At 45.4% G+C, this 57671-nt stretch carries 49 protein-coding genes, 1 rRNA gene and 3 pseudogenes (2 of these 53 running past the window's edge); 12 read left to right on the forward strand and 41 right to left on the reverse strand.

The genetic code is table 11. The annotated features are described in order from the left end of the window. The 8 genes and pseudogenes from P4S59_RS13965 to dusA form a co-directional block, all read right to left on the reverse strand. A 16S ribosomal RNA gene (locus P4S59_RS13965) occupies positions 1 to 693 on the reverse strand (it extends 859 nt beyond the left edge of the window). Between the two features lie 577 nt (positions 694 to 1270). After that, positions 1271 to 2050 carry a phosphoadenylyl-sulfate reductase gene (locus P4S59_RS13970; protein WP_337168556.1) on the reverse strand — a complete coding sequence of 260 codons (780 nt, stop codon included), beginning with the start codon at positions 2048 to 2050 and terminating at the stop codon, positions 1271 to 1273. Further along, positions 2043 to 3779 (reverse strand): assimilatory sulfite reductase (NADPH) hemoprotein subunit, encoded by a 1737-nt coding sequence (cysI, locus tag P4S59_RS13975; protein WP_337168557.1) that lies wholly within the window; start codon positions 3777 to 3779, stop codon positions 2043 to 2045. Before cysI ends, P4S59_RS13970 begins: the two co-directional genes overlap by 8 nt. After that, a complete protein-coding gene (locus P4S59_RS13980; RefSeq protein WP_074191318.1) occupies positions 3779 to 5650 on the reverse strand; it encodes an assimilatory sulfite reductase (NADPH) flavoprotein subunit in 1872 nt (623 codons plus the stop codon). The genes cysI and P4S59_RS13980 overlap by 1 nt, the downstream gene beginning before the upstream one ends. A 117-nt stretch (positions 5651 to 5767) precedes the next feature. Continuing rightward, on the reverse strand, positions 5768 to 5998 hold the full coding sequence (locus tag P4S59_RS13985; protein ID WP_005455817.1) for a hypothetical protein: 231 nt from the start codon (positions 5996 to 5998) through the stop codon (positions 5768 to 5770). A gap of 156 nt (positions 5999 to 6154) precedes the next feature. Then, positions 6155 to 6814, reverse strand: coding sequence for a TIGR04219 family outer membrane beta-barrel protein (locus tag P4S59_RS13990; RefSeq protein WP_164667082.1), 660 nt, complete (start codon positions 6812 to 6814; stop codon positions 6155 to 6157). Positions 6815 to 6912: 98 nt separating this feature from the next. Then, the gene (gene pspG / locus P4S59_RS13995; RefSeq protein WP_005398086.1) at positions 6913 to 7128 is read right to left on the reverse strand and encodes an envelope stress response protein PspG; all 216 of its coding nucleotides are present in this window, start codon (positions 7126 to 7128) and stop codon (positions 6913 to 6915) included. 162 nt (positions 7129 to 7290) lie between these two features. After that, positions 7291 to 8270: pseudogene (dusA, locus tag P4S59_RS14000) on the reverse strand (tRNA dihydrouridine(20/20a) synthase DusA). A gap of 321 nt (positions 8271 to 8591) precedes the next feature. Here dusA and zur point away from each other — a divergent pair. Together zur and P4S59_RS14010 are read left to right on the forward strand one after the other, a co-directional pair. Continuing rightward, positions 8592 to 9056, forward strand: a complete 465-nt coding sequence (gene zur, locus P4S59_RS14005) for a zinc uptake transcriptional repressor Zur (protein WP_005381268.1) — start codon at positions 8592 to 8594, stop codon at positions 9054 to 9056. Positions 9057 to 9065: 9 nt separating this feature from the next. Then, a complete protein-coding gene (locus P4S59_RS14010) occupies positions 9066 to 9527 on the forward strand; it encodes a chemotaxis protein CheX (protein WP_005381269.1) in 462 nt (153 codons plus the stop codon). A 103-nt stretch (positions 9528 to 9630) separates the two neighbouring features. Here P4S59_RS14010 and pgi read toward each other — a convergent pair whose 3' ends face one another. Beyond that, a complete protein-coding gene (gene pgi, locus P4S59_RS14015) occupies positions 9631 to 11283 on the reverse strand; it encodes a glucose-6-phosphate isomerase (protein ID WP_257888051.1) in 1653 nt (550 codons plus the stop codon). Positions 11284 to 11589: 306 nt separating this feature from the next. Between pgi and P4S59_RS14020 the strand changes: the two genes are divergently transcribed. After that, positions 11590 to 12009 carry a secondary thiamine-phosphate synthase enzyme YjbQ gene (locus P4S59_RS14020; RefSeq protein ID WP_085344358.1) on the forward strand — a complete coding sequence of 140 codons (420 nt, stop codon included), beginning with the start codon at positions 11590 to 11592 and terminating at the stop codon, positions 12007 to 12009. A gap of 38 nt (positions 12010 to 12047) precedes the next feature. Here P4S59_RS14020 and alr read toward each other — a convergent pair whose 3' ends face one another. Beyond that, positions 12048 to 13124: an alanine racemase gene (gene alr / locus P4S59_RS14025; RefSeq protein WP_041853013.1), complete on the reverse strand. Its 1077-nt coding sequence runs from the start codon at positions 13122 to 13124 to the stop codon at positions 12048 to 12050. A 13-nt stretch (positions 13125 to 13137) separates the two neighbouring features. Next, positions 13138 to 14538 (reverse strand): replicative DNA helicase, encoded by a 1401-nt coding sequence (locus tag P4S59_RS14030; RefSeq protein ID WP_005395704.1) that lies wholly within the window; start codon positions 14536 to 14538, stop codon positions 13138 to 13140. 221 nt (positions 14539 to 14759) lie between these two features. Here P4S59_RS14030 and P4S59_RS14035 point away from each other — a divergent pair, with 221 nt between their 5' ends. Then, positions 14760 to 15524 carry a DUF481 domain-containing protein gene (locus P4S59_RS14035; protein ID WP_006743223.1) on the forward strand — a complete coding sequence of 255 codons (765 nt, stop codon included), beginning with the start codon at positions 14760 to 14762 and terminating at the stop codon, positions 15522 to 15524. Positions 15525 to 15603: 79 nt separating this feature from the next. Here P4S59_RS14035 and rplI read toward each other — a convergent pair whose 3' ends face one another. From rplI to pilM, 15 genes and pseudogenes are all read right to left on the reverse strand, one after another. Further along, positions 15604 to 16056, reverse strand: coding sequence for a 50S ribosomal protein L9 (rplI, locus tag P4S59_RS14040; protein ID WP_005381278.1), 453 nt, complete (start codon positions 16054 to 16056; stop codon positions 15604 to 15606). Positions 16057 to 16089: 33 nt separating this feature from the next. Beyond that, positions 16090 to 16317 carry a 30S ribosomal protein S18 gene (rpsR, locus tag P4S59_RS14045; protein WP_000090472.1) on the reverse strand — a complete coding sequence of 76 codons (228 nt, stop codon included), beginning with the start codon at positions 16315 to 16317 and terminating at the stop codon, positions 16090 to 16092. Between the two features lie 16 nt (positions 16318 to 16333). Then, on the reverse strand, positions 16334 to 16636 hold the full coding sequence (priB, locus tag P4S59_RS14050) for a primosomal replication protein N (RefSeq protein WP_005381298.1): 303 nt from the start codon (positions 16634 to 16636) through the stop codon (positions 16334 to 16336). 8 nt (positions 16637 to 16644) lie between these two features. Continuing rightward, positions 16645 to 17034, reverse strand: coding sequence for a 30S ribosomal protein S6 (gene rpsF / locus P4S59_RS14055; RefSeq protein WP_005381299.1), 390 nt, complete (start codon positions 17032 to 17034; stop codon positions 16645 to 16647). A gap of 205 nt (positions 17035 to 17239) precedes the next feature. After that, positions 17240 to 18001 carry an IS5 family transposase gene (locus P4S59_RS14060; RefSeq protein WP_110176700.1) on the reverse strand — a complete coding sequence of 254 codons (762 nt, stop codon included), beginning with the start codon at positions 17999 to 18001 and terminating at the stop codon, positions 17240 to 17242. Between the two features lie 160 nt (positions 18002 to 18161). Further along, positions 18162 to 18833, reverse strand: coding sequence for a ribulose-phosphate 3-epimerase (gene rpe, locus P4S59_RS14065; RefSeq protein WP_005395709.1), 672 nt, complete (start codon positions 18831 to 18833; stop codon positions 18162 to 18164). Positions 18834 to 18925: 92 nt separating this feature from the next. Then, positions 18926 to 19764 (reverse strand): annotated as a pseudogene (locus P4S59_RS14070) (Dam family site-specific DNA-(adenine-N6)-methyltransferase). Positions 19765 to 19833: 69 nt separating this feature from the next. Beyond that, on the reverse strand, positions 19834 to 21348 hold the full coding sequence (locus tag P4S59_RS14075) for an SPOR domain-containing protein (protein WP_337168558.1): 1515 nt from the start codon (positions 21346 to 21348) through the stop codon (positions 19834 to 19836). 52 nt (positions 21349 to 21400) lie between these two features. After that, complete coding sequence (aroB, locus tag P4S59_RS14080) at positions 21401 to 22501, reverse strand: 3-dehydroquinate synthase (RefSeq protein WP_012841354.1); 1101 nt, start codon at positions 22499 to 22501, stop codon at positions 21401 to 21403. Between the two features lie 32 nt (positions 22502 to 22533). Continuing rightward, on the reverse strand, positions 22534 to 23052 hold the full coding sequence (gene aroK, locus P4S59_RS14085) for a shikimate kinase AroK (protein ID WP_005381319.1): 519 nt from the start codon (positions 23050 to 23052) through the stop codon (positions 22534 to 22536). A 187-nt stretch (positions 23053 to 23239) separates the two neighbouring features. After that, a complete protein-coding gene (locus P4S59_RS14090; RefSeq protein WP_006742777.1) occupies positions 23240 to 24988 on the reverse strand; it encodes a type IV pilus secretin PilQ in 1749 nt (582 codons plus the stop codon). Positions 24989 to 25013: 25 nt separating this feature from the next. After that, positions 25014 to 25529, reverse strand: a complete 516-nt coding sequence (locus tag P4S59_RS14095) for a pilus assembly protein PilP (RefSeq protein ID WP_005395715.1) — start codon at positions 25527 to 25529, stop codon at positions 25014 to 25016. Next, positions 25519 to 26112, reverse strand: coding sequence for a type 4a pilus biogenesis protein PilO (locus tag P4S59_RS14100; protein ID WP_012841351.1), 594 nt, complete (start codon positions 26110 to 26112; stop codon positions 25519 to 25521). Before P4S59_RS14100 ends, P4S59_RS14095 begins: the two co-directional genes overlap by 11 nt. Then, positions 26105 to 26680, reverse strand: coding sequence for a PilN domain-containing protein (locus P4S59_RS14105; RefSeq protein ID WP_005395717.1), 576 nt, complete (start codon positions 26678 to 26680; stop codon positions 26105 to 26107). Before P4S59_RS14105 ends, P4S59_RS14100 begins: the two co-directional genes overlap by 8 nt. Further along, entirely contained in the window at positions 26664 to 27680 is a 1017-nt protein-coding gene (gene pilM / locus P4S59_RS14110; protein ID WP_203346870.1) for a type IV pilus biogenesis protein PilM, read from the reverse strand. Before pilM ends, P4S59_RS14105 begins: the two co-directional genes overlap by 17 nt. A gap of 143 nt (positions 27681 to 27823) precedes the next feature. Between pilM and P4S59_RS14115 the strand changes: the two genes are divergently transcribed. Then, positions 27824 to 30385, forward strand: a complete 2562-nt coding sequence (locus P4S59_RS14115) for a penicillin-binding protein 1A (RefSeq protein WP_048626702.1) — start codon at positions 27824 to 27826, stop codon at positions 30383 to 30385. Between the two features lie 51 nt (positions 30386 to 30436). Here the strand turns inward: P4S59_RS14115 and oxyR are convergent, their stop codons facing one another. Further along, a complete protein-coding gene (gene oxyR / locus P4S59_RS14120; RefSeq protein WP_005395720.1) occupies positions 30437 to 31348 on the reverse strand; it encodes a DNA-binding transcriptional regulator OxyR in 912 nt (303 codons plus the stop codon). A gap of 170 nt (positions 31349 to 31518) precedes the next feature. Here oxyR and P4S59_RS14125 point away from each other — a divergent pair, with 170 nt between their 5' ends. The 3 genes and pseudogenes from P4S59_RS14125 to P4S59_RS14135 all read left to right on the forward strand — a co-directional run bounded on the left by P4S59_RS14125 (position 31519) and on the right by P4S59_RS14135 (position 34573). After that, a complete protein-coding gene (locus P4S59_RS14125) occupies positions 31519 to 32247 on the forward strand; it encodes a redoxin family protein (protein ID WP_005395721.1) in 729 nt (242 codons plus the stop codon). Positions 32248 to 32439: 192 nt separating this feature from the next. Next, a pseudogene (locus tag P4S59_RS14130) lies at positions 32440 to 33913 on the forward strand (dihydrolipoyl dehydrogenase). Between the two features lie 390 nt (positions 33914 to 34303). After that, the gene (locus tag P4S59_RS14135) at positions 34304 to 34573 is read left to right on the forward strand and encodes a DUF3624 domain-containing protein (RefSeq protein WP_337168559.1); all 270 of its coding nucleotides are present in this window, start codon (positions 34304 to 34306) and stop codon (positions 34571 to 34573) included. 206 nt (positions 34574 to 34779) lie between these two features. On the opposite strand, the gene argH is transcribed toward P4S59_RS14135, so the two are convergent. From argH to argC, 4 genes are all read right to left on the reverse strand, one after another. Next, positions 34780 to 36654, reverse strand: coding sequence for an argininosuccinate lyase (argH, locus tag P4S59_RS14140; RefSeq protein ID WP_104971008.1), 1875 nt, complete (start codon positions 36652 to 36654; stop codon positions 34780 to 34782). 253 nt (positions 36655 to 36907) lie between these two features. Further along, entirely contained in the window at positions 36908 to 38122 is a 1215-nt protein-coding gene (locus P4S59_RS14145; RefSeq protein ID WP_065645889.1) for an argininosuccinate synthase, read from the reverse strand. A gap of 84 nt (positions 38123 to 38206) precedes the next feature. Beyond that, positions 38207 to 38998 (reverse strand): acetylglutamate kinase, encoded by a 792-nt coding sequence (gene argB / locus P4S59_RS14150; protein ID WP_337168560.1) that lies wholly within the window; start codon positions 38996 to 38998, stop codon positions 38207 to 38209. A 21-nt stretch (positions 38999 to 39019) separates the two neighbouring features. Beyond that, entirely contained in the window at positions 39020 to 40024 is a 1005-nt protein-coding gene (argC, locus tag P4S59_RS14155; protein WP_237312723.1) for an N-acetyl-gamma-glutamyl-phosphate reductase, read from the reverse strand. A gap of 144 nt (positions 40025 to 40168) precedes the next feature. On the opposite strand from argC, the gene argE reads away from it, so the two are divergent. The 3 genes from argE to P4S59_RS14170 all read left to right on the forward strand — a co-directional run bounded on the left by argE (position 40169) and on the right by P4S59_RS14170 (position 45175). Beyond that, positions 40169 to 41305, forward strand: coding sequence for an acetylornithine deacetylase (argE, locus tag P4S59_RS14160; RefSeq protein ID WP_053807711.1), 1137 nt, complete (start codon positions 40169 to 40171; stop codon positions 41303 to 41305). A gap of 272 nt (positions 41306 to 41577) precedes the next feature. Next, a complete protein-coding gene (ppc, locus tag P4S59_RS14165; RefSeq protein ID WP_053807712.1) occupies positions 41578 to 44211 on the forward strand; it encodes a phosphoenolpyruvate carboxylase in 2634 nt (877 codons plus the stop codon). A 424-nt stretch (positions 44212 to 44635) separates the two neighbouring features. Beyond that, on the forward strand, positions 44636 to 45175 hold the full coding sequence (locus tag P4S59_RS14170; protein WP_005395734.1) for a PadR family transcriptional regulator: 540 nt from the start codon (positions 44636 to 44638) through the stop codon (positions 45173 to 45175). A 70-nt stretch (positions 45176 to 45245) separates the two neighbouring features. On the opposite strand, the gene metF is transcribed toward P4S59_RS14170, so the two are convergent. The 3 genes from metF to P4S59_RS14185 form a co-directional block, all read right to left on the reverse strand. Beyond that, complete coding sequence (metF, locus tag P4S59_RS14175) at positions 45246 to 46148, reverse strand: methylenetetrahydrofolate reductase (protein ID WP_337168561.1); 903 nt, start codon at positions 46146 to 46148, stop codon at positions 45246 to 45248. A 261-nt stretch (positions 46149 to 46409) separates the two neighbouring features. Further along, on the reverse strand, positions 46410 to 48818 hold the full coding sequence (locus P4S59_RS14180; RefSeq protein WP_104969869.1) for a bifunctional aspartate kinase/homoserine dehydrogenase II: 2409 nt from the start codon (positions 48816 to 48818) through the stop codon (positions 46410 to 46412). A gap of 12 nt (positions 48819 to 48830) precedes the next feature. After that, the gene (locus P4S59_RS14185) at positions 48831 to 49994 is read right to left on the reverse strand and encodes an O-succinylhomoserine (thiol)-lyase (protein WP_337168562.1); all 1164 of its coding nucleotides are present in this window, start codon (positions 49992 to 49994) and stop codon (positions 48831 to 48833) included. A gap of 225 nt (positions 49995 to 50219) precedes the next feature. On the opposite strand from P4S59_RS14185, the gene metJ reads away from it, so the two are divergent. Next, positions 50220 to 50540 carry a met regulon transcriptional regulator MetJ gene (gene metJ, locus P4S59_RS14190; protein ID WP_005381353.1) on the forward strand — a complete coding sequence of 107 codons (321 nt, stop codon included), beginning with the start codon at positions 50220 to 50222 and terminating at the stop codon, positions 50538 to 50540. 112 nt (positions 50541 to 50652) lie between these two features. Here the strand turns inward: metJ and P4S59_RS14195 are convergent, their stop codons facing one another. The 7 genes from P4S59_RS14195 to rpsL form a co-directional block, all read right to left on the reverse strand. Beyond that, complete coding sequence (locus tag P4S59_RS14195) at positions 50653 to 51930, reverse strand: malic enzyme-like NAD(P)-binding protein (protein WP_006742766.1); 1278 nt, start codon at positions 51928 to 51930, stop codon at positions 50653 to 50655. A 203-nt stretch (positions 51931 to 52133) separates the two neighbouring features. Continuing rightward, positions 52134 to 52610 (reverse strand): bacterioferritin, encoded by a 477-nt coding sequence (bfr, locus tag P4S59_RS14200; protein ID WP_005395745.1) that lies wholly within the window; start codon positions 52608 to 52610, stop codon positions 52134 to 52136. Between the two features lie 101 nt (positions 52611 to 52711). Further along, positions 52712 to 52900 carry a (2Fe-2S)-binding protein gene (locus P4S59_RS14205; protein ID WP_031780493.1) on the reverse strand — a complete coding sequence of 63 codons (189 nt, stop codon included), beginning with the start codon at positions 52898 to 52900 and terminating at the stop codon, positions 52712 to 52714. Positions 52901 to 53231: 331 nt separating this feature from the next. Beyond that, the gene (tuf, locus tag P4S59_RS14210; protein WP_012841343.1) at positions 53232 to 54416 is read right to left on the reverse strand and encodes an elongation factor Tu; all 1185 of its coding nucleotides are present in this window, start codon (positions 54414 to 54416) and stop codon (positions 53232 to 53234) included. A gap of 153 nt (positions 54417 to 54569) precedes the next feature. Then, positions 54570 to 56669 (reverse strand): elongation factor G, encoded by a 2100-nt coding sequence (gene fusA / locus P4S59_RS14215; protein ID WP_005397643.1) that lies wholly within the window; start codon positions 56667 to 56669, stop codon positions 54570 to 54572. Positions 56670 to 56744: 75 nt separating this feature from the next. After that, complete coding sequence (rpsG, locus tag P4S59_RS14220) at positions 56745 to 57215, reverse strand: 30S ribosomal protein S7 (RefSeq protein ID WP_005382796.1); 471 nt, start codon at positions 57213 to 57215, stop codon at positions 56745 to 56747. Between the two features lie 101 nt (positions 57216 to 57316). Next, positions 57317 to 57671, reverse strand: partial view of a 30S ribosomal protein S12 gene (gene rpsL, locus P4S59_RS14225; protein WP_004399892.1) — the 3' portion only. Its footprint extends 20 nt past the window's final position; 355 of the gene's 375 nt are visible here — the last part of the coding sequence; the start codon falls outside the window, past its right edge; the stop codon is at positions 57317 to 57319.

Consider the following 57671-nt stretch of genomic DNA (forward strand, 5'->3'; position numbering starts at 1 on the left):
ACCTGAAATTCTACCCCCTCTACAGTACTCTAGTCTGCCAGTTTCAAATGCTATTCCGAGGTTGAGCCCCGGGCTTTCACATCTGACTTAACAAACCACCTGCATGCGCTTTACGCCCAGTAATTCCGATTAACGCTCGCACCCTCCGTATTACCGCGGCTGCTGGCACGGAGTTAGCCGGTGCTTCTTCTGTCGCTAACGTCAAATAATGCAGCTATTAACTACACTACCTTCCTCACGACTGAAAGTACTTTACAACCCGAAGGCCTTCTTCATACACGCGGCATGGCTGCATCAGGCTTGCGCCCATTGTGCAATATTCCCCACTGCTGCCTCCCGTAGGAGTCTGGACCGTGTCTCAGTTCCAGTGTGGCTGATCATCCTCTCAGACCAGCTAGGGATCGTCGCCTTGGTGAGCCCTTACCTCACCAACTAGCTAATCCCACCTAGGCATATCCTGACGCGAGAGGCCCGAAGGTCCCCCTCTTTGGCCCGTAGGCATCATGCGGTATTAGCCATCGTTTCCAATGGTTATCCCCCACATCAGGGCAATTTCCTAGGCATTACTCACCCGTCCGCCGCTCGACGCCGTTATCGTTCCCCGAAGGTTCAGATAACTCGTTTCCGCTCGACTTGCATGTGTTAGGCCTGCCGCCAGCGTTCAATCTGAGCCATGATCAAACTCTTCAATTTAAGATTTTGTTCGGCTCAATGAATACTGAACATTACATAAAGTAATGTTTGAATTGACTGTGCTGAATCCGAAGATTCAATGGTCACTTCGTTTCATTGAAACCTAATTTGATACCGAAGTATCTAATTGGATTATCATCAACGAGTGCCCACACAGATTGATAGGTCTATATTGTTAAAGAGCAACTCTTCTTTGTGATTGACATCACTTCGGAAGAGGCGGCCATTCTAGCGAGATAATTAATTGTGTCAAACACTTTCTTCAAATTATTTCGTTTTTCTTTTCAGCCTTATCAACTTCGCTTAAACCCTTGTGAGGCCTTGCCCTGTCGACGAGGAGGCATTATAGAGATCGCGCTCACATTGGCAAGCGTTATTTTTCAAAAATTGCAAAAATAATGGTTAAGCGATGAGTTTTCGATCAAAGCTTTATTTATTCAACTTTACCCCAAGAACTCGCACAACTTATCCACAGAGTTATTCTATAAAGCGTGTTTTTCAGGTGCTATAAATAAAGAAAGCTGCTTTATTGCAGCTTTCTTTATTTACTCTAAACTCGATTTAAAGGTCACTATGGTTATATGCCGGACCCATCTTGTTCTGAACCATCATCTTCATGTAAACCACACTCTCGTTTTAAACCAAAGAATCGAGTTTCTTCCTCTGACATTCCCGGCTCCCATTTACGAGTGGTATGAGTATCACCAACTGAAAGGTAACCTTCATCCCACAATGGGTGGTATTTAAGGCCGTGTTGTTCTAAGTAGTAATGAACGTCTTTATTAGTCCAGTCAATTACTGGCAAAAACTTAAACACACCGTTCTGAATTGATAGTATCGGTAAACCTGCTCGTGATTTACTTTGCTCTCGACGCAGTCCAGAAAACCACGTTCCAACATTAAGCTCTTTTAACGCTCGACGCATCGGCTCAACTTTATTGAGCTTGTTGTATTTTTCAATTCCCTCTACGCCCCGCTCCCATAATTTTCCATATCGAGCTTCTTGCCAATTCGCACTTTCTTTGGCTCGATAAACTTTTAAATTTAGGTTGAGAGCATCTGTCAGCTCATCGATAAATCGGTACGTCTCAGCAAATAGGTAACCGGTATCGGTTAGAATGATGGGGATGTCCGCTTTGGCACGAGTAACTAAATGAAGCATAACCGCGGCTTGAATACCAAAACTAGAAGAAACCGCGAACTCGCCTTCTAGATTATCTAAAGCCCACGCTACTCTCTCTTGTGCTGAAAGCTTTTCGAGCTCGACATTAATTTGAGCAAGACGGAGGATTTGCTCCGTCTTTGTTAATGTCAGTAACTCTGTGAGCTCCAGCTTGGATGCTACAGAATCAAGCATGAAAGTCCCTCTTTGATACGAGCACTTCTTGGATAATGCCAGCACGAATAGTGAAATCGCCGAAGGCTTCGCCTTCTTCACGCTCTTTCGACCATCGAGCCACCAGCAGATCAATCTCTTCTAATATTTGCTTATCCGTGATGTTCTCTTTGTACATTTTTGGTACTCGAGTACCAGCACGGTTACCACCTAAATGTAGGTTGTAACGACCTGGCGCTTTACCAACTAAACCAATTTCAGCCAACATGGCACGACCACAACCGTTTGGACACCCAGTTACACGCAAAATGATGTTGTCATTTTCTGGTAGGTTGTGCTTTTCCAAAATCCCCTCCACATCAGTAACAAACTGAGGAAGGAAACGCTCTGCCTCTGCCATCGCTAGCGGACACGTTGGAAAGGCAACACACGCCATTGAGTTTTTGCGCTGCTCACTGATATTGTCATCCATCAAGCCATGTTCACGAGCGATCTTTTCGATCTTCGCTTTTTCGCTTTTAGGTACCCCCGCAACAATTAAGTTCTGGTTGGCAGTCATACGGAAATCGCCTTTATGGATTTTGGCAATTTCAGCAACACCCTTTTTAAGTGGTTTACCTGGGAAGTCCAGCAGACGACCATTTTCGATGAAAAGTGCTAAGTGATGTTTACCATCAATTCCTTCTACCCAACCAATACGGTCACCACGTTCCGTGAATTCATATGGACGACTTTGCTCAAACTTAACACCAGCACGTTTCTCGACTTCCGCTTTAAAGACATCGCTACCTACACGATCCAATGTGTATTTGGTTTTTGCGTTCTTACGGTTTGAACGGTTACCCCAGTCGCGCTGAGTTGTGACAACCGCAGCCGCCACATCAAGTGTTTTTTCTAGTGGGATGAAACCGAAATCGTCCGCACGGCGTGGGTAGGTTGACGTATCGCCATGCGTCATCGCTAAGCCGCCGCCGACCAAGACGTTAAAACCAACCAGCTTGCCGTTATCTGCAATCGCTACGAAGTTGAGATCGTTAGCGTGTACATCTACGTCATTTTGCGGTGGGATAACCACTGTGGTTTTAAACTTACGCGGTAAATAGTTTTTACCCAGAATAGGTTCATCTTCTTCAGTGCTTTCTACTTTCTCACCGTCCAGCCAAATCTCAGCGTAAGCACGTGTTTTTGGAAGCAGGTGTTCACTGATCTTCTTCGCCCATTCATAAGCTTCTTGATGAAGTTCTGATTCGACCGGGTTAGTGGTACACAACACGTTTCGGTTTACATCACCCGCGGTTGCAATCGAATCAATGCCAATACTGTTGAGCGTTTGATGCATCAACTTAATATTCGGTTTCAATACTCCATGAAACTGGAACGTTTGGCGCGTCGTTAGACGAATACTTCCATATAAAGAGTGCTCCGTTGCGAACTTGTCGATCGCTAACCATTGCGTTGGCGTGATGATGCCTCCAGGCATGCGAGCACGAAGCATCACGTTATGCAATGGCTCTAGCTTTTGCTTTGTGCGTTCATTACGGATATCACGATCGTCTTGCTGATACATACCGTGGAAACGAATTAACTGGAAGTTGTCGGCAGTAAAGCCACCAGTAATACGGTCCTGTAAATCTTGCTCAATGGTGCCACGTAATAAGTTACTTTCTCGCTTCAGGCGCTCGTTATCAGATAGCGGCCCTAGCTCTTCGCCTAATACAATCTGCTTGTTATTTTCAGTAGAAAAAGTCATTAGTACACATCCCTCTGATAACGTTTCGCTTTACGTAGGTCATTAATAAATTGTTCTGCATCGTCACGCGGCATCTTGCCTTCTTGTTCAGCAACGATAACCAGTGCGTCGTGCACATCTTTTGCCATACGCGTTGCATCACCGCAGACATAGATATAAGCGCCTTCTTGGATCCACTGCCACACTTGAGCTGCGTTTTCTAAGATGCGATGTTGTACGTAAACTTTTTCTACTTGGTCACGACTAAAGGCAACATCCAATCGGCTTAGTACTCCTGACTTGAGGTACTTTTGCCATTCCACTTGGTACAAGAAGTCTTGAGTGAACGTGCGATCACCAAAGAACAACCAGTTTTTGCCTTCAGCATCACGGTTTTCACGTTCCTGAATAAAGCTACGGAATGGTGCGATCCCAGTGCCCGGACCAACCATGATAATTGGAGTGCTATCATCTTCCGGCAGTTTGAAGTTGTTGTTATGCTCAACGAATACTTTAACTTCATCTCCCTCTTCGAGACGCTGTGCTAAGAAGCTAGACGCACCACCATATCGTTTTTCGTCGTTTTGTTCGTACTCAACCAAAGCAACCGTTAGGTGTACTTCTTCATCGACCTCTTCTTGGCTTGATGCAATAGAGTAAAGGCGAGGAGTAAGACGACGAAGCAAACTAATCAACTCATCTGCGGTTAACTTGGTTTTCTTCTCTGCCAATACATCAACAATTTGAGTATTGGCAGAGTACTCGCGAAGTTTATCTTTATCGTCAACCAGCTTTTGTAGCTTCTTACTACCGGATAACTCGGCAAACTTTGTGATGAGCTGTGGGTTAGATGTTGTGATTTCATATTTACTCACGAGAGCACTATGGATTGACAAGCTTTCGCCATCAACATCAACGGTTTCAACCCCAGACAAACCGACCTTACCAAGAATGGCATTAGCAAGTTCTGAACTATTTTCAAACCACACACCTAGCGCATCACCAGGCTGATACGTTAACCCCGAACCTTCCAAGTCAATTTCTATATGACGAACATCCTTTCCAGAATCACGACCCGTGATTTTTTGACTGGTCAGTAACGTCGCTGTGTATGGGTTTTGTTTATTGTAAGGAGAGTGCGCAGTCGCCGCCTGACCCACAGGAAGTTGAACCACATCCGCTTCAGTGCCAGAAGAAAGCGTATCTTTTACCTTACCTAACGCATTCTTACGCCATTCAGCTGCTGGTGCTTCATAATCCACATCGCAATCAAGACGATCGATAAATGGGGTCGCGCCTAACTTTGATAGGTAAGCGTCGAAGTCTTTACCGGTTTGGCAGAAGAATTCGTAGCTCGAGTCACCCAGAGCAATAACGCCATATTGAAGGTTTGACAGCTTAGGAGCTTTCTTAGATTGCAAAAACTCGTGTAGCTCTATAGCGTTATCTGGTGCTTCGCCTTCGCCATTCGTCGATGCCACAATAATGACATGTGTTTCTTTGGCTAAGTTTTTACCTTTGTAATCACTTGCATCAAAAAGTTCGACAGCAATTCCTTCTGCTTTTGCTTCCTGTTCTAGAGCTTCAGCAACGCCTTTAGCGTTGCCAGTTTGGGAAGCAAAAATAATACTCAACTTACCTGCAGGCTTCGCTGATACGGCTGCCGTCGCTTGTGCAATTGGCGTTACCGCTGTATTTGGTTGATTTTGAGCTAATCCCCAAAAATACCCACTGACCCAAGCAAGTTGCTGTGAAGACAACTCAGAGACAGTTTGTTGGAGTGAGCTAATTTGTTGGTCATTCAGAGGGCTTGCGATTGGAGGATTTCCTCCTTGCCCATTATTATCTTCAGACACATTCTTGTGAGAATACTCATTCTTTTGAAAAGACATTATCACGACATCCCTATTCATTGCGTGACGATAGAGTACCCACTCTCCTTAATAACAAGAAAGAATAGAAGTGAATGTTTTATAACTTTTTGGAAGTAAGAACGGCTTACTTTTTGCTCATCGATCTTCAATGCGGACTTGTTGAAAGCCTACTGCCATTGCCGATTTTGACGCTGCATCCAAATCTTCATAAAGACATTCTTCACCATGACTGTCCGTCAGAAAAACAAAACCACCGCGCGCATGTCTGAACTCCACAACCCAGCCACCCTCTTGGATTGCAGGTTCAATAATCGCTTCGACAAGCTGGTTTTCACGGAATAGATGTCTTAGTTCGTTTATTGTCATCGCTATCCCTGCTTTAACTTTCACATTGCTCCTAGGTAAGCATGGTCTAAGTCAGCAAAATAGGCAGAAAATTCGATTGGATATAATGAAGTGATATAAAAAAACGCCGCTTATAAAGCGACGTTTTAAAAAATCGAGTATCTAATCTGGCTGCATTTAGAATGCGTATTCTGCACTCACAAAAAAGCCGTTAGCAAAAATAAACTCTTTCCCTAGATCCGACATGAATTTCTCGGACTCCAAATCAATCACGCGGTAACCACCACGAAAAGCCAGTTGAGCTTTTTCGAGCGGTACATGGTATTGAACACCGGCCATGAAATCAGTGCTTTTGATACCTTTGTTGTCACCAAAGTTTATCTCACCAATCACATCAAAATTTGTGTCCGGAACTTGAATCTCTGCGTAACCGTACCAAGCCCAAATCAGCTCATCAAACTCTTCTATACGCTTGTTTGAGCCAGCATCAATGTATTTAGTGTCACTTAAATTACTGAATGTAACACCCGCATCAAAATGCAATAAATCATGCTCCAGAACTTGGTAGTACATGGTGAAATCGAGCTTATCGAACCCCATATAATCAGCATCAATGCTCGAGTAACGAAAACGCGCATTAGGAACGTATTTCACATCATGCTCAATCGCCGCGTAAAATGCGCCTGTTGTGCTGCTATCTCGTCTTACTTCATTTACTTTAGTGTCAGCAGCCCAGATCTCTGCGCCGACTTTCGTCGATACAGAATATTCTGCAAAAACAGGAAAAGATACTGCCAACGATAATGCTGTTAAAGCGATGGTCGCTTTATTTGTCATGTAGTGTGTACTCCGAGATAGCTGATGTTCACGTTGAAGACGTGAGAGGAAATATACCATACTCTCACGTCTCTCTATCAACTAAATCATGTCACTCGTTATTTATAGCGGGGCTGGGCAACGTAATTCTTGAAGAACCAAACACCCAATGCAATCACGATTAACCATGGCAATAGTTTGAGTACCGCTCCGACCATTCCTAGCAAAAACATCACAACTAACGCGATACCGGTTGCTGCGAATACGGTCATCATTGTGATACCGGTAACCAATAGGGTCGCCGCAAAGACTAAAATAAAGATTAGCTCCAACATAATCACTTCTCCATTTGTTTTTAATAAACACAGCAGTTTCCATACCAACTTCCCAAGATGACTATAACACATTGATTTTATTCAAAAATAAAGCCAGAGGCATTTCTGCGCTCTGGCTTTATCATTCTTTAGTTGGCAATTTTAGCCAACCACTGGTGAATTTTACACATTCAATTCTTTTGGAATCTTCGCTAACGCGTCTTGCAGCACTTCTAAACCAGAACCCGGCTTGTGCGCATTTTCACTGATATGACGACGCCATTGACGAGCACCTGGCATGCTTTGGAATAAACCTAACATATGACGGGTAATATGACCAAGGTACGCACCTTTCGCTAATTGCGCTTCAATGTATGGGTACATTTCTTCAACAATTTCGCTGCGTTTCTTCACTGGAGCATTAGAGCCAAATAACTCTTGATCTACCGATGCCAGTAGATATGGGCTTTGGTAAGCCTCACGACCAATCATCACACCGTCAAGATGCTGAAGATGTACTTTTGCTTCTTCTAATGATTTCACGCCACCGTTAATCGCAATGGTTAAGTGAGAAAAATCTTGCTTCAATTGGTAAGCTCGTGGGTAATCCAATGGTGGGATCTCACGGTTTTCTTTCGGACTAAGACCACTTAACCAAGCTTTACGCGCGTGGATAGTGAACTGCTCACAACCCCCTTTTCTGAGACAATAGAAACAAAATCCGTTAAGAACTCGTAAGAATCTTGATCATCAATACCAATACGAGTCTTGACTGTCACAGGAATATCAACCACATCCTTCATTGCAGCGATACAATCCGCAACCAACTGTGGTTCTGCCATTAGGCAAGCACCAAAGCGACCGTTTTGTACACGGTCAGACGGGCAACCCACATTGAGGTTAACCTCATCGTAGCCACGCTCTTGAGCCAGTTTGGCACACTTTGCCAAGTCTTCTGGGTTTGAACCACCCAACTGAAGGGCCAACGGATGCTCTTCTTCGTTGTAAGCGAGGAAATCTCCTTTTCCATGAATGATCGCACCTGTCGTCACCATTTCAGTGTACAGCAGGGTTTCTTTGGTCATTAAGCGATGGAAGTAGCGACAATGACGATCGGTCCAGTCGAGCATTGGTGCTACGGAGAGCCTGCAAGAATGAGTCATGATATAAACACCCGTTTTTATGTTGCCAAGGTTGAGCGCAGCAGTACGCTCAAAAAATAAGTCGGGTATTGTATACCCAAGCACCTCTAGGTGCTAGTTTCAGCGAGAATGATTTGGTTGTCTGGCTAGCCAAATGCTTAGGAATATGCAGCAGTAATACGAATCTGTCACTCGTTGATTCATTCTGTGATGACTATTCCGACTTCACACCACCACCGACTTGCTTTAATTCATGATTTTCGTTCTGATAGTGGGTAAAATGAAGCATTTCTAAACGAACTTCGTATAGAAATGATTTATCATAGAGCACGTCCGATAGTTATGGTGAAAGGTTTGAACCCAACAATCATTGAACAAATTGAAAGTATCTGCGCAGAGCGTGGAGTACGATTGACTCCGCAACGCCGACGCGTATTTGAACTCATTTGTTCTAATCGCCGCGCCTCAAGTGCGTATGAGCTATTGGAGCAACTAAAAGAGAGTGAGCCTCAGGCTAAGCCTCCCACTGTTTATCGAGCATTAGATTTTCTCCTAGAGCAAGGCTTCATCCACCGAGTGGAATCGACAAATAGCTTTATTACTTGTTGTTCTTTCAATACTCAGCAGCACTTTTTCCAATTACTAATTTGCGATAAATGTGGTGATGTCGTTGAACTCGAAGATGAGACGCTGATATCCTTGTTAGCCGAAAACGCCGAGAAGCATGGATTCAAACTGACCAACCAAGTTATTGAAACTCATGGTGAATGCCAGGCCTGTTCCTCCGAGACGAAAGAAAAAGTATAGAAGAACGTTATGCGCGCTGAATTTGTAAACCCGTTTTTAGCTTCTTTAATGAACGTGCTAAAAACCATGGCTTCTCTTGAGCTGAAGCCACAAAAACCGCGAATCAAAAAAGATGAGATCGCACGAGGTGACGTTTCTGGTCTGATTGGCATGGTAGGTCCACAAACTCGTGGTTCAATGTCGATTACCTTTGATGAAGCGCTAGCTCTAGAAATCATGCAGAACATGCTTGGTGAGCGTCCAAATGGACTCAATGAAGAGGTCACCGATATGGTGGGTGAGATCACCAACATGGTTACTGGTGGTGCGAAACGCATTCTGGCGGAAAGTGGTTTTGATTTCGATATGGCAACACCGGTAGTGGTTTCTGGCCGAGGCCATACGATTCGCCACAAGTGTGAGGGATCAATCATCATCATGCCTTTCTCTTCCCAATGGGGAAATGCCTTTATCGAAATTTGCTTCGAATAAAAGAGAAAAAATAGGTTGGCACTGGCCCCTATTTTATTTTTGCCTCAGGCAATAAAAAAGGTCAGCATTTGCTGACCTTTTCTTTATCTATTCAAACCAAACATTAAGCTTTGAACGCTTTAAATGCGTTGATTAGACCATTTGTTGAGCTGTCATGCGAGCTGATTTGAGACTCGTCTGCAAGCTCAGGTAGGATTTGGTTAGCCAGTTGTTTACCTAGCTCCACGCCCCATTGGTCAAAGCTGAAGATATTCCAGATAACACCTTGTACGAAAATTTTGTGTTCGTACATTGCGATCAAGTTACCCAGCGTACGAGGCGTGATTTGCTTCACTAGGATAGAGTTTGTTGGACGGTTACCTTCAAACACTTTGAATGGCGCGATCGCTGCCACTTCTTCAGCATTCTTACCTACTTTCACCAACTCTTCTTTCACGGTTTCTTCATTCTTACCAAACGCTAGAGCTTCAGTTTGCGCGAAGAAGTTAGACATCAGTTTTTGGTGATGATCGCTAGCTGGGTTGTGGCTAATTGCAGGTGCAATGAAGTCACATGGGATCAGCTTAGTGCCTTGGTGAATTAGCTGGTAGAACGCGTGCTGACCGTTGGTACCTGGTTCCCCCCAAATAATAGGGCCCGTTTGGTAAGTCACGGCATTGCCTTCACGGTCAACGTATTTACCGTTTGATTCCATGTTACCTTGCTGGAAGTACGCCGCGAAACGGTGCATGTACTGATCGTAAGGTAAGATAGCTTCTGATTCCGCACCGTGGAAGTTGTTGTACCAAATACCGATAAGCGCAAGGATCACAGGGATGTTGCTTTCTAGGTCTGTTGATACGAAGTGCTTGTCCATCTCGTGAGCACCTTCAAGCAGCTCAACGAAGTTGTCGTAACCTACCGCTAATGCGATTGATAAACCGATTGCAGACCATAGTGAGTAACGGCCACCAACCCAGTCCCAGAATTCGAACATGTTCGCGGTATCGATACCGAATTCAGACACGGCTGTCGCGTTCGTTGAAAGCGCAGCAAAGTGCTTAGCCACGTGCGCTTGATCGCCCGCTGACTCTAGGAACCAATCACGAGCAGTGTGCGCGTTAGTCATGGTTTCTTGCGTTGTGAACGTCTTAGACGCGATCAAGAATAGCGTCGTTTCTGGGTTAACTTTCTTCAACGTTTCAACGATGTGAGTACCATCAACGTTAGATACGAAGTGAAGGTTTAGATGATTTTTGTATGGTGCTAGAGCTTCCGTCACCATGTAAGGGCCAAGGTCAGAACCACCGATACCGATGTTCACGATATCTGTAATTGCTTTACCTGTGTAACCTTTCCACTCACCGCCGATAACGCGTTCAGTGAATGATTTCATTTTTTCTAGAACCGCGTTCACTGCTGGCATTACGTCTTCGCCGTCTACCATTACTGGTGTATTCGCGCGATTACGTAGTGCAGTGTGAAGAACAGCGCGACCTTCTGTTTGGTTGATCGCTTCGCCACTGAACATCGCTTCAATTGCAGATTTCAGCTCAGTCTCGTTCGCAAGAGCGAACAGGTGCTTCAGAGTTTCCTCATTGATGAGGTTCTTTGAGTAATCGACTAGGATGTCTGAGCCGAAACGTGCAGAGTATTTGTCGAAACGCGCTGCGTCTTGAGCAAATAACTCTTTAAGATCCATATCTTGTGCAGATTCGAAATGCGCAGTTAGCGCTTTCCAAGCTTGTGTTTGCGTTGGATTGATATTTTTCAACATGGTCTTTATCCCGATGTTACAGTAGGTTCCATTCCTTACAGTCTAGCGAAAACTGTGGAATCCCCGATTTAGCAAATAGAATATTAATTAGATGTTTGGGCGAATTGCCACAAAACAAGTCTTTGTAATTTTTTTTCAGGTGCCAATTATGACTGAGAGTATTTACACTCACATTGAGTTAGGTCACGTTCCCTGCCCTGAAAATGAACAATTCATTTACGATGACAAGAATCATATCACTTACTAATGACAGGCTCTAATTGGAATAGGATAGACGCCAATTTATAAATTTCCAAAGGAACACGTATGTGGGCACAAAAAACACTGCAATTAAAAGCGAGAAGCCGCGGTTTTCACCTAATAACTGATGAAATTGAACAACAATTACCACAAATAAACGAGCTTTCAGTAGGTTTATTACACCTATTTATTCAACATACCTCCGCCAGTTTGACCTTAAATGAGAATGCTGATCCAACCGTGCGTATGGATATGGAAGCGCACTTCAATAAGTTTGTGCCAGAGCGTGCTCCTTATTATCAGCACACCTATGAGGGGGATGACGACATGCCAGCACACATTAAAGCATCCCTACTTGGCAGTAGTGTGACGATACCAATCCAAAATGGTCGATTAGCTTTAGGAACATGGCAGGGCATTTACTTAGGTGAGCACCGAGACTATGGCGGCGGCCGCCGCGTTATTGCTACGATTAACGGTGAGTAGATAAAACAAAGGCTAACCTTAGGTTAGCCTTTCGCTGTTTATTTTGAGTACTCCATCTCGACGCGAGGCGTTAGCTTAGTCACGAGTTCATACGCAATGGTACCAATGTGACCCGCCACTTCTTCTACTGGGAGCTCTTTCCCCCAAAGAATCGCTTCGTCGCTGACTTTATCCGTTGCATCTGGTCCCAAATCGACCGTCAGCATATCCATGGAAACTCGACCTGCGATAGGTACTTTACGACCATTTACCCAAACCGGAGTGCCATTCGGGGCACTTCTTGGGTAACCGTCGCCATACCCTACTGCGATGACACCGACTTTTGTATCTCGCTTACTGGTCCACATACCGCCGTAGCCAACACTTTCGCCCTTCTTAACTTCACGTACCGCAATAAGATGGGATTTAAGTGTCATCACGGGTTGATACCCCAGATCTTGTGCGGTCTTGTCATCAAATGGCGATACACCATACATGATGATGCCCGGACGAACCCAATCCAAATGGCTTTGAGGCCATGCCAACAACCCCGCAGAGGCCGCAAGTGAACGCTCCCCCTGACAACCAGAGGTCAACGACTTAAACAGCTCAATCTGTTGGGGAGTGATATGGCTATCCAGCTCATCTGCACAGCCAAAGTGACTCATGTAACGTAACGGCTTGGCTACGTTTGGACACTCTTTCAACCGCGTGACAAACTCATCATATTGCTCAGGGCGAACGCCAAGACGGTGCATCCCACTGTCAATCTTAAGCCACACGACAACCGGAGTTTCAAGGTCGGCTTGCTCCAAAGCGATAAGCTGCTCTTCACAATGCACCACGGTTTGGATGTTGTTCGTCACAAGAACAGGTAAGTCACCTGGAGAGTAAAAACCTTCTAGCAATAGAATCGGCTTTACCACGCCACAAGCGCGCAGTTGCAACGCTTCTTCAATGCGAGCCACACCAAACGCATCCGCATGGTTGGCATGTTTTGCAACGTGACGTAATCCGTGACCATAGCCATTGGCCTTCACTACAGCCATCACTTTACTTTGGGGCGCTTGCGCTTTCACGCGCTGTAAGTTGTGCTGCAACGCAGACAAATCAATGCACGCCTTGGCCGCTTTCATATAGCTCATGGGGTTACTCATCATCAATATCGAATGCAGGACCCGCGTAGTTGTCAAAGCGCGAGTGTTGACCTTGGAAGGTGAGACGCACAGAGCCGATAGGACCGTTACGTTGCTTACCAATGATGATTTCTGCCGTACCTTTGTATGGGCTATCTGGGTGATACACCTCGTCACGGTAGATGAACATGATCAAGTCGGCATCCTGCTCGATAGAGCCCGACTCACGCAAGTCCGAGTTTACTGGGCGTTTATCTGAACGTTGCTCTAGGGAACGGTTAAGCTGAGACAGCGCCACGACGGGCACATTCAGCTCTTTTGCCAGCGCTTTCAGAGAGCGCGATATCTCCGCAATTTCCAGCGTACGGTTATCAGAGAGTGCAGGCACGCGCATAAGTTGAAGGTAGTCGACCATGATCATCGACAGACCGCCATGTTCACGTGCGATACGGCGAGCGCGTGAACGCACTTCGGTCGGAGTTAGACCGGAGCTGTCATCAATGTACATGTTTTTCTTCTGCATCAAGATACCCATAGTAGAAGAAATACGCGCCCAGTCTTCGTCATCCAACTGACCCGTACGGATCTTGGTTTGGTCAACGCGAGACAAAGAGGCCAACATACGCATCATCAACTGCTCGGCTGGCATCTCTAGCGAGAAAATAAGCACAGGCTTCTCTTGTTGCATGGCCGCATTTTCACACAAGTTCATCGCAAAGGTCGTTTTACCCATCGATGGACGCGCCGCGACAATCACCAAATCAGAACCTTGCAAACCTGCGGTTTTCTTATTGAGGTCAGTGAAACCTGTGTCGACACCCGTTACACCATCTTGCGGCGTTTTATATAACAACTCGATACGTTCTAACGTCTTTTCGAGGATGTTATCGACATTTTGTGGCCCTTCGTTTTCACTGGTTCGTGACTCAGCGATGGCGAAAACTTTACTCTCCGCCATATCAATCAGATCTTCCGAACTTCGACCTTGAGGATCGTAACCCGCATCCGCAATCTCATTCGCGACACCGATCAAACCACGGACGATCGCACGTTCGGCAACAATATCAGCGTACGCATTAATGTTAGCGGCACTTGGCGTATTTTTCGCCAAATCTGCAAGGTAAGCAAAGCCGCCCACATCTTCTAATTGCTCGTGACGCTCCAGGTATTCCGATAAAGTAATAAGATCGAGAGGCTTGCCCGCTTCAAGAATGGTTTTTACACCTTCAAAAATCAGGCGATGCGGACGACTATAGAAATCACTGCTTACAACACGTTCGGCAACGGTGTCCCAACGTTCATTGTCCAGTAAGAGACCACCAATTACTGATTGCTCGGCTTCTAGTGAGTGAGGTGGCACTTTGATTGCGTCGACCTGACTGTCTGAAGGTTTGCGATTTCTGTTTTCCGCCATGACTTTGCTCGATAACTACTATTGACCCACGATTATAACCTTAACCTAACTGAGATGCTTCCCCGAAGCGACAATTACTTGTTAAGAAATCAACATGCGAACCGCACAAGTAATAGCCTGGTTCTTCCGCCCAGCTCTAATAAAAATTAACCTACCATTGACCCAACAAAATATCTGTATCAGTATCATGCCCCTCCTTTTTAATTACGTTCGAGGTTGATGTGTCCCGATACTGGTTACTTAGCTTTAGCTTACTATGCGCTAGTGCATCGTATGCTGACGAATCAGTACAGCCAGAGCAAAATATTGATGTGCCCGACCCATTAAAAACCGAGGTGGAGTTCGGCTATCAAGCTCACACAGGTAACACGGACTCTCGTTCCCTGAATGCTCGTTTGAGTGCTGAATATACGTCAGGTCGACACCGTTCTAATGGTGAATGGAAGTACTACAACTTGTACAAAGACGGTGAAGAAGACAAACGCTCATCCACCTACGCCCTACAGAGTGACTACAAGTTAGGTCCTAAAACGTATTTGTATGGCAGCTTTAAAGGGGTGGATTCTCGTTACAGTGCCTATTTTAAAGACTACACCTTATCAGGTGGTTTGGGTTACCAGTTTTCCTACACTGAAAACTTCATTTTAGAGGTAGAAGTTGGTCCTGGTTTTCGTTATCAAGAACCAAATTTAGATGAGATCGATGATGACGACATTGTCTTTCCCGATATCGTTCGAGAAGGCATTTTTCGAGGGAATATCAATACGACTTGGCACGCACTAGATAATTTGAGTTTCGCGGCTGATATTACGTTGGTAACAGGTAAAAGTAACACTCGGGCCGATAGTGAACTCAGCGTGACCAATGATATTACTGAAGATATTGCACTGAAACTGGCACACTCTCGTCAGTATCACGATAAAGTGCCTGAAGGCTTAAGCAAAGCGGATAGCGTATTTTCCGTTAATTTACTCTTCGCTTTTTAACCCGTTTTTTCTCCCAGTTTTAGAAATAAAAAAAGCACCTCCGAAGAGGTGCTTTTTAGTATTTCGTCTTGATACTGAATTACTCAGCAGCAACAACTTGTAGGTTCACAGTTGCGAAAACTTCAGAGTGAAGTTGAACGCTGATCTCGAACTCACCTGTTGTACGTAGAGCACCTTCAGGAAGGCGAACTTCGCTCTTAGCAACTTCAACGCCCGCAGCTGTGATAGCGTCAGCGATGTCACGAGTACCGATAGAACCGAATAGTTTGCCTTCGTCACCAGCTTTAGAAGCGATAACTACAGCTTCTAGAGCGTTAACTTTCTCTGCGCGAGCTTCTGCAGCAGCTAGTTGCTCAGCAACTTTAGCTTCTAGTTCAGCACGACGAGCTTCAAACATTTCAACGTTAGCTTTAGTTGCCATAACTGCTTTACCTTGTGGGATAAGGAAGTTACGAGCGTAGCCAGATTTAACGTTTGCAGTATCGCCAAGACCACCTAGGTTACCAATTTTATCAAGTAGAATAACTTGCATTGCTTAATCCTCTTTCTTAATAAAATGAACCGATTACTGATGCTTGTCAGTGTACGGTAGTAGAGCTAGGTAGCGTGAACGCTTGATAGCACGTGCTAGTTGACGCTGGTACTTAGCGCTTGTACCAGTGATACGGCTAGGTACGATTTTACCAGCTTCAGTGATGTAGTTTTTAAGAGTTGCTACGTCTTTGTAATCAATCTCTTGTACGCCTTCTGCAGTGAAACGGCAGAATTTACGACGACGGAAGAAACGAGCCATGGGCTATCTCCTGATCTTAAATTTGAGTAATGTTGTCGGCGTGTAACACTAATTTTCCCACGCCATTTCGGCCGGTTTGATAAGTGACAAAACCACTTACCTTAATGTTACTGCCTTGAACTAAATTCTGAGTTAGTGCTTGTGACCCAAGCCCGCTGACGACTACCGGCATACGACAATAAACTTGTCGAGGTAAGTCAGCTTCGATAATAGTAGAGCGATGCTCCAGCCAAAACCGACAGTGTTCAATGCCACCAGGGCTTTTACTACGAATGGGCGGTTTGGCAATGGTGCCGCTCAGCTCCATTCGATTGGCCATAAGAAAACTTACTCAGCAGCTTCTGACTTAGCTTCAGGCTTAGCTTCAGAACGCTCTTCACGACGTGGAGCACGCTCTTCTTTTTGCTTAAGCATGATAGATTGCTCAGTGATCGCTGCTTTAGTACGCATGATCATGTTACGTAGAACTGCATCGTTGAAACGGAAAGCAGTTTCTAGCTCATCAATTACAGCTTGGTCAGCTTCAACGTTCATAAGAACGTAGTGAGCTTTGTGAAGCTTGTTGATTGGGTAAGCCAGTTGACGACGGCCCCAGTCTTCTAGACGGTGGATTTTACCGCCAGCTTCAGTGATTGAACCAGTGTAACGCTCGATCATGCCAGCAACTTGCTCGCTTTGATCTGGGTGCACCATGAATACGATTTCGTAATGACGCATTGGTTGCTCCTTACGGATTATTCAGCTTCCACAAATGGCTCAGTCGTCCAGAGGAAGCAAGGAACTAAAGATAATTGACTGAGTTTAAGGAGCACGAATAGTACAGAAAGGGCGCAAAATAGGCAAGTGATTATTTGCTCAACGCAGGGGATATTTTATTTCATCCAACACTAGGGCGTGTTGATCTTTGCTGTACATTTCGTGATCAACAATACATCGGTAGCCACATTAACATGAATGCCAGCGATAACATGCTGGCATAATTCCTTTCTAGCTTGTCATATCTACTTGAAATAGCTCGATAATGCTTAATTCTCCCAAAGGCATTTTCGACCAAGTGACGATACTTATATAGACACCAATCCATGCTGTCTTTGTCTATATCTTGTCCGTAATTGCGTTTAGCAATTACCGTTTCTCCGCCACGTTCCTTAACAAAAGTACGGAAAGGTTCGCTGTCATATCCTTTATCACAAACGATGGTATTAACTTCATCGAGTTGCTCAACTAAGCTTTCGGCATGTACTATATCGTGGCGTTGTCCTTCTGATAAATCAAAGCAAATCGGCAGGCCGCCACTATCCACGGCTAAGTGAATTTTGGTTGAGTTGCCCCCGCGACTTTTTCCTATTTGCTCTGAGCTTTCAGTCGCTGCACCTGTACTATGCTGATGCGCTCGAACTATAGAGCCATCAAGAAAGACCCATTCAAAATCAGCCATACTAGATAAGCTTTTGAAAAGTTTATCTAAAACCCCTTTCTTTGACCAAAGATTAAATCGTCTGTAAACGCTACTCCACTCTCCGAACTCAGAGGGGAGATCTCGCCAAGGAACACCTGTTCTCATTCGATAAAGTATTCCTTCAAATGTCATTCGATGTTCAGTTTTATCGTAAATACGACCTGTACTTTTCATAACTTGGAGTAGCAGTTCCCAGCGAATATCAGTTAGCATTGTTCTTGGCATGGTATTGGTTATAGTTTTACTTTTGGCGAAGCAAATTATAACTCTTTACCATGCTGTTCAAAAAACACTCACGAAAGATCAACACGCCCTAGAAATAACAAAGGCTGCCAATAAAGTGACAGCCTTTAAAATCAGGGCATTATCGCGCGTATATAGGGACTTATTTTACTTCAGCCAGTTCCGTGCGCATTTGGTCGATCACTTGTTTGTAATCTGGCTGACCGAAAATCGCCGAGCCTGCAACAAACATATCTGCGCCCGCTTCTGCGATTTCACGAATGTTGTCAACCTTCACACCGCCATCGATTTCTAAACGGATATCGCGACCAGACTCATCGATCATCTTACGAACTGCACGCAGTTTATCTAGCGTGTGAGGAATGAATGATTGACCACCAAAGCCAGGGTTAACCGACATCAGTAGAATCATGTCGACTTTGTCCATGATGAACTCAAGGCTCGCAAGTGGCGTTGCTGGGTTTAGTACCACACCAGCCTGACAGCCGTGCTCTTTAATTAACTGCAGTGTACGGTCTACATGATCGGAAGCTTCCACATGGAATGTAATCATCGACGCACCCGCTTTTGCGAAATCAGGAATAATGCGGTCAACCGGTTTCACCATTAGGTGAACATCGATTGGCGCTGTGATGCCGTAATCGCGTAGTGCTTTACATACAGGCGCACCAAAAGTCAGGTTTGGTACATAGTGGTTATCCATAACGTCGAAATGCACCACATCCGCACCCGCTGCGAGTACTTTCTCGACATCTTCACCGAGACGAGCAAAATCTGCCGATAAAATGGATGGAGCAATAAGAAAATCTTTCATACCTGACCTCAGTAGTAATGAGCAAACAATCTGCGCGCAATTCTACCGAAGCTAGTGGGGAGATCCACTATTTAGATTTAATAGTGTGAGAACTAAGAGCTTGGTTGATCCATCTCAGGGGCATGAAAAAGCGCAAGCAGCTCATCGACTTTATTACGACCACTGCCATTGCGGCTAATGGTGCGCTTCACTTTTACTACATTGAGATCCGCACCGTGATACAACCGACGCGTCAGCGTAGTGTCGTGGTTAGAAATCAAAACCGGAATACCACGCTCAGTCGCCGTTCTTTCAGCAATGTCGGCTAATGCAGCCTGGTCATCCAACGTGAAACCATTACCTGCGTATGAGGTGAAATTTGCCGTGTTTGAAAGCGGCGCATAAGGAGGATCGCAATACACCACACTCCCCTTACGTGCTCGGCGAAAAGTTTCTGGATAACCTTCACAAACGAACGTGGCTTTCTTGGCTTTTTCGGCAAAAACTCCAATTCCGCCTCTGGGAAGTAAGGTTTTTTATATGAACCAAACGGAACGTTAAAGCCGCCTTTTTTGTTGTAACGGCATAGGCCATTAAAACCAAAGCGGTTCATGTACAAAAACGCCAAAGAGCGGTACATCACGTCATCTGTTTTATTAAACTCAGCGCGAATGTGTAAGTAGGCTTCTTTACGGTTATTCTCGGCAACAAACCAACGCTTCGCTTCAGAGATATACTCTTCAGGGCGCTCTTTTAGTAGGTTGTACAGATTGATCAGATCTGGATTGATATCTGCCAGTAGGTAATGGTCATAGTCGGTATTCAGAAACACTGAGCCCGCGCCAACAAAAGGTTCAACTAGCTTTCGAGCCGGCGGTAAATGACGTTGGATGTCTTCAACCAGTCCGTATTTTCCTCCTGCCCATTTAAGAAAGGCTCGTTGCTTTTTCATCTACTGCTCTATCTATCGACCAAAAATTAAGGCTGCGGAATGTAACATATTTTTCAGCGAAGCTCAGGTTTATTTCACTCGATCAATTTCGCGATGAACCTGACGGAGTGATTTTGCCCAAGGACTCACCGACTTAACCGAATCAGGCAAGCTTGCAACGGCATCGCGAGCCATTTGAATTGTCGGATAATCTTGGTATGTGATGATATACCACTCGGTGCCATTGCGAACGGTAGGATAAATTCGTACTTGATCATTCAGCCGATGCTCATCGAGGAAGGCTTGTACATCCTCCATTGACGTCATAGCAGCAAGCTGCAGTGTATAGGCTCTTGGTGATAGTGCTTTTAATTCTTCGCGAGCAAATGAAAACTTAACCACAGGCTGCTTCGCACCGTCTTCTCCTGACTGAGCAGAAGTTTGCGTCATACCTTGATTTGGTTTTACGACTTTAATCAAAGGAGAGTCAGTTTCATCAGCAGTTTCTGCTTTATCAGTACCTACGATACCATCAATCGCTTTTGTGTCTGCTGAATCAGCTTTACCTTCAAGCAATGCATCGACCACATTCGACTCAATCACCACTCTCTGTTGATTGTCATCACTGCCAACGCTCGCCACTTCTTCCGTTACTGCTGGCGGTAATGAATCAGAATCATCAATCGCGCCAGAGCCATCAAGACCACTGCTAGTGTCATCAGTCACAGATTGTAGTGAAGACTGCGCAGCACTGATTCCTGAACCTTCAAAAGTTGGAATAGCCGTTTGCTCTAAACTACCAGCAATTTGCTGCGCTTTATCATCAGGGCTTGGTTGATTATACATCCACCAATAGCCACCAGCAGTAAGCAACAGTAATGCTAATACCACTAACGCAATATTCAGCGGTGAACCGACAATCGAGCGGATAATGATCCTTTTTTCCACTTTCATCTCTCCTAACGCCATGATGTCACCCGGTACTGGGTCAACTTTTTTAAATGCATCTCGAACCCGCTTCTCCGCCTCATCATCAACATAGCGCGCAACAAGTGATTCAAAGAAACGACGGGCTTCCACTTCGGACAACATATCAATATCAAGCTCAACAGGCTTTATCTCTTGTCCGTAACTGAGACGTGACAGCAATCCTTCTAAGCGCCCAGACTGCGTAAATAATAAGACATTGATGGTCCAATTCGGCTTATGATGCGCCTCTAAAACCAGCATCCAAAGCTCAGAAACGAGCGTCTCACTTAATAAATGCGCATCATCAACCACAATCGCGATATCACAAGGCTCATCACCCAATAGTCTTTCGAGGCTATCAAGTAAAGGCTCTTGCTGATTAAACAATGCGTCCGAAACCAGTTGACTCAAAATAAGGATGCGGCGCTGCACATCATCTTGATTAGAATGACAAAGTAACAAACATTGATTCTTGTTACTGGCACCCACTTCAAGGTATCGCTGCGCTAACCAAGATTTTCCATAACCATCATGACCATTAATCGCAATGAAGTTGGAACCAAAATTAGTCAGCAATCCTAACCTATCAAGCAACTCGATTTGAGAATCTAATTCCAGAACGTGAGCAACACTCATCTAATAACCTTAATACACTACAAGAATGACGCCCAAAGGCGCCATTACAAGGTTAAATATCGCGACCGAAGTCTATCGCCTGTTTGAGTACGTCTTGTGTCGTATCAGCAATGACCTCGGCACTACCAATGCCTGTAGGTAGAACTAATCTTAATTGACCAGAGAGGACTTTTTTATCTCGCATCATATGTTTGAGGAAGTCATCGAAGCTCATACTTTCTGGAGTATGAACAGGCAGTTTGGCACGACGTAAAATCGCAACAATACGCTCAAATTGCTCTGCTGAGATAAGACCGCGCAGATGCGAAGTTTTGGCCGCCATAACCGTGCCAGCAGAAACCGCTTCACCATGCAGCCAATTGCCGTAGCCAAGCTCAGCTTCAATCGCATGACCAAAGGTGTGACCTAAGTTGAGCAGAGCGCGGATGCCCGATTCTTTCTCATCCTGAGCCACCACTTCCGCTTTTATTTCACAGCAACGTGCAATGGCATAAGTTAGCGCTTCTTCATCCAACGCGTACAAGCGTTCAAGGTTTTCTTCCAACCATACAAAAAAGTCTACATCGTAAATGATGCCGTACTTAATGACTTCTGCGATACCTGCTGCGAATTCACGCTCAGGCAACGTCGATAAACAGTTGGTATCGATGATCACGGCTTTCGGTTGGTAAAACGCACCTATCATGTTCTTACCCAACGGATGGTTAACCGCGGTTTTTCCACCCACCGAAGAGTCCACTTGAGATAGCAATGTGGTTGGTATTTGAATAAAGTCGACCCCACGCTGGTAACAGGCAGAAGCAAAGCCCACAAGGTCGCCAATAACGCCACCACCTAACGCGATGATCACAACATCACGAGCGTAATTCCCCTCGAGGAGGAAGTTCATCACTTGGTTAAACACATCCAAGTTTTTGTACTGTTCGCCGTCAGGCAATTCTAACAAGGATGCACTACAACCGAGCTGCTCGAGTTGCTTTAAAATTTTGTCAGCATACAAAGGCGCCACTGTGACATTACTGATCACAACAACTTTTTGTTTTGCATTTTTGTTTGAGAGAACTTGAGAGAGGTACGCCGGGTCCTCAAATAACCCGGCGCCAATAGAGATTGGGTAGCTACGCTCAGCTAGGTTGACCGTAATCCGTTCCATCGGTTTGCTCCAATTAAAAAAAAGATAAAAACTTATCTCTCTTCTAGCATTTTTACGATCTGGTTGGCTACCACTTTTGCACTCTGATCGTCAGTGCGAACAGTGTAATCCGCTACTTCTTCATACAGAGGATTACGTTCTTCAGCTAATTGCTCCAATACTTCGCGAGGGTTGTCCGTTTGAAGTAGAGGACGCTTCTTGTCACGGTTTGTGCGCGCAAGTTGCTTTTCAATCGTCGTTTCTAAGTAAACAACAACACCACGTGCCGAAAGACGATTACGGTTTTCTTTGCTCTTAACAGAGCCACCGCCAGTCGCAAGCACGATGCCTTGCTCTTGTGTTAGGTCTTCAAGTACCGCTTCTTCACGCTTGCGGAAGCCTTCTTCACCTTCTACATCAAAAACCCAAGAGATGTCTGCACCAGTGCGTTCTTCGATCACTGTATCGGAGTCAACAAACTCCATATGCAGTTGCTGTGCTAGATGTCTACCAATTGTACTTTTGCCGGCGCCCATTGGGCCAACAAGGAAAATATTACGTTTCTCAGCCATGTTTAGCAGTAATTTACAACATTGATTCAATAAGATCGCCACAAGAAAACACAGCTAAATCGCTGTTCTACAAGGCTTGTGGCACCAGTTCCTCACAGATAATTCGTGATAAGACCCGAAATTATCCAAGCATGGTGCCACTATTGCAACTTTATTTTTGATTTAATCAGTTTTTCACGAGGTAGAACTACTGAATCACCACCTTAGGGGTGACGAAAATTAACAGCTCACTTTTGCCAACATTTTCATAACTTCGACGGAAAAGCGCACCTAATAGCGGCAGATCGCCTAACAAAGGCACTTTGTCCACCGAGTTAGTAATGCTGTGCTGGAAAATACCACCAAGAACGACGGTTTCACCGTTATTTACTAACACTTGCGTCCCGATACGTTGAGTATCAATCGCAACGGCTTCACCAGTACCTGTTTTCACGACTTGTCCAGGTCTATCTTGCGTAACGCTTAAGTCCAACACAAGGCGGTTATCCGGTGTAATTTGTGGCGTCACCTTCAAACTCAATACTGCTTTTTTGAACGTTACCGTCGTGGCACCACTCGATGAGGACTCTAGATAAGGTATCTCGGTACCTTGTTCGATATAGGCAGGCTTCTTATTGGTAGTGATCAAACGTGGGCTTGAGATAATCTCAGCTTTGGACTCTTGTTGCAGCGCAGAAAGCTCGAGGTCTAACAAGGTGTCTGAGCCTAATTTTGCAACCTGAAAAGCAATGCTAGTCGCGTTTGGACTGGTTGCAGCTAAGTTTACGTTTAGGAAGTCATCGATACCTACTCCATCACCGTCACCACCGTCTTCTCCTTCACCACCACCGTTATATAAACCGATCGTGGCAAGGTTGTTTTCGATAGAACCACCAACCGTGTTATTGCCATTAATAGAGGTAAAGCCCCAGCGAATTCCCAACTCGTCCATGTTGCCTTCATTGATGGTCACAATACGCGCTTCAATTTGAACCTGCTTCACCGGGATATCCAAAGATTCAATAATTTCTCGAATCACTTCAATGTTTTCAGGTAGCTCACGAATCAATAACGAGTTAGTCCGCTCATCAATGGTCATACTACCTCGCTCAGACAACATACTGATGTTCCCTTCTCCGTTGATCATCTCTGCAATGTCTGAAGCTTTGGCGAAGTTTACCTTGATGATTTCAGACGAAAGCTCTCCCATCGTTTGTTCTAGCTGCTGCTTTTCGAGTTGCTGTTTTTCGCGCAGATCAAGCTCATCTGTTGGAGCAACCAGAATCACGTTGCCATCAACACGCTTATCTAACCCCTTAACTTGCAAAATAATATCCAGCACTTGCTGCCACGGAACACCATCAAGACGAAGTGTGAGGTTACCTTCTACGGAGTCTGAAACAACCAAGTTGAACTGGTTGTAGTCGGCAATCAGCTGTAACACGTTACGTACAGGAATATCTTGGAAGTTAATCGAAATGAGCTTGCCTTCTTTTTCTAGAATGCTTTTATCCGGAGCTTTCTCATTGGGTTTGATCTTAGCCACTTTGATTTCCAAGAATCGCCCCGTTAAACGGTAATCATGCGTATATTCTTCATTGATGTGCGCAACCAAGCGCGTAGTTGAGGTATCGCGAAACACCTCTACGCTTTCAACCACAGTCGAGAAATCTTTTACGTCTAGGAGATACAGTTGCTCGTCTTTTACCGAAGTATTAAGCAAATCGATACTTAACCCTTCCTGTACGCGTTTGACATCAACAATCGCGGCAGGTGACGCCAGTTCAACGACAATAACGGCGTCTTTATCTTTATTAGTGCGAAAATCGATACTCTTTAAGGCATTAGACGATACTTCTTCTGCTGCCACCAAAGGGGCTAAAAATACAAACAACCATAAGGAGAAGAGCCCAGTTAGTATCCTTGGTGTACGTGTTAATCCTTGTCTCATTTTCATTACTCAATATCAAAAATAAATGGGGCTATCTCAAAGCCAACTTAACTTTACGCTTCTGCCAACACCCTAAGCCGTCGGGCAACGTTTCATTAATTAACAAATAGGAATGGCTGACATGGGTCACTTTGCCATTGTTGCGTCCGAGGTATTGCCCCGGCTTCACTTTATAAACGGTGCCATTGGGTGCCTGAACGAGACCAGAAACCGTATTACCCATGCCCATAACTCCTTTCAAACGTAATTGGCTTAATGGGAATTTTTCTAATTTGCCAGTGCGCCTTCTTGAAGGCGGTTGCCAGCAATCTTTTCTTGCAACGGGCTGAGTGGCGATCGTGGCTTCTTTTGGTAACTCAAAGGGCGCACGCTGTACTTCAGGTGCGTACGTGACGGCAACATACTTATCTGCAGGCTTAAGTTTCTCGACATCTCGACGCGCCTGACTCTCCACCCCTCGAATAAAATCCGTTAATGACTCATCATTCGCCTGACATCCAAGTAGCAGAGACCCCATCAGTACCAGTAACAAATGCTTACTTGTCATTGTTCGTCTCCTCTGGCTTAAACTGATAGGTATTGGCTCGTACCCTAAAGTGCAGAGTTTCACTTTCTTGGCTGACACGCTGCCAAGTCACATCTTTAAACGTGATGATTCGAGGTAGCGTTGCTATCGCCTGAGAAAAATGTCCGATGTCATGAAAATCTCCCGTTAACTCAATGTTTAAAGGAAGACGATAGAGGAAATGCTCTGATTGCTTTTCACCCCAGTCGATACGGGTAAAGGTCAACTTATTGTCGATACCGAGTTCATTCACCGAAGCGAGCATCGTAGCCAACTCTTTTTGCGCGGGCAGTTGTTGTAGCAATAACTCGTAACGCGTGGTGAGTTCATCCAATTGAGATTGAAGCTGAGGCAATGCAGCTACTTTGTTCGCTTTGATCTTCAGTGCTACCTTGAGCGTCTGCTCCTGCTGGACCAAGTTATTCAATTGCTCTTCTTTTGGCTTAAGGTAAAACCAATAGCCAAAACCTTGAATGAGGAAAATCAGCAGCGCGATAACCACAAGCTGAGGCAACAATGGCCACTCTGCCATTTCATCTATTTCGAGATCCTGCCAATCAACCATGCTGGGCCTCCGCTTTTTTCTCCGGCACTTTGAACATGAAAGACACTTTGAACGTTTGGAACTCTTTTCCAAAACGCGCTTTTCCGTGAACGATGGAGTGCATTTCTACATCATTCAACTTGGCCGAACGCTCCATGTTGTCCAGCATCGTGGCAAGTTTTGGAGTGCTATCAGAGATCCCTGAGATCTCAATTTCCAGATCATTCATTTTGATCTTGTCGACATATACACCTTCAGGAATGACGGCTGGCATCAAGTTCATAAACTCGGTCGTTTTGTTTCTACCGTTTTGTAACCCTTCAACCACTTTTAAACGTTCGAGAATTTTGCTGTGCTCTTGCTCGGCGATTTTCATTGCTTCAATACGCTGGTCAAGCTCAGCAATGTAGTGAGTAAGGTAATCAAGCCGCTCCTGCTGCTGATCTTGTTGGTACTCAAAAAACTTTCCAATACCCCATTGAATACCAATAGCGACCAACATGCCTAACGCGACCAAGCTAATGAAACGACGTCGGTGCTCTTCTCTTTGGTTCTCTCGCCAAGGAAGTAAATTAATGCGATAAAGCACGCGCACCTCCTAGCCAATGAATGCCACGAATCGCGAGTCCTGCAGCTGTAGAGAAATGCTGCCAATCCGCGGCGCGACGTTTACGTTTGGACACCTTCATCTCAAATAGCCCTAGCGGGTTTAGCAATTCACACTCTAGTGACAGTTGCTGAGATAACTCTTCCGCGAGCATTGGTGTCGAAGCTCCTTCCCCTGATAACCAGATACCTTTGATATTTTGCGAGCCATTAATTGAGGTGTAGAGCTGCATCTGACGTTTCACCCGTTCCACGATTTGGCGATTAAACAGTTCTGTTTTCTCCTGAGCATCATCGGACATCAAATCATCTTGAACAGGGCTGTTTGCTCCTCGAGTGCCGCAAGCAAACTCTTTGTGAAACAGCTCACCTTGTTCGGTAAACATGGTAAAGGAGCTCGATGAGGTGCCAATATCGAGTAAGCAGTACTTATTTTTGTCAGGAAAGCGATCGGCGGTGAGCTTCCAGATATGACCAAGACTTTGTGAATGCACGTCCACTAAAACGGGTTTTAGTCCGGATTTTTGTAATGCATCCACGCGACTATCGACCACATCTTTTCTTGTCGCAAACACTTGATAGTTATCAGTCCCACGTAACCCATCTTCGGCACGAAGACGGACGAAGTCTAAACTCAGCTCTTCGACAGGGAATGGCGATTGATGAGAAAATGCCTGAATCACAGCAAACTCAACTTCGCTATCTTCAAGGCTTTGTTCTATTTGCAGTTTTTTACTGATCACCGAATTATCAGGCACTGAAATTGCGACCTTTTTAGCACCAAAAGGCAGTTCTTTTTTAATCAGCTTTAGGGTCTTTACAATTTCTTGATGATTTATAGTGTTATTTTCAGCGACAATACCTTCCTTTAGTAATATTTCTTTGTAACCCAACAGAGCGTAATTGTTGCCTGTGGGTTTAAGTACTACGGCTTTGAGGCTGTTATGGCCTATATCGATGCCGGTAACGATTAGCTTATCCATCTCTTACTCTCGCTCCGAAATTTCTTCGTGCAAAGGTTGTTATTAGCACCCAAATAAGAGTTAATATCTCTATGTGCTAAATTTTTGACCTAAGAGTACAAGGGTTTGCCGTTACACAGCCTCAACCAATCAGGGATTCTCCGGTGAAGTTCATAAAGCGTTTATTATTTTTAACATTGATTTGCATAATTCTTGGAGTCACCACAATATTTGGCTTCTATCAGTACGTGAAGCCTGAATTGCCAGATGTTGCAACTCTAAAAGACGTTGAATTACAAACACCTATGCAGGTGTTTAGTCAAGACGGGAAGCTGATCGCACAGTTCGGTGAAAAGCGTCGTATTCCTGTTACTTATGATGAAATTCCTCAAGACTTAATTCATGCGCTGATCGCAACCGAAGATAGCCGTTTTTACGAACACCCAGGTATCGATCCTATCGGCATCACTCGTGCAGCCGTTGTAGTTGCGATTTCAGGTTCAGCTAAGCAGGGCGCAAGCACCATTACGCAACAGCTAGCGCGTAACTTCTTCTTATCTAATGAGAAGAAGATCATGCGTAAGATTAAAGAGATTTTCATTGCTATCCACATTGAGCAGCTTCTGAGTAAGCAAGAAATCATGGAACTTTATGTCAATAAAATCTTCCTTGGTTACCGCTCATATGGTTTTGGTGCGGCCGCTCAAGTTTACTTTGGTAAGAGCCTTGATGAATTGACGTTAAGCGAGCTTGCGACACTCGCAGGGATGCCAAAAGCGCCATCAACGATGAACCCAATTTACTCTCTTGAGCGTGCGACAAAACGCCGTAACGTCGTGTTAATGCGAATGCTTGATGAAAAATACATCACGCAAGAACAGTATGACGAAGCACGCAACGAACCTATCGTGGCACGTTACCACAGTGCTGAAATTGAACTTTCAGCTCCTTATGTGGCGGAACTAGCTCGTGCATGGGCCGTGAAAGAGTACGGTGAAGAAGAAGCCTATACCTCTGGCTTGAATATCTACATGACGGTGGACTCTAAACTGCAAGATGCCGCGAATACATCCGTGGTAAATAATCTGCTGTCATACGATGAACGTCACGGCTACCGCGGTGCGGAAAAAGTGCTTTGGAAAGAAGGTGAAACCGCTTGGAACAGCGAGCAAATAGAAAAGCATCTTAAGAAGCAACCAACTTATGGTGACCTTTATCCTGCCGTCGTGACAAAAGTCGATGATAAGACTGCACAAGTTTGGGTTAAAAACCATGAAGAGCAGACCATTCCTTGGACTGGAATGCATTGGGCACGTAAATACATCACCGAAAACCGCCAAGGCTCAACACCAAAATCAGCGCATGATGTGCTAGCGACAGGTCAACAAGTTTGGGTTCGCGAAGTGAGCGAAGCCAATGAAGATGACAACACGACACAAAGCTGGAAACTGAGCCAAGTGCCAACAGCGAACACCGCGTTTGTCGCGATGAACCCGGAAAATGGTGCGATATTGTCGTTAGTGGGTGGCTTTAACTTTGTTCATAGTAAGTTTAACCGTGCCACTATGTCAGTGCGTCAGGTTGGCTCAAGTATCAAACCATTTATCTACTCAGCCGCAATTGACAAGGGACTTACCTTAGCCACTCTGATCAACGATGCGCCAATTAACAAATGGGACGCAGGTTCTGGTTCGGCTTGGCGACCTAAAAACTCACCACCAACCTATGGCGGTCCAACTCGCCTTCGCCTCGGCTTAGCTCAGTCAAAGAACGTGATGGCAGTGCGTACGCTGCGTGAAGTAGGCCTTGATGAGACTCGTCAGTACCTTACTCGTTTTGGTTTTGATATTAACCAAGTACCACGTTCAGAGACCATCGCGCTCGGTGCTGGTAGCTTAACACCAATGAAAGTGGCACAAGGCTACTCTGTATTTGCGAACGGAGGTTATTACGTCGAACCGTTCTACGTAGAACGCGTGGAAGATGCATTCGGTGAAGTGCTGTTTAAAGCGAATCCAAAGAGCGTTTGTCATAAGGATTGCCCACAAATGAGCGATGAGCCAGACAATCGCTATGCCGATGAGTTTGGCGAACAAGACGTCGCGATTGATGGTTTGGCAACAGACAACGCACTGGAAAATGATGAACCTCAATATGCTCCACAAGTTATCTCTGAGCAAAATGCATTCTTAATGCGTGAGATGATGTACAGCAACATTTGGGGTGGTGGTAACTGGCGTGAAGGTACGGGTTGGAACGGTACTGGCTGGCGTGCACAAAAACTGGGGCGTCGTGATATCGGTGGTAAAACGGGTACAACGAATGACTCCAAAGATGCTTGGTACAACGGCTATGGTCCTGGTGTTGTTGCCATTGCTTGGGTTGGTTTTGATGATCACTCACGCGCACTTGGTCGCACAACAGTTAATAGCAACCTAGGCAAAGGCCAAATTTCTGGTGCTGAATCGGGTGCGAAAACCGCAGAACCCGCTTGGATTGACTTTATGCGCGTTGCACTAGAAGAAACACCTGAGCAAGGTAAAAATATTCCAGATAACATCATTCGTGTTCGTATTGATCGCAACACTGGCATGCTAACGCACAAAGTAGACAGCACATCGATGTTCGAATACTTTGAAAAAGGCACTGAGCCTACCGAATACGCTGGAGACCGTTTGGAAGACAGTATTTATTCTTCCGGCTCTGGCGCAGAAGAGCTGTTCTAAATCACTAAAGCAAAAGGGAGAGCATTCGCTCTCCCTTTTTTATGTCGGCTTTTACGCCGCGGCGTTCAATGAAGGATAGGAAGCCAATACTTCTTTAATCTTCGCCGCCAAAGCTTCAAACCTTGCACGCAGTGGTGAGCCTGGGCGATATACAAGCACTATATTGCGCGAAGGCGTAGGGTTAACGGCTGGTACATAGCACACGCCATCTTTTTGCTTCTCATTAGGGATAGAAAGCTGAGGCAATAACGTAATCCCTGCACCAGCAGCGACCATATTCCGCAGTGTCTCCAAACTGGTTGCCTTAAAGCGTTCGTCGTCTTTCGCTCCGGCAGCAAAACAGAAACCTAACGCTTGATCACGCAGACAGTGACCGTCTCCTAGCGCTAAAACGGTTTTACCATTCAACTCCAACATATCAACATGGTCGAGAGAGGCCCACTCATGATCACATGGCACCGCAACGCTTAACGGCTCGTTATACACTTCGATTTCTTTAAAAGGTGCCGTTTCATCAACCGAAGCCAAGACCAAGCAGTCCAATTTACCTTCTTCTAATTGACGCACCAACTGATGTGTTTGAGCTTCGTGCAGGAACAGCTCCAGTTCAGGAAATGCTTCTTTTATCTGCGGCAGAATTTTGGGTAGTAGATACGGACCTACCGTCGGGATGAAACCGATATGCATAGGCCCAGTCATTGCTCCGCTCTGACCACTCGCCATATCTTTAAAAGTTTTCACTTCACTTAAGATACGCTTAGCTTGCTCCACCAACTGCAACCCTGAATCGGTAAACAAAACGCGACGGCTGCTTCGCTCTAAAAGCGTGGTACCGAGTTCATCCTCTAGCTTACGAATTTGTCCACTCAATGTTGGTTGGCTAACAAAACATGCTTCTGCCGCTTTGCGAAAGTGCTTATGTTCCGCAAGTGCAACTAAGTACTCAAAATCTCGAATATTCATAACTCACAATTCGCTTCTTTTAACAATAGCTAATACCTATCAAAACCATAACACCAAACGATTAGAGCTATCAAAGGATTTTTACAATAATGGGCTCAACAGAACGAAACAGAGCAAAGAAAAACGCTAAGCTCTATACGCATAATTTAAAATAGTTAAAGGAAATCATTATGTTTGTATCTAAAGAAGGTCAACAAGTCCCTCAAGTTACTTTTCCAGTTCGTCAAGGTGACTCTTGGATGAATGTAACGACTGATGAGCTATTTAAAGGTAAGACCGTTATCGTATTTAGCTTACCGGGTGCATTTACTCCAACCTGTTCATCAAGCCATCTACCTCGTTACAACGAATTGTTCCCTGTATTTAAAGAGCACGGAGTGGATGAGATTATTTGTGTCTCAGTCAATGATACGTTCGTGATGAATGCATGGAAACAAGACCAAGAAGCAGAAAACATCACCTTCATTCCTGACGGTAATGGTGAGTTCACCGATGGCATGGGCATGTTAGTGGATAAAAACGACATCGGCTTTGGTAAACGCTCATGGCGTTACAGCATGCTAGTAAAAGATGGCGTAGTGGAAAAAATGTTCATTGAGCCAAACGAACCAGGCGACCCATTCAAGGTGTCAGACGCAGATACGATGCTGAACTACATAGCGCCTGACTACAAAACGCAAGAGTCCATCACGGTATTCACCAAGCCAGGCTGCCCTTTCTGTATGAAAGCGAAACAAAACCTGATTGACCACGGTCTTCAATATGAAGAAGTGATTCTGGGTAAAGACGCAACGACAGTTAGTCTACGAGCTATATCTGGTCGCACGACTGTTCCACAAGTCTTTATCGGTGGCAAGCACATCGGCGGTAGCGAAGAGCTAGAAGCGTATCTAGGCTAAGCTGTCCATAGCCTACACCCTCGGTCTCCGGTGCCTTTGGCTCGGAGGCCAACCCTAACTCACTTCTTCTACTAGTCTAGATAAGTAGTCGTCTACCGATAAGGTGACTCCTTATACAGATTCAACGACCCAATTCACTCTCCAAGCTCAATGTAGCTAGCTTGGCTTAAAAACAAAAAGCGAGAGTTCACGATGAAACAAGTTAATGTCGACGTAGCGATTATTGGTGGTGGTACTGCTGGTCTTGGCGCTTATCGAGCAGCAAAAGCTCATACTAATAGCGTAGTAATGATTGAAGGCGGCCCTTACGGAACAACCTGTGCTCGCGTCGGTTGCATGCCCTCTAAGCTGTTGATTGCGGCCGCAGAAAGTGTCCACCAAATCGAAAAAGCGCCTGGATTTGGGATCCATCCGCAAGGTGAAATACGCATTAACGGACAAGAAGTTATGGATCGTGTAAAGCGCGAACGCGATCGTTTTGTTGGCTTTGTGCTTGAAAGTGTCGATGATATTCCCGCTGAAGACAAACTATCGGGCTACGCGAAGTTTGCCGATGACCACACTCTCATCATAGATGATCATACTCAGGTCACCGCAAAACGGATTGTGATCGCGACGGGCTCTCGTCCTGCTTATCCAGCAGCTTGGAATGAGTTGGGTGACCGTCTCGTAATGAATGATGATGTCTTTGATTGGGATGATTTTGCCTGAGTCCGTTGCGGTATTTGGCCCTGGAGTGATCGGTCTTGAACTCGGTCAAGCATTGCACCGCCTAGGGGTGAAAGTGAAGCTCTTTGGTCTTGGTGGTCAAGTTGGTCCACTGACAGATCCAGAAGTGATGGCTTATGCAGATAAAACTTTTAAAGAAGAGTTCTATCTTGATGCCGATGTAAAAGTAGAAAGCATGAAGCGCATACCATCATCGAATGCAGCAGGCGCAGATAAAGTTGAAATCAAATTCATTAACCACGACGGTGAATTAGAAACCTTTATTGTTGATTACGTTTTAGCAGCCACTGGACGACGTCCAAACGTAGATAAGCTAGCGATCGAGAACACCAATGTGGCATTAGATGAACGCGGTGTACCAACCGCAGATCACTACACATTGCAAACCTCCGTAGAGAGTATTTTTATTGCGGGTGATGCAAGTAACCAAGTTCCACTGCTGCACGAAGCCGCTGACCAAGGTCGCATTGCTGGTGATAATGCTGGTCGCTTCCCGGATATTCGTGCAGGTCTGCGTCGTTCGCCAATTTCAGCTGTATTCTCCGATCCGCAAATAGCTATGGTCGGTGAAACTTTCAAACAACTGGAAACTCGCTTAGGAAGCTGTGGTTGTTTTGTTACTGGCGAAGTCTCGTTTGAGAATCAAGGACGTTCACGTGTCATGCTACGAAACAAAGGGATGTTACATGTCTATGGCGAGCAAGGTACTGGACGCTTTTTAGGTGCAGAGATGATGGGGCCGAACGCAGAACACCTCGCGCATCTTTTGGCTTGGGCACACCAAAATAGAATGACGGTTTCTGAGATGCTAGATATGCCCTTCTATCATCCAGTGATCGAAGAGGGTGTCCGCACCGCTCTACGTGATTTGAATGCAAAACTACACTTAGGGCCAGAAATGGTGAAACATTGCCTTGACTGTGGGCCTGGTTGCTAACGATTTCATGCTCAATCGAGCCAGTCTTTACATACCAAGCAAAACAGAAAGCCTCGTGATAAACGGGGCTTTCTGTTGACTACTTTGAGGCGATTACATAAGTACTACACTGCCATCATTGCGTAACGACTTACCATGATGATCGCGACTACACCGATCGTAAAAAAACCACCAGCGATACTCAGTGCAAATTTCAATTCTGTCGACATGATTATTTTTCCTATTAAAGACTGACAGCGAACCATACATCAATCACGTGCCACATAAGCTCTACAAAGCTAACTTTCCATTTTTGGTGGTGTTCCTGCGCTCTAAGCTGCGACAAAAAACGCTTTCTCTCTTTGTGTTGGGTATATAATCTGAAGCAACACTGATGCCTTGGAAAACACTATGACTTGTCGCCGCTGCGAGGAACATTGGTTTTGGAAAAAGCTTGGGCGTTGCCAACGATGCTTGGATCAGTTAACGGTGCTTTCGGTACTGTGCTGGATTGTGTGGTGGTTTGCGTTCAAAGATGATCCACAAAGCATCGAGTCGATCGCTTTGATCTTTGCTGGTTTCGCTTTCAATATTTTATTGTTTTTGCACTTATGGATGCGTTTTGTCATCTTGCCGTGGCAACGTCAGCGAGGACGAAAAGAGACGGATAAAAAAGAGTAAAGTGGCAGATAGAAAAAAGCCCCAAAACCAATATCAGTTCTGGGGCTCTCTTAGATTCTTCTAAGAAAAAGCAGTGGTACTTTAATAGACCGAGCTTCCTCTCAAAGGTTCCAAATTTTTTCGATTTTTTTAGCAAATACTGATGTAAGTGAATCAGAAAATAACTATGTCATTGAATGCTAATAAAATCACTCCGAAATTTCAGCTCATGCCACATGCGATTTTTGGATCACTTGCTCCATTAAATTGATCTCTAGCGCCACTTCATCACACGCGTGCTGACGTGGACACTGATCGCAATCTTTCAAGACTTTTTCTGGCAACAGCGACTTCGATGTTGGTAAGAAGCTCTGCTTCATAAAGAACTCTGGCGTTCGAGTGAGGACAAAGACCTTCTTGATCGCCATTTGACGTGCTTTCTCAACCAAGTGATTTACGATTGCACTGCCCTGCCCTTGACCTTGCCAGCCTGCTTCGATACCAAGAGAGCGTATTTCAGCCAACCCTGAGTCATACACATATAGAGAAGCGCAACCTGTCACTTCACCATGATGCTCTGCCACCGCGAAGGAGCCAATATCTCTCACGAGCTCATTACGAGAGCGGGGTAGATTCTCACCGAGGTTCGCCCAATAAGCCACCATGCCCTCTAGTGTTTCAATGTCCGTCAAACGTGCAGGACGCACTTTCACTGCCGAGCTGTCACGCTGGCTCAGACGTTTATCCGCTTGCTCTACCGCATAAGCGACTTGGTGAGGCGAAACGCCACCCAGCGCACAACGTTTTTCCAAACAAGACTCTATCGTCAGAATGTCATACACATCATCTTCAATCACCTCAGAGAAGGCTTTTAGCTCTTGCAGAGACAATTCTTCCAGCGCACAGCCTTTGTCAATTGCCCCTACCACCGCTACGCCCACAATATGGTGCGCCTCACGGAATGGGATGCCTTTCGCCACTAAGTAATCAGCTAACTCAGTCGCGTTCGCATACCCTTGCTTCGCAGCTTCAAGCGTACGCTCACCATTTACTTTAATGCCATCAAAACACAGCGCTGCCATTTCCATGCAATCATTCCATGTATCTAACGCATCAAACAACCCTTCTTTATCTTCTTGCATGTCTTTGTTGTACGCCAATGGTAGGGCTTTCACTGTCATCATCATGCTCGATAATGCGCCATAGACACGCCCTGTCTTACCACGGATCAACTCAAGTGCATCCGGATTTTTCTTCTGTGGCATCAATGACGAACCAGACGTCACCGTATCCGCTAACTCAATAAAGTTAGACTCCCCTGAGTTGTAGAAGATCATATCTTCTGCAAGACGAGAAAGGTGCAACATAGAAATCGAGGCCACCGACATCAGTTCCATCACATGATCACGATCCGAAACCGAATCGAGTGAATTACGCGTAGCGCGGTGGAAACCAAGGTTATGAGCTAACTGTTCACGATCAATCGGATAAGCCGTGCCAGCTAAAGCCCCCGAGCCAAGTGGACAAGTGTCGAGACGCTGTAAGGCATCATTCAGACGAGAGTAGTCACGCTCGAACATTTCAACATAAGCCAAACACCAGTGAGCAAAGGTTACAGGTTGAGCGCGCTGAAGATGAGTATAGCCAGGCAATACAGTGCCTTGGTGCTGCTTAGCAACATGAACCATTTGTGCTTGCAGACGATCTAAAGCAATCAACAGTTGCTGGCCTTGCTGACGACACCAAAGTTTTAGGTCTGTCGCTACTTGGTCATTACGAGAACGCCCAGTGTGGAGTTTTTTACCTAAATCTCCCACTTTACTAATCAGCTGCTGTTCAACCCACGAGTGGATATCTTCTGCATCTGAGCGAAGAATTTGATGAGGATCTTCCATCACTTCTAACTTCAGCTCGTTTAAAGCAAGTTCCAGCTTTTGCTGTTCTTCTGCCGATAGAACATCTACAGAAAGCAGAGCTTTAGACCATGCGATTGAACCTACGATGTCTTGCTCAGCCAATCGGTAGTCAAAACGCAACGAATCGTTAAACTCTTTAAATCTAGTGTCTGCCGCTTGGGTAAATCTTCCGCCCCATAATGCCATTGCGTTTCTCCTGATGACTATTGCTTACTCTAACGTTCTCGAATGAGTAGTAACCAATTTGATGGTCATTTGCTCACTTTTTCTTATGGGTCAACGTTACGGCAATTTCGACAAAAAATAAAGTATAAATTCAATATTTTTACATATATATTCAAACGGAATGTGTTTGCATCTTTGTGCTCATAGACGTAAGCCAACAAAAAAGACCTGCTATCCAATAGCAGGTCTTTACTCAATCCGAGATGTGGAGAGATTATTTCTTCTGGCTGTTCAACGCACGGATACGGCTTGATAGCGAGTAAAGACGGATGAAACCACCCGCATGGCTTTGGTCGTAAACCTCATCTTCACCAAAAGTCGCGAACTCTTCTGAGTACAAGCTGTTGTCAGAACGTTTTTGCGTTACCGTGGCTTGGCCTTTGTAGAGCTTAACAACCACTTCACCATTCACGTCTTGCGCTAGCTCTTCTGAAGCGGCAAGGATCGACTTACATAGCGGCGTAAACCAACGGCCATCGTACACAAGGTGAGACGCTTTTAGACCCAGCTCTTCACGGAATTCGAATGATGACTTGTCTAGCACGAGCTGTTCAACGGCACGCAGCGCTTCCATCATGATGGTGCCTCCCGGTGTTTCGTAGCAGCCACGAGATTTCATTCCTACTAGACGGTTTTCAACGATATCGATACGACCAACACCGTGCTTCGCACCTTTTTCGTTTAGATAAACCAACGCGTTGTATGGTGTCATCGCTTCACCATCAACTTCGACCACCTCACCTTTTTCTACTTTCAGCGTGACGTATTCCGCTTCGTTTGGTGCTTGCTCTGGGTCTACAGTCCATACCCAGCAATCTTCGTTTGGTGCGTTCCACGTATCTTCTAGGACGCCACCTTCAGTGGAAATGTGCCATGCATTTGCATCACGTGAGTAGATCTTAGTAAGAGACGCTGAACAAGGAATGTTACGCTCAGCTAGGTAATCTAAACATTCTTCACGGCTCACTAGGTCCCATTCACGCCAAGGGGCAATCACTTGTAGATCTGGTGCTAGTGCTGCGAATGCGCCTTCGAAACGAACTTGGTCATTACCTTTACCTGTACAGCCGTGACACAATGCGTCCGCGCCCACTTTACGTGCGACTTCAACCTGTGCTTTAGCAATAATTGGACGCGCCATTGATGTTCCCAGCAGGTACTTACCTTCGTAGTACGCGCCGGTTTTTAGCGTTGGGTAAATGTAATCCGCCACCATCTCTTCTTTCAGATCAGCGATGTAACACTCAGAAGCACCTGAGGCTTTTGCTTTCTCTTCAATACCTTCTAGCTCTTCTGCGCCTTGACCAACATCGGCAACGAAAGCAACGACTTCACAATCGTAGTTCTCTTTTAGCCACGGGATAATTACTGAGGTATCTAGACCGCCTGAGTATGCGACTACCACTTTATTTACGTTCACTTTGCTCATCTTTATTCTCCAAACTTAACTGGCGCTGCGCTCGGCGGTCAGTGCCAACTACTACTTCCTAATATTGAATTCTTTTGCTGATGCTTATTGAGGCAAAAATTGCGTTCCAATACTTTCACCAGCGAATAGCTGTACTAATTTTTCTGGGTAACGCCAGGTGGCGACTTCGATAGGACGCCCAAGATCATTGGCCGCCTCCAAAGCAGCTTTAACTTTGACGATCATGCCGTCTGTGATCACATGTCCATCGATCAACGAGTTAGCTTGCTGCTCTGACAAGGTTTTGATCAAATGGCCTTTTCCATCGAGTACGCCACTCACATCTGACAACAGGACTAATTCAGCATCGAGAGCACCTGCCACCGCGACTGCGGCTTGGTCAGCATTCACATTCATCATCTGGCCATCTGTGGTTAAGCCAATTGAACTGATGATCGGCAGTGCGCCTGTGTTTAGTACCGCTTGTAATAGCGTTGAATCACCCGGTGATGCTTTACCTACCGCGCCGAGTTCTGTGTCAAGTTCTTCAACAAGACACAAACCACCATCCGCAAGGCTAAGACCCACAGCGTTAAGACCGTCCGCAATCGCTTGACCTTGAAGCAGCTTGTTTGCGGTACCTGCAAGCGCGCCTGCAATCACCGGAATTTGATCGTAAGGCGTTACGCGTAAACCGTTTTTCTTTACGGTTTCAAGCTGAAGCTTTGCCATCAACTCATCAACTAGGTAGCCACCGCCATGAACGATGGCGATTTGTCGCTGTGCCGATTTTTGGTAAGCCGCAATGGCACCAAAAAGTTGGCTTAAGGTTTGAGTGCAAGATAGAGCTGCACCGCCTAGCTTAATGACTAAAGGAGCTTGATTGGTTTGCGTCATCGCATTTCCCTCTTTCAACGACTACAGCAACGCTGTCAGTTCTGGGTAACCATAATGAATATTGAGACATTGCATCGCTTGACTTGATGCACCTTTGAGTAGGTTGTCGATGGCTGAAATCACAATGATATGTTCGCCTTGTACCTTCCAGCCGATATCGCAGAAAGGGGTATTTTCGACATCCTGAATACGTGGAATACCATCGCCTTTTAAACGCACGGCTGGCTTTCCTAGATAAGCTTGTTCAAATGCTTGAGCGACTTGTTGCTCTGTAACGCCTGATGCTAGCTTCATGGTGATCGTGGCAAGAATGCCGCGTTTAAAGTTGCCTAGGTGCGGAGTAAAAATCACATCGCAACCTAAGTGCTGAGCAATTTCTGGTTGGTGACGATGAGTAAATACACCATAAGGTTGCAAGCTCACTTCACAGAAACTGTTCACCATAGAAGCTTTACGCCCAGCTCCGGACACACCGCTGGTCGCGTTAATGACAGGCCATTGATTGGTATCCACTAATGCATTTTCGAGTAGAGGTTTGATGGCTAACTGCGAAGCAGTCGGGTAGCAACCTGCTACAGCAACTAAGGGAGCAGTTTTAATTGATTCCTGGTTCCACTCTGCTAAGCCGTATGCAGCTTTATCTAGCCAGTTATTATGTTGATGCTCGAAGCCATAAAAGGTGTTGTAAAAACCTTCACTTTGGACGCGGAATGCCCCCGATAAATCGAATACCTGACAGCCTGCCTCCAAGAAAGTTGGGGCTAGATCGTGGCTCACCTCATGAGCCGTTGCTAAAAACACCACATCCGATTCTTGAGCGATTTGCAGTGGATCCGTTAGTGGCGAGACCGGAATATCAATGATGCCTGCTAACTTACCGTGCAGCTGCGCAATATTCTTTCCTGCATCAACACTGTTGGCGGAAACGTATAAACCTGATAGCGTGAGTTGTGGGTGTTTATTAACCATTAACGCTAACTCTGCGCCGGTGTAACCGCTGGCTCCAATAATCGTGGTTTTTAGCATTGTGTGACATCCATATACTTAAAGGCTCAAATGACTATTCATATTTAATTTTTGCTTTATTTTGATTTTTTATTCATTAAATGTGATTTAATATGTGTTTTACATTTTTGTGGTCTGTCTGTCAACAGGAGATTTGAAGAATCCATGCAATTACCAACTTTTCTAGAGGTCTATGAAGGACTCATCAGCACCTCTTCTATCAGCTCCACGGATCCGAGCTGGGATCAGGGCAATGCAAAAGTCATCGAAAAACTCGCATCTTGGTTTAAAGATCTGGGTTTTAGCGTTGAAGTGATCGAAGTCGAGCCAGGCAAGCACAATATGATCGCACGTATGGGAGAGGGTGAAGGCGGCCTTTTACTTGCTGGCCATAGTGATACCGTGCCATTCGATCAAGGGCGATGGAATTTTGATCCACATAAGCTGACTGAAAAAGACAACCGCTTTTACGGTTTAGGCACGGCAGACATGAAAGGCTTTTTTGCCTTTATTTACGAAGCCGTCAAAAAAGTCGACTGGAGTAAGCAGACCAAGCCGCTATACGTATTAGCCACTTGTGACGAAGAAACCACCATGTTGGGTGCACGACATTTCACCGTAAACGCCCCTTTTAAGCCGGATTACTGCATTATTGGTGAGCCCACCAGCCTCATTCCTATTCGCGGCCACAAAGGTCATGTGGCGAATGCAATTCGGGTCACGGGTAAGTCAGGCCATTCATCCGATCCTGCCTTAGGCGTTAACGCGATTGAGATCATGCATGAAGTGATGTTTGCCATGATGCAACTGCGCGATAAATTGGTGAAAGAATACCACCATCCGGGTTTTGCCATTCCAAGCCCTACCCTAAACCTTGGACACATTCACGGCGGTGACAGCGCTAACCGTATTTGTGGTTGCTGTGAGCTGCACTATGATGTTCGCCCACTACCAGGGATCAGCCTGGATGGCCTAGAAAATATGCTGCGCGGAGCATTAAAAGAAGTCGAAGCAAAGTGGCCTGGACGCTTGGAGATAATTCCGTTACATGAACCAATTCCGGGTTACGAATGCCAACATGACCACCCATTTATCGGTGGTGTTGAAGAGATCTGCCAAACCAGTTCAGAAACCGTGAACTACTGTACTGAGGCGCCCTTCTTACAACAGCTCTGTCCAACCTTAGTTCTTGGCCCGGGTTCAATTGACCAAGCGCACCAACCGGATGAGTTTCTCTCATTTGATTTTATCGATCCCACAATTGATGTGCTTTCAAAGGCAATGGTCAAGTATTGCTGTTAATACGCGAATAAACTCAAAAGTCAGTGCAGCTCGATTGAGCTGCATCTTTTTATCTTCACAATTTAGCGCTAGCCTTAACACTTCTTTAACTTGTTATTTTGTAATTAATTTTCACTTCTTATTCTACAGCTGCCGTAAATTTGCTCTAAATCAGGAGACAGCGGAATAATTGCAAACTTAGTCTGCTTTATTTGACTATAACTGGTGCTTTTCGCTAGATTGGAGTCTTAACAAGGACAATGGATGTAGTTTTTTTACGAGGCAGGACGACAATGAACGAGAAATACGCCGCACTCAAAAGTAATGTGCGCATGTTAGGCCACTTATTGGGTAACACCATTCGCGATGCCCATGGCGAAGAAATCTTCGAGAAAGTGGAAACCATTCGTAAATTATCCAAATCGGCTCAAGCAGGTAATCAAGCAGACAGGGAAAGCTTGATAGAAGAAATCAAACACCTACCCGATGAGCAGCTAACGCCCGTTACCCGTGCGTTTAACCAATTTCTAAATCTCACCAATATTGCTGAGCAATACCACACGATTTCACGCCATTGTGAAGAGCACATTTGTGAACCAGACGCGATTAACTCGCTGTTTTCTAAACTGGTACAAAACGATGTGAGCAAACTGGACACTGCGCAAGCGGTTCGTGATCTGAATATTGAATTGGTATTGACGGCTCACCCAACGGAAATCACGCGTCGCACGATGATCAACAAGTTGGTCAAGATCAACGAGTGCTTATCAAAGTTGGAACTGAGTGATCTTTCTTCTAAAGAGCGCAAGAAAACCGAGCGTCGTTTAGAGCAACTGATCGCGCAAAGCTGGCATTCAGACGTAATTCGACAACAGCGCCCTACTCCGCTGGATGAAGCAAAATGGGGTTTTGCAGTCGTTGAAAACTCACTATGGGAAGCTGTGCCAGACTTCTTACGTGAAATGAATGATCGTCTGAAGTCTTACTTGGGTGAAGGTTTACCAATTGATGCGCGCCCTGTGCACTTCTCTTCTTGGATGGGGGGCGACCGCGACGGTAACCCGTTTGTCACTCATAGCGTGACACGTGAAGTATTGCTTCTGTCTCGTTGGAAAGCCGCAGATCTTTATCTCAATGACATCAACGAGTTGATCAGTGAACTGTCTATGACGGTTTCAAACGACCAAGTTCGTGAGCTTGCTGGCGAAGATCAGCACGAACCATATCGTGCGATCCTGAAACAACTTCGCTCACTATTGAACGAAACCAAAGATATTCTCGATGCTAAAATCCATGGTCAAAAACTGGCCGTTAAAGCTCCGTTGCAAAAAGTCGAGCAACTTTGGGAACCTCTGTATGCCTGTTACCAGTCGCTAAATGAATGTGGCATGGGTGTGATCGCAAATGGCTCTCTACTGGATACATTGCGCCGCGTAAAAGCATTTGGTATTCATCTTGTTCGCCTTGATATCCGCCAAGAGAGCACGCGTCATTCAGACGTATTGTCTGAATTAACCCGCTACTTAGGCATTGGTGATTACGAGCAATGGAGTGAGCAAGATAAGATTGCTTTCCTAACCAACGAACTCGCATCTAAACGTCCTCTTCTGCCTCGTGATTGGGAACCATCAGAACCTGTCAAAGAGGTTTTGGACACCTGTAAGATTATTGCAGCACAACCGCGTGAAGCATTCGGTGCCTACGTTATTTCTATGGCACGCACTGCATCAGATGTGTTAGCAGTCCACCTACTTCTGCAAGAAGCTGGCTGCCCATATCGTATGGATGTTTGCCCGTTATTCGAGACGCTAGACGACTTGAACAATGCAGAATCGGTCATCAAACAGCTGATGGGTATCGACCTATACCGTGGCTTTATCCAAAACCACCAAATGGTCATGATTGGTTACTCTGACTCAGCGAAAGATGCGGGTGTCATGTCTGCAGGCTGGGCTCAGTACCATGCGATGGAATCGTTAGTAAAAGTGGCGGAAGAAGAAGGTGTTGAACTGACTCTATTCCACGGTCGTGGCGGTACAGTAGGCCGCGGCGGCGCGCCAGCACACGCAGCACTTCTGTCTCAACCACCAAAAAGCTTGAAAGGTGGTTTGCGCGTAACAGAACAGGGCGAGATGATCCGCTTTAAACTGGGCCTTCCAGATGTCGCTGTAAACAGTTTTAACCTTTACGCGAGCGCGATTCTAGAAGCTAACCTATTGCCACCGCCAGAGCCAAAACAAGAATGGCGCGACTTAATGGAAGTGCTATCAGAAGTTAGCTGCGAGTCTTATCGCAACGTAGTTCGCGGCGAGCCTGATTTTGTGCCTTACTTCCGTCAAGCGACACCAGAGCTCGAGCTCGGTAAGTTGCCACTTGGCTCTCGTCCTGCAAAACGTAATCCGAAGGGCGGAGTGGAAAGCTTACGTGCAATCCCGTGGATCTTCTCGTGGAGCCAAAATCGTTTGGTACTTCCAGCATGGTTAGGTGCGGGTGAAGCGATTCAATACTCGATCGATAAAGGCCACCAAGCGTTGCTCGAAGAGATGTGTCGTGAATGGCCGTTCTTCTCGACTCGCCTTGGCATGTTAGAAATGGTGTACTCGAAGTGTAATATCGATATTTCTCGCTATTACGATGAGCGATTGGTGGATGAATCACTCCGTCCACTCGGTGAAAAGCTGCGCGCTCAGCTTCAAGAAGATATCAAAGCAGTACTGAATGTAGAGAACAACGAAAACTTGATGCAGCATGACCCTTGGGGACTCGAATCGATTCGCTTGCGCAACATCTACGTTGAGCCATTGAACATGCTACAAGCCGAGTTGCTATACCGTACACGCCAAACCGAAGAAGCATCTGCAAACCTAGAAGAAGCGCTAATGGTGACAATTGCTGGTATTGCAGCTGGCATGCGCAACACAGGCTAATCGCTTCATTTGTAATAAAAAAGCTGAGCAAGTGCTCAGCTTTTTTTGGCGCTGGATAATTGCGCAACCAAAAGGCAGTTTAATAAACTATAAAAAGCCCAAAAATTACCACACAAAAAGAACAAAAAACCACAAGTTAACACTATTGATTATTATGTTAGTTTTTTAGGGTAATTTTGTCCTACTATTCCACTTCATGCTTATTATTTATATACTACTTGCCTGCTGAGAGCTCATAAATCCAATCATACCTGCTCCAGCCATGATGGGACTCCCCATCTCTCTAGGTGATAAACGGCTTTAAGGTGACAGGACCAACATTGTTGGTGCTACTTATACATTAAAAAACTCAAGTGCCAGAAAGAGCACAGCTGAAAGTATAAGTAGCTTGTTTACAAGTTTATTGACCATTTGGATTGAAGACATGTCATTACCACACGTAATCTTAACTGTTCTTAGCACTCGCGACGCAACCGGTTACGATATCACTAAAGAATTCTCTGCTAGCATCGGTTACTTCTGGAAAGCAAGCCACCAACAAGTGTACCGTGAACTCAATAAAATGGCCGAGAAAGAGCTGGTTACTTGCGTATTAGAACCCCAAGAAGGCAAACCAGACCGTAAGGTTTACTCCATCACAGATGCTGGTCGCAGCGCTTTAGGAGAATGGTTTGATCAACCAACTGCACACCCGACTGTTCGTGATGAATTTTCAGCGAAATTGATGGCATGTGCCGTTCAACCATCAACACCTTTCCGTGATCAACTCGCCGAACTGGTTGAAGAGTCTCGCAAACTGGTTTCTCACTACAAAGAAATTGAAGCGGCTTACTACGCAACGCCGTCAACTTTAGACAAACAAGCTCGCCTAGAGCGTTTAACGCTTCGTCGTAACCTACTGTTACGTGAAACGTGGATCACGTGGGCTGAAGAAGTCCTAACAGAACTTGAAGTGATTGGTTAATTTCCTTTTACTTTGATACAACGAAAAAGGCTTGCCACTTGGCAAGCCTTTTGTCTTTTTGAAACCCGATTTATGCACCTACTGCAGCGCGAGGACGAACGCCTAGCGTATGACATAAAGCGTAAGTCATTTCTGCACGGTTTAGGGTGTAGAAGTGGAAATCCTTAACGCCTTCACGACTAAGTACGCGCACCATATCAATAGCTTGGCTTGCTCCCACAAGCTGACGAGTCACCGGATCATCATCCAAGTCTTCGAACTGTTTACTCATCCAGCCTGGTACTTTCACATTGTTCTGCGCAGCAAAGCGAGAGGCTTGCTTAAAGTTCGACACTGGCAAAATACCAGGAACAATTTCCACATCAATTCCTGCCGCCACACAGCGATCGCGGAAACGAAGGTAAGACTCAACATCAAAAAAGAACTGAGTAATTGCACGGTTTGCACCTGCATCAACCTTACGTTTTAGGTTCAATAAGTCAGACTGCGCACTTTTAGCTTCAGGGTGAACCTCAGGAAATGCGGCAACTGAGATATCAAAATCGTGACGTGATTTCAGCAACTCAACCAGATCCGAGGCATACATGTCAGGCGCACCGCCACCAGGAGGAATATCACCACGCAGAGCAACGATATTTTCAATGCCATTATTCCAGTAATCATCGGCAATATTAATCAACTCTTCGCGAGTCGCATCAATACAAGTGAGGTGAGGAGCGGCAACCAATCCTGTTGTTGCTTTGATTTCTTTAATGATGGAGTGCGTTCTGTCACGCTCGCCAGAGTTCGCGCCGTAAGTAACAGAAACAAATTTAGGTTGGAGCGTTTTAAGACGGTGCACTGAATTCCAGAGTGTCTCTTCCATCTTAGCGCTGCTTGGTGGAAAAAACTCAAATGATACATTGATGTTGTCTGACAACTCAGCAATATTCTGGTTCAAGGCGTCAATATGGCCTGCGTGCGTGTATCCCATCTTACTCTCCCTGTGGCACTCCGCCACGAAAACAAATTCCTTAAATCGACGTTTAGACGTCTATATGTCTACAGAATGTATTGAATACGATTTAATGTCAACCTTGTAATTATGAATTTTTCTCAAGTTAATGATGAGGATAGTTCAAGTTATTACTTGAACGTTATTTCACCACTTATCACAAGCCGATACTTCAGTATGGCACTGAAGGAAAAATAAAAAACCCTGGTCGGGTTCCAGGGTTTTAGGTATCTCGCAACTTTAGAATAAACCGGCTAATCGGTTGAGGTCGGATTGAATCGCGCCGGCTGTCACTTCTCTTCCTGCGCCAGGCCCTCGAATAACGAGTGGGTTATCTTTGTACCACTTACTTTCAATGGCAAAAATGTTGTCGCACGGCAGTAGGTTGGCGAGCGCATGTTCACGAGATAACGCTTCTACTCCCACCGTCGCTTTACCATTTTTTTCTAAACGAGCAACGTAGCGAAGCACTTGGTCGTTTCTCTGTGCTTTTGTCAGGCGCTCTTGCAGTATTTCACTCAACAGCCCTCCGTTATCGAAGAAGTCATCGATGCTAAGTTCTCTTAATTCTTCTGGTACCAGAGATTCAACCTTAACGCTGCCCGGCTCAATATCGAGACCAGACTCTCGAGCCAAGATAACCAGCTTACGCATCACATCTGAACCATCTAAATCAGAACGAGGATCAGGCTCTGTTAAACCTTGCTGCCAAGCGAGGTCGACTAAATCATTAAATGGTACTGAGCCGTCAAATTGTTGGAATAACCATGATAACGTCCCTGAGAAAATACCCGATAGAGCAACGATCTCATCCCCACTTTCACGTAGATCTCGCACGGTATGGTTTATTGGTAACCCCGCACCAACCGTCGCGTTGTACAGCCAATAACGACCAATTTTAGCGAATGCATCTTGAACCTGATGGTAATACTGGCTATCTGCCGAACCCGCCACTTTGTTAGCAGAAATCAAATGAATGCCCTGCTGCGCAATTTCTACATAGCGCTGAGCTAAGTCTTTACTCGCTGTCACATCAAGCACTACGGCTTCATCGTAATTTTTTAGCGCTCCTAAGTGAGTCAACCAAGATCCATCGTTTGCTAGGCTTTCATCATCAAATCGTTCAGCAACACTTGCAGCATCAATACCTTGCTCATCGAACCAGTAGGTTTGACTATCCACGACCGCGACAAGGTCGAAGCTCATGCCATGACGTTTTTCGAGCTCACCTTTTTGAGTTGCAAATAAATTTAACCAACTAGAACCAATGTTGCCCTTGCCACATAAAGCCACCGCCACGCGCTTTTGCGCTTGGAACAACTGGCTATGAATCGTTTGAACCAACACTTCGGTATCAGTACGACGCAAAACGGCGACTAAACTCAGCCCCGACTCAGTTTCAGAAATAAATTCAACCGGAGAGTGTTTTAACTTCTGATAAAAACCAAAACAATGGTTGGCGTTTTTCGTAACGCCAGCGCCTACCGCCGCTAAGAGCGAGTAGCCTTCTTTGAGCTTAATCTCCGCTTCAACCGCAAGCTCTTGTAAGTGTTTCAGTGCGCCACCGGCAATTTCTGCGGTATACGCCAAGCGCAACGTGTGTTGATCGGGCTGTGCCTCAAATGCCAATGGCTCCAATTGCGCTCGCTGCAACGCTTGTAATACATCATTCTGTGTTTTTTCGAAGTCGTGCCCATGCATGAAAGACAGCTGCACCAATAAAACATCATCCAGCGAGGTAATAATTTTAGCGCCACGGCCAGATGCTAAGACACGCTCAATACGAGTAGAGCCCGATTCCGGCAGATAGCTACATTTGAGGTTGAGATCCATAGTACTTTGCGCCACAGGCTGAAGTGTACGACTGTGTAGGACTGGGGCGGCTAAACGGGCGAGCTCGCTGGCTTCATCCAATCGAAGTAACGGTAACAGACACGCGTCTGCCACCAAACGCGGATCGGCACTATAGACACCGGCAACGTCACTCCAAATGGTGACCGTGCTCACTTCAGCCAGAGCACCAATGACAGTTGCAGAATAGTCAGAGCCATTACGACCAAGTAAAATGGTTTCGCCCGCCTCGTTCTGAGCCATAAAGCCAGTAATTACCACACGTTTATGATTGTGTTGCGCGAGAACTTCTTTTATCAAAGGATATGAACGAGCGCGATCAACTTCAGGTTGAGTCCCGGCTTCCGCACGTAAAAACGCTCGTGCATCTTGTGCGACAGCGGGGATAGAACGTTGAGATAATAACGCGGCCAATAGGCGAGCAGACCAAACTTCTCCGTGTCCTAGTACCGCGGCTTTTTGCGCGCCAGTGAGTGGTGCAGTCAGCTCAGATAAGGTACTGAACTCATCATGCAGTAACGCTAATAGTTCTTCTTGTACTTCATTTTCCAACAAATTTTCTATTAGCTCCGTTTGGAACTGCCTTAGGCTTTGAAGTGCTTCATGCGCGATTCGGCCATCTTTGTCTAACCCTTCCAGGAACTCAATCAAGCGGTTAGTGGTTTTTCCTGCCGCCGAAACGACCACAAGATCATTTTCCGTCGAATACTCCTTAAGAATATCCACAACGCGTAAATAGCATTCTGGGTTTGCTAAGCTACTGCCACCAAACTTATGCAGCTGACGTTGTACAGTCATTATTCTCGTCTCCTATTGTTGGGCAGCTTTAGCGAATGCTTGCTCTAAGTCCGTGATGAGATCTTGTGCATCTTCCAAGCCGACAGACAAACGCAATAGTTGATGTGACACCCCCGCTTCTGCCAGTGCTTCCTCTCCCATAGCGCGATGCGTCATGGATGCCGGATGACAAATCAAGCTTTCTACTCCACCTAATGACTCAGCCAATGAAAACAGTTGGAGCTCTTTAACGAACACTTTTAACTGCTCAAACGAACCGGCAAACTCAAAGCTCAGCATAGAGCCAAAGCCCGTTTGCTGCTTTTTAGCAATGTCATGACCCGGGTGCTCCGGCAGGCTTGGATGATAAATGGTTTTAACTAACGCTTGCTTCTGGAGATAAGCCAGTACCTGCTGTGAACTCTCTTCATGCACTCGCATGCGAGCACCAAGTGTACGAATGCCTCGCAACGTCATATAACTATCGAAAGGTGTGCCAGTCGCACCAATGCAATTGCCCCACCATGCAAGCTCTTCTGCATGCGCTTCTGTTTTGGTGATGATCACGCCACCAATCACGTCTGAATGACCGTTGATGTACTTCGTTGTGGAGTGGATAACAAAATCCGCACCTAGCTCTAAAGGTTTTTGGTACACGGGTGTCAAAAAGGTATTGTCCACCGCAACTAACGCGCCGACTTGTTTCGCTTTTTCACAGGTATCTGCAATATCCACTACGCGAACCAGAGGGTTTGACGGAGTTTCTAGCAAAATGAGTTTTGGTTTTTGTGCTAATGCTGCATCCAAAGCTTGCTCGTCTGATTGATCGACAAACTGAACCTTAAAATCGCCTTTGTTGGCTCGGGTATTAAAAAGACGATAGGTGCCGCCATAACAATCGTGAGGAGCAATAATGAGATCATCAGGGCCAAGAAAAGCGGACACCCATAAATTTAATGCCGACGTACCGCAGTTCGTGACAACCGCTCCTTTTCCAGACTCGAGTTCAGATAACGCACTTTCCAACAGTCCGCGGTTTGGATTTCCAGATCGCGTGTAATCATACTTAGGTACCTCACCAAAAGCAGGAAAACCGTAGTTAGTGGAAAGATAAATAGGTGGAACGACAGCGTGATATTGGCTGTCTGATTCAATACCAGTGCGTACTGCAATGGTCGCAGGTTTGCGAGAGCTCATGGGTGTATCCTTTCACGGGTAATGACTTCTAAATAGGAATGCGCTATATCTAATGAGTAAAATAAAGTGATCAACACGCTTCCTTTGCTGTTCTGTTCACTTTACTCGTCAAAAAATGAGACGTCAACACTTCTAGACGTCTATATGTCTTTGCTTATGGCGGTAAATGCAGCTAAAATCAGCACCTAAATTATTTTTAACCGATTACATAAATGAAGGTGTGCAATGGCTGACTGGAATGGCGAATACATTAGCCCATATGCAGAGCACGGCAAAAAAAGCGAACAAGTAAAAAAAATTACCGTCTCTATCCCGCTAAAAGTTTTAAAAGTGCTAACTGATGAGCGTACTCGCCGTCAGATCAATAACTTACGCCATGCAACCAATAGTGAATTACTATGCGAAGCATTTTTGCACGCGTACACAGGTCAGCCACTTCCAACAGATGAAGACCTTCGTAAAGACCGTCCAGATGATATTCCAACAGAAGTAAAAGCACTGATGACGGAAATGGGCATCGAATTTGAGTCGTTTGACGAAGAGTAAAAAGCGAGACTGGAGGCTTCAGATAGCAATTCTTATCTCGAGCCAAAAGAATGATATAAAAAATGGGACGCGATTGCGTCCCATTTTTTGTACATCACATCTAATAGATATATTACTCTGCCATGTAGTTTTCAGGCATCTCGATACGAGCAACACCTGAATCAACTGCCGCCTGAGCCACAGCTTTTGCAACACGTGGCAGTAAACGTGAGTCCATTGGTTTTGGAATGATGTAGTCTGCACCAAACTCAAGCTTATCGACGCCTGCGGCCTTCAATACAGTTTCAGGTACAGGCTCTTTTGCTAGCTCACGAATCGCCTCAACGGCTGCAAGTTTCATTTCATCATTGATTTCACTTGCGCGCACATCAAGAGCACCACGGAAGATGAATGGGAAACACAATACGTTGTTTACTTGGTTCGGGTAATCACTACGGCCAGTCCCCATGATCAAATCATCACGAACAGCGTGGGCAAGTTCCGGCTTAATTTCAGGATCTGGATTCGAACATGCAAATACGATTGGCTTATCTGCCATCAGCTTCAACGCTTCCGCTGGCAATAGGTTTGGACCAGATACACCTAGGAACAGATCCGCGCCTTCAATCACGTCTTCTAATGTGCGTTTGTCCGTGTTGTTTGCGAATAGCTGCTTGTATTCATTAAGATCATCACGACGAGTGTGGATCACACCTTTACGATCCAGCATGTAAATTTTTTCGCGCATTGCACCACATTTAATCAGCAGCTCCATACACGCAACAGCTGCAGCGCCAGCGCCAAGACAAACGATCGTTGAGTCTTCAAGCTTCTTACCTTGAAGTTCGATCGCGTTCAGCATGCCTGCCGCCGTTACAATCGCAGTACCGTGCTGATCATCGTGGAATACTGGTACATCACAACGCTCAATTAAACGCTTTTCAATCTCAAAGCAATCTGGTGCTTTAATATCTTCAAGGTTGATACCACCAAAGGTGTCTGCAATGCTTGCGACAGTATCAACAAATTCATCGATCGTGCGGTGCTTAACTTCAATATCAATAGAATCAAGACCTGCAAAACGCTTAAACAGTAACGCTTTACCTTCCATTACTGGCTTAGATGCAAGTGGACCTAGGTTACCTAGACCTAAAATAGCGGTACCGTTAGAAATAACAGCAACCATGTTGCCTTTCGCTGTGTACTTGTACACGTTATCAGGGTTTTGTGCGATTTCACGCACTGGTTCTGCAACACCTGGGCTGTAAGCAAGGGCAAGATCACCCGCCGTTTCCGCAGGTTTTGTCAATTCGACAGCAATCTTCCCTGGAGTTGGATAAGCATGGTAATCCAATGCTTTTTGGCGATGTTCTTCTTCTGGAGTGGCTGCTTGGCGATTGTCTTCAGACATGGACGTTTCTCTTTTTTATTTTTAGGTAAGGGGGGATAAATTCTATCGGATAGAAATCAAACTTCATAGGCAAGATTGCGAGCAATATCCTTAAAAAGCCGATAATAAAAGAGATTAGACCAGATAGCGGGGATAAGCACCTGATTTTCGAGTCAGGTGCTCTTTTCTTCTTACAATTGAAGTACGCAAAATCCTGGACGCTATTACTCTTCGTCTACGTATTGCGCTTGGAGGTAGTTCTCAATGCCAGACATTTCAATCAAGCCAAGTTGCGTCTCTAGCCAATCAACATGCTCTTCTTCATCTTCAAGAATATCTTGAAACAGATCGCGAGACACATAGTCTCGAATGTCTTCAGCATAGGCAATCGCATCTTTTAAATCTGGAATGGCGGCCATTTCAAGCTTTAAGTCACACTCGAGCATTTCTTTAGTGTCTTCACCTATCATCAACTTGCCTAAATCTTGTAGATTCGGTAAGCCCTCAAGAAACAAAATACGCTCAATCAGATGATCGGCATGTTTCATCTCATCGATAGATTCGTGATATTCCTTATCTGCTAGGTGCTTTAACCCCCAGTCCTTATACATTCGAGCATGAAGAAAATACTGATTAATAGCGATGAGCTCATTTCCGAGCACTTTATTGAGATGTTGGATGATGATTGGATCGCCTTTCATGACAAAAACCTCCTCTTTAGCTTCATTTAAATGTAGAAGCAAATGAGAAGGTGTCAAAACGCTAGGCAAATAATTACTTAATTACCGCATGCTCACAGTAATTAGCTAGCTTGTTTGAATACCGTGTAACTGGTTTCCGCTAAAATATCCTTGGCCTGTCTGATGCACTTACCACATTGGCTACCCAATGCTGTGCATTTTTTGATTCCTTTAATATCCGTTACGCCTTCATCTATCGCCAACTTCCTAATTTTCTTGTCGGAGACCCCATGGCAAAGACAAACGTACATACTCAAAAACCTATTAAATTAACCTGTGGCAACCAATATAAACAAGAATAGTTCTTGTTACCAGTCGCATTGATAGGCCTGTTCAGAATATTTTGTTATATAGATTTGGTGACAGTAGGCAAAGATCAGAGGGTTAGGTGTTACGACTAAAGGTGTTGAAAAATAGAGCCGGTAATATTCTGTTTTTAAATTAAAAAATTAACGTATTTCCTACGAACACTTATAACCAAATATAATTTAGATATAAAAAAGGGAAGCCTAAGCTTCCCTTTCTCGATGCGCTTTCTTCATAAAGAAGAAGAGTGCAAGATTTCGTTTAATTCGTTATGAATTAGTCGAAGATCTTAGCAACAACACCAGCACCTACTGTACGGCCACCTTCACGGATCGCGAAACGTAGACCTTCGTCCATTGCGATTGGTGCGATTAGCTCAACAGTCATCTGTACGTTGTCACCTGGCATTACCATTTCTACGCCTTCTGGTAGCTGGATGTCACCAGTTACGTCAGTTGTACGGAAGTAGAACTGTGGACGGTAGCCTTTGAAGAATGGAGTGTGACGACCACCTTCATCTTTAGACAGTACGTATACTTCTGATTCGAACTTAGTGTGTGGAGTGATTGAACCAGGCTTCGCTAGTACTTGACCACGTTCAACTTCGTCACGCTTAGTACCACGTAGAAGTGCACCAACGTTCTCACCTGCACGGCCTTCGTCTAGAAGCTTACGGAACATCTCAACACCAGTACATGTAGTAGTAGTAGTGTCTTTGATACCTACGATAGCAACTTCGTCACCTACAGTTAGGATACCACGCTCGATACGGCCAGTTACTACTGTACCACGACCTTGGATTGAGAATACGTCTTCGATAGGCATTAGGAATGGCTGATCTACCGCACGCTCTGGCTCAGGGATGTAAGTATCTAGAGCTTCAGCTAGTTCAACGATTTTCGCTTCCCACTGCTCTTCGCCGTTTAGTGCGCCTAGTGCAGAACCTTGGATAACTGGTAGGTCATCACCTGGGAAATCGTATTCAGATAGAAGTTCACGAACTTCCATTTCTACTAGTTCTAGTAGCTCTTCATCGTCAACCATGTCACATTTGTTCATGAATACGATGATGTATGGGATACCAACCTGACGGCCTAGTAGGATGTGCTCACGAGTTTGTGGCATTGGGCCATCTGTCGCAGCAACAACTAGGATACCACCGTCCATCTGTGCAGCACCAGTGATCATGTTTTTAACGTAGTCCGCGTGTCCTGGACAGTCAACGTGTGCGTAGTGACGAGTTGGAGTGTCGTACTCAACGTGAGAAGTTGCGATTGTGATACCGCGCTCACGCTCTTCTGGAGCGTTATCGATAGATGCGAAGTCTTTAGCTACACCGCCGTAAACTTTAGCAAGAGTAGTACAGATAGCTGCAGTTAGAGTTGTTTTACCGTGGTCAACGTGGCCGATAGTACCAACGTTAACGTGCGGTTTCGTACGTTCAAATTTTTCTTTAGACACGATCGTGTTCCTTCCTAGTTATGATTCGTCGTGATCATTATTGATCGACGACGCGCCAGAAATTGTTATTTTATGCGCCAACGCCCGTTAGCGCAATATTTGGACGCCCTGATCTCGCAAAAAGTCGTAAACTTTTTGTAGTTCAATCGTCAATTAGTAACCACGCTCTGCAATAATTTTATCTGCGAAGTTTTTCGGCACTTCAGCGTACTCGTGAAACTCCATAGAGTAAGACGCACGGCCTTGAGTTGCAGAACGTAGATCAGTTGCGTAACCGAACATTTCAGATAGTGGTACTTGAGCACGGATGATCTTAAGACCAGCCACACCTTCGTCCATGCCTTCAATGATACCGCGACGACGGTTTAGGTCACCAACAACGTCACCCATCCAGTCTTCCGGAGTGGTTACTTCGACATTCATCATTGGTTCTAGAATCACAGGTTGTGCTTCTAGTGCACCTTTCTTGAATGCCATCGAGCCAGCGATCTTAAACGCCATCTCGCTTGAGTCTACATCGTGGTAAGAACCATCAAATAGTGTAGCTTTAATATCTAGTACAGGGTAACCCGCTAGAACACCACTATTCATTTGTTCCTCGATACCTTTCGATACCGAACTGATGTATTCCTTAGGAATCACACCACCCACGATTTCGTCTACGAATACGAAACCTTCGCCAGGTTCAGAAGGCTCAAGTTTGACCCACACATGACCGTATTGACCACGACCACCTGATTGGCGAACAAACTTACCTTCAACTTCCGCTTTACCACGAATGGTTTCACGGTAAGCAACCTGAGGTTTACCAACGTTACAATCAACGCTGAATTCACGCTTCATACGATCAACGATAATGTCTAGGTGAAGTTCACCCATACCTGAGATCAGAGTCTGACCTGATTCGTCGTCCGTTTCCACGCGGAATGATGGATCTTCCGCAGCCAGTTTACCTAGCGCGATAGCCATTTTCTCTTGGTCTGCCTTAGAACGAGGTTCTACAGCAATCTGAATAACTGGTTCAGGGAACTCCATGCGCTCTAGAATCACTTTGTGGTTCTGATCACACAGTGTGTCACCTGTTGTTACGTCTTTCAGACCGATAGCAGCAGCGATATCACCAGCGCGAACTTCTTTCACTTCTTCACGCTTATTCGCATGCATCTGAACGATACGACCGAAACGCTCTTTCTTCTCTTTTACAGAGTTGTAAACAGCGTCGCCGGAGTTTACTACACCAGAGTAAACACGCATGAACGTTAGCGTACCCACGAATGGGTCAGTCGCGATCTTAAATGCTAGCGCAGAGAATGGTTCGTTGTCGTCAGCGTGACGCTCAACTTCATTTTCTCTTTCGTCAACACCTTTAATTGCAGGTACGTCAACTGGCGATGGCAAGAACTCGATCACAGCATCTAGTACCGCTTGAACACCTTTGTTCTTAAACGCACTACCACAAGTGGCCAGTACGATTTCGTTGTTTAGTGTACGAGTACGTAGAGCTTGTTTGAGCTCAGCTTCAGTCAATTCACCTTCTTCAAGGTACTTGTCCATCAGCTCTTCGCTAGCTTCAGCAGCGGATTCAACCATGTGGTTGCGCCACTCTTCAGCAAGTTCGATCATGTCAGCTGGAATGTCTTCGTAAGTAAACGAAGTGCCTTGATCGGCTTCATTCCAGTTGATCATCTTCATCTTGATAAGGTCGATGACACCTCTGAACTCATCTTCTGCACCAACGTTCAGTTGGATTGGAACAGGGTTCGCACCAAGACGATTTTTAATTTGGTCCACAACGCGTAGGAAGTCTGCGCCCGCACGGTCCATCTTGTTTACAAATACCAAACGTGGAACGTGGTATTTGTCTGCTTGACGCCATACAGTTTCAGACTGAGGTTCAACACCAGATGAGCCACAGAACACAACCACAGCACCATCAAGTACACGAAGAGAACGCTCTACTTCGATAGTAAAGTCAACGTGTCCAGGGGTATCAATGATGTTTACGCGATGCTCAGGGAACTGTGCTTCCATACCACGCCAGAATGTAGTAGTCGCAGCGGATGTGATAGTGATACCACGTTCCTGCTCCTGCTCCATCCAGTCCATGGTTGCTGCACCATCGTGAACTTCGCCGATTTTGTGAGAAAGGCCAGTGTAGAACAGAATACGCTCAGTTGTGGTTGTTTTTCCTGCATCTACGTGAGCACAGATACCGATATTACGGTAGCGCTCAATAGGAGTTTTACGAGCCACGATTGTATCCTCTTACTAAGGTGTACCTTAGAGTATAGAAAAGTGCTGCGAGAGAACCTCGCAGCACAGAAGGTATTACCAGCGGTAATGAGCGAACGCTTTGTTTGCGTCAGCCATGCGGTGAACGTCTTCACGTTTCTTAACCGCAGTACCTTTGTTCTCAGACGCGTCTAGCATTTCAGCTGCTAGGCGTTGAGCCATAGATTTTTCACCACGCTTGCGCGCAGCTTCAACCAACCAACGCATAGCAAGTGCGTTACGGCGAACCGGACGTACTTCTACAGGTACTTGGTAAGTTGAACCACCAACACGGCGAGATTTAACCTCTACCGCAGGGCGTACGTTTTCAAGAGCTTCTTCAAAAATAGCTAAGTGGTCTTTACCAGACTTTTCAGCCATAGCATCTAGTGCAGTGTAAACGATTTTCTCTGCAGTAGATTTTTTACCGTCAACCATTAGGATGTTAACGAATTTTGCCAGCAATTCAGATTTGAATTTTGGATCTGGAAGGATCTTACGCTGACCAATGACGCGACGACGTGGCATGGATTTATCTCCGTTGTCTTCTTCAGGTTTTATCCAAAACTTTTCAGTTTTTTCAAAAAATTAAAAATAATTTAGTGTTTGGCCTTACTTAACGGAATCCATTAAGACTTAGGACGCTTCACACCGTACTTAGAACGACCTTGTTTACGGTCGTTAACGCCAGCACAGTCAAGTGCACCGCGAACAGTGTGGTAACGTACACCCGGAAGGTCTTTTACACGACCGCCACGGATTAGTACAACACTGTGCTCTTGAAGGTTGTGACCTTCACCGCCGATGTACGATGTAACTTCGAAGCCGTTTGTCAGACGTACACGACAAACTTTACGAAGTGCTGAGTTAGGTTTTTTAGGTGTAGTAGTGTAAACACGAGTACATACACCACGTTTTTGTGGGCACGCTTCTAGTGCAGGCACGTTGCTTTTAACAACTTGCTTTGCACGAGGCTTACGTACC

This window comes from Vibrio sp. M60_M70, from assembly GCF_037162085.1.
Classification (GTDB): domain Bacteria; phylum Pseudomonadota; class Gammaproteobacteria; order Enterobacterales; family Vibrionaceae; genus Vibrio; species Vibrio diabolicus.

What these genes read in the sequence shown, in the direction of transcription:
- pgi (WP_257888051.1), bottom strand. Translation starts at nt 11,283, where the DNA reads ATGTTGAAAAATATCAATCCAACGCAAACACAAGCTTGGAAAGCGCTA.
- rpsR (WP_000090472.1), bottom strand. Translation starts at nt 16,317, where the DNA reads ATGGCTCGTTTCTTCCGTCGTCGTAAATTCTGCCGTTTCACTGCAGAA.
- P4S59_RS14180 (WP_104969869.1), bottom strand. Translation starts at nt 48,818, where the DNA reads ATGACTGTACAACGTCAGCTGCATAAGTTTGGTGGCAGTAGCTTAGCA.
- P4S59_RS14205 (WP_031780493.1), bottom strand. Translation starts at nt 52,900, where the DNA reads ATGTACGTTTGTCTTTGCCATGGGGTCTCCGACAAGAAAATTAGGAAG.
- rpe (WP_005395709.1), bottom strand. Translation starts at nt 18,833, where the DNA reads ATGAAAGATTTTCTTATTGCTCCATCCATTTTATCGGCAGATTTTGCT.
- cysI (WP_337168557.1), bottom strand. Translation starts at nt 3,779, where the DNA reads ATGACTTTTTCTACTGAAAATAACAAGCAGATTGTATTAGGCGAAGAG.
- metF (WP_337168561.1), bottom strand. Translation starts at nt 46,148, where the DNA reads ATGGGATACACGCACGCAGGCCATATTGACGCCTTGAACCAGAATATT.
- P4S59_RS14090 (WP_006742777.1), bottom strand. Translation starts at nt 24,988, where the DNA reads ATGAAAATGAGACAAGGATTAACACGTACACCAAGGATACTAACTGGG.
- metJ (WP_005381353.1), top strand. Translation starts at nt 50,220, where the DNA reads ATGGCTGACTGGAATGGCGAATACATTAGCCCATATGCAGAGCACGGC.
- argB (WP_337168560.1), bottom strand. Translation starts at nt 38,998, where the DNA reads ATGACGCAAACCAATCAAGCTCCTTTAGTCATTAAGCTAGGCGGTGCA.
- P4S59_RS14125 (WP_005395721.1), top strand. Translation starts at nt 31,519, where the DNA reads ATGTTTGTATCTAAAGAAGGTCAACAAGTCCCTCAAGTTACTTTTCCA.
- P4S59_RS14145 (WP_065645889.1), bottom strand. Translation starts at nt 38,122, where the DNA reads ATGAGCAAAGTGAACGTAAATAAAGTGGTAGTCGCATACTCAGGCGGT.
- argC (WP_237312723.1), bottom strand. Translation starts at nt 40,024, where the DNA reads ATGCTAAAAACCACGATTATTGGAGCCAGCGGTTACACCGGCGCAGAG.
- P4S59_RS14010 (WP_005381269.1), top strand. Translation starts at nt 9,066, where the DNA reads ATGCGCGCTGAATTTGTAAACCCGTTTTTAGCTTCTTTAATGAACGTG.
- P4S59_RS14075 (WP_337168558.1), bottom strand. Translation starts at nt 21,348, where the DNA reads ATGAGTGTTGCTCACGTTCTGGAATTAGATTCTCAAATCGAGTTGCTT.
- P4S59_RS13990 (WP_164667082.1), bottom strand. Translation starts at nt 6,814, where the DNA reads ATGACAAATAAAGCGACCATCGCTTTAACAGCATTATCGTTGGCAGTA.
- P4S59_RS14060 (WP_110176700.1), bottom strand. Translation starts at nt 18,001, where the DNA reads ATGCCAAGAACAATGCTAACTGATATTCGCTGGGAACTGCTACTCCAA.
- pilM (WP_203346870.1), bottom strand. Translation starts at nt 27,680, where the DNA reads ATGGATAAGCTAATCGTTACCGGCATCGATATAGGCCATAACAGCCTC.
- rplI (WP_005381278.1), bottom strand. Translation starts at nt 16,056, where the DNA reads ATGCAAGTTATTCTACTTGATAAAATTGGTAACCTAGGTGGTCTTGGC.
- P4S59_RS14100 (WP_012841351.1), bottom strand. Translation starts at nt 26,112, where the DNA reads ATGGTTGATTGGCAGGATCTCGAAATAGATGAAATGGCAGAGTGGCCA.
- P4S59_RS13985 (WP_005455817.1), bottom strand. Translation starts at nt 5,998, where the DNA reads ATGACAATAAACGAACTAAGACATCTATTCCGTGAAAACCAGCTTGTC.
- P4S59_RS14095 (WP_005395715.1), bottom strand. Translation starts at nt 25,529, where the DNA reads ATGACAAGTAAGCATTTGTTACTGGTACTGATGGGGTCTCTGCTACTT.
- ppc (WP_053807712.1), top strand. Translation starts at nt 41,578, where the DNA reads ATGAACGAGAAATACGCCGCACTCAAAAGTAATGTGCGCATGTTAGGC.
- aroB (WP_012841354.1), bottom strand. Translation starts at nt 22,501, where the DNA reads ATGGAACGGATTACGGTCAACCTAGCTGAGCGTAGCTACCCAATCTCT.
- zur (WP_005381268.1), top strand. Translation starts at nt 8,592, where the DNA reads ATGGTGAAAGGTTTGAACCCAACAATCATTGAACAAATTGAAAGTATC.
- P4S59_RS14195 (WP_006742766.1), bottom strand. Translation starts at nt 51,930, where the DNA reads ATGTCTGAAGACAATCGCCAAGCAGCCACTCCAGAAGAAGAACATCGC.
- P4S59_RS13970 (WP_337168556.1), bottom strand. Translation starts at nt 2,050, where the DNA reads ATGCTTGATTCTGTAGCATCCAAGCTGGAGCTCACAGAGTTACTGACA.
- aroK (WP_005381319.1), bottom strand. Translation starts at nt 23,052, where the DNA reads ATGGCTGAGAAACGTAATATTTTCCTTGTTGGCCCAATGGGCGCCGGC.
- argE (WP_053807711.1), top strand. Translation starts at nt 40,169, where the DNA reads ATGCAATTACCAACTTTTCTAGAGGTCTATGAAGGACTCATCAGCACC.
- argH (WP_104971008.1), bottom strand. Translation starts at nt 36,654, where the DNA reads ATGGCATTATGGGGCGGAAGATTTACCCAAGCGGCAGACACTAGATTT.
- pspG (WP_005398086.1), bottom strand. Translation starts at nt 7,128, where the DNA reads ATGTTGGAGCTAATCTTTATTTTAGTCTTTGCGGCGACCCTATTGGTT.
- P4S59_RS13980 (WP_074191318.1), bottom strand. Translation starts at nt 5,650, where the DNA reads ATGTCTTTTCAAAAGAATGAGTATTCTCACAAGAATGTGTCTGAAGAT.
- P4S59_RS14185 (WP_337168562.1), bottom strand. Translation starts at nt 49,994, where the DNA reads ATGAGCTCTCGCAAACCTGCGACCATTGCAGTACGCACTGGTATTGAA.
- bfr (WP_005395745.1), bottom strand. Translation starts at nt 52,610, where the DNA reads ATGAAAGGCGATCCAATCATCATCCAACATCTCAATAAAGTGCTCGGA.
- P4S59_RS14135 (WP_337168559.1), top strand. Translation starts at nt 34,304, where the DNA reads ATGACTTGTCGCCGCTGCGAGGAACATTGGTTTTGGAAAAAGCTTGGG.
- alr (WP_041853013.1), bottom strand. Translation starts at nt 13,124, where the DNA reads ATGAAAGCGGCCAAGGCGTGCATTGATTTGTCTGCGTTGCAGCACAAC.
- rpsG (WP_005382796.1), bottom strand. Translation starts at nt 57,215, where the DNA reads ATGCCACGTCGTCGCGTCATTGGTCAGCGTAAGATCCTTCCAGATCCA.
- P4S59_RS14020 (WP_085344358.1), top strand. Translation starts at nt 11,590, where the DNA reads ATGTGGGCACAAAAAACACTGCAATTAAAAGCGAGAAGCCGCGGTTTT.
- P4S59_RS14030 (WP_005395704.1), bottom strand. Translation starts at nt 14,538, where the DNA reads ATGGCGGAAAACAGAAATCGCAAACCTTCAGACAGTCAGGTCGACGCA.
- P4S59_RS14170 (WP_005395734.1), top strand. Translation starts at nt 44,636, where the DNA reads ATGTCATTACCACACGTAATCTTAACTGTTCTTAGCACTCGCGACGCA.
- priB (WP_005381298.1), bottom strand. Translation starts at nt 16,636, where the DNA reads ATGGCCAATCGAATGGAGCTGAGCGGCACCATTGCCAAACCGCCCATT.
- oxyR (WP_005395720.1), bottom strand. Translation starts at nt 31,348, where the DNA reads ATGAATATTCGAGATTTTGAGTACTTAGTTGCACTTGCGGAACATAAG.
- rpsF (WP_005381299.1), bottom strand. Translation starts at nt 17,034, where the DNA reads ATGCGTCATTACGAAATCGTATTCATGGTGCACCCAGATCAAAGCGAG.